Annotated in this window: 58 protein-coding genes and 3 tRNA genes (1 of these 61 running past the window's edge); 26 read left to right on the plus strand and 35 right to left on the minus strand. The window is 69.1% G+C overall.

The genetic code is table 11. The features are described 5' to 3' along the window. Positions 1 to 154 precede the first annotated feature (154 nt). Positions 155 to 228, minus strand: a tRNA-Gly gene (locus AC069H_RS11610). Between the two features lie 84 nt (positions 229 to 312). On the opposite strand from AC069H_RS11610, the gene AC069H_RS11615 reads away from it, so the two are divergent. Further along, a tRNA-Pro gene (locus tag AC069H_RS11615) sits at positions 313 to 389 on the plus strand. 62 nt (positions 390 to 451) lie between these two features. Here the strand turns inward: AC069H_RS11615 and AC069H_RS11620 are convergent. From AC069H_RS11620 to AC069H_RS11630, 3 genes are all read right to left on the minus strand, one after another. Beyond that, positions 452 to 835, minus strand: coding sequence for a hypothetical protein (locus AC069H_RS11620; RefSeq protein WP_478232195.1), 384 nt, complete (start codon positions 833 to 835; stop codon positions 452 to 454). A gap of 167 nt (positions 836 to 1,002) precedes the next feature. Beyond that, the gene (locus AC069H_RS11625) at positions 1,003 to 1,266 is read right to left on the minus strand and encodes a hypothetical protein (protein WP_478232196.1); all 264 of its coding nucleotides are present in this window, start codon (positions 1,264 to 1,266) and stop codon (positions 1,003 to 1,005) included. After that, on the minus strand, positions 1,263 to 1,424 hold the full coding sequence (locus tag AC069H_RS11630; protein WP_478232197.1) for a hypothetical protein: 162 nt from the start codon (positions 1,422 to 1,424) through the stop codon (positions 1,263 to 1,265). The genes AC069H_RS11625 and AC069H_RS11630 overlap by 4 nt, the downstream gene beginning before the upstream one ends. Here AC069H_RS11630 and AC069H_RS11635 point away from each other — a divergent pair. From AC069H_RS11635 to AC069H_RS11645, 3 genes are all read left to right on the plus strand, one after another. Beyond that, a complete protein-coding gene (locus AC069H_RS11635) occupies positions 1,423 to 1,863 on the plus strand; it encodes an N-acetyltransferase family protein (RefSeq protein WP_478232198.1) in 441 nt (146 codons plus the stop codon). The two genes, AC069H_RS11630 and AC069H_RS11635, sit on opposite strands and share 2 nt — an antisense overlap. 234 nt (positions 1,864 to 2,097) lie before the next feature. After that, positions 2,098 to 2,343 carry a TauD/TfdA family dioxygenase gene (locus AC069H_RS11640; RefSeq protein ID WP_478232199.1) on the plus strand — a complete coding sequence of 82 codons (246 nt, stop codon included), beginning with the start codon at positions 2,098 to 2,100 and terminating at the stop codon, positions 2,341 to 2,343. 126 nt (positions 2,344 to 2,469) lie between these two features. Beyond that, the gene (locus tag AC069H_RS11645) at positions 2,470 to 3,684 is read left to right on the plus strand and encodes an RNA polymerase sigma factor (protein WP_478232200.1); all 1,215 of its coding nucleotides are present in this window, start codon (positions 2,470 to 2,472) and stop codon (positions 3,682 to 3,684) included. Here the strand turns inward: AC069H_RS11645 and AC069H_RS11650 are convergent. After that, entirely contained in the window at positions 3,681 to 4,127 is a 447-nt protein-coding gene (locus AC069H_RS11650; RefSeq protein WP_478229231.1) for a nuclear transport factor 2 family protein, read from the minus strand. The genes AC069H_RS11645 and AC069H_RS11650 overlap by 4 nt on opposite strands. Before the next feature lie 3 nt (positions 4,128 to 4,130). Next, the gene (locus AC069H_RS11655) at positions 4,131 to 5,006 is read right to left on the minus strand and encodes a TIGR03619 family F420-dependent LLM class oxidoreductase (protein ID WP_478232201.1); all 876 of its coding nucleotides are present in this window, start codon (positions 5,004 to 5,006) and stop codon (positions 4,131 to 4,133) included. Between the two features lie 110 nt (positions 5,007 to 5,116). Between AC069H_RS11655 and AC069H_RS11660 the strand changes: the two genes are divergently transcribed. Further along, on the plus strand, positions 5,117 to 5,887 hold the full coding sequence (locus AC069H_RS11660; protein ID WP_340687634.1) for a hypothetical protein: 771 nt from the start codon (positions 5,117 to 5,119) through the stop codon (positions 5,885 to 5,887). Positions 5,888 to 6,072: 185 nt separating this feature from the next. Here AC069H_RS11660 and AC069H_RS11665 read toward each other — a convergent pair whose 3' ends face one another. Beyond that, positions 6,073 to 6,882 (minus strand): Fpg/Nei family DNA glycosylase, encoded by an 810-nt coding sequence (locus AC069H_RS11665; RefSeq protein ID WP_478232202.1) that lies wholly within the window; start codon positions 6,880 to 6,882, stop codon positions 6,073 to 6,075. Between the two features lies 1 nt (position 6,883). Further along, complete coding sequence (locus tag AC069H_RS11670) at positions 6,884 to 7,357, minus strand: ribose-5-phosphate isomerase (protein WP_007034718.1); 474 nt, start codon at positions 7,355 to 7,357, stop codon at positions 6,884 to 6,886. A 45-nt stretch (positions 7,358 to 7,402) separates the two neighbouring features. On the opposite strand from AC069H_RS11670, the gene AC069H_RS11675 reads away from it, so the two are divergent. Together AC069H_RS11675 and AC069H_RS11680 are read left to right on the plus strand one after the other, a co-directional pair. Next, on the plus strand, positions 7,403 to 8,122 hold the full coding sequence (locus tag AC069H_RS11675; RefSeq protein WP_478232203.1) for a 2-phosphosulfolactate phosphatase: 720 nt from the start codon (positions 7,403 to 7,405) through the stop codon (positions 8,120 to 8,122). Beyond that, positions 8,119 to 8,922 (plus strand): MBL fold metallo-hydrolase, encoded by an 804-nt coding sequence (locus AC069H_RS11680; protein WP_478232204.1) that lies wholly within the window; start codon positions 8,119 to 8,121, stop codon positions 8,920 to 8,922. The genes AC069H_RS11675 and AC069H_RS11680 overlap by 4 nt, the downstream gene beginning before the upstream one ends. Here the strand turns inward: AC069H_RS11680 and AC069H_RS11685 are convergent. Continuing rightward, on the minus strand, positions 8,919 to 9,539 hold the full coding sequence (locus AC069H_RS11685; RefSeq protein ID WP_478232205.1) for a mycothiol-dependent nitroreductase Rv2466c family protein: 621 nt from the start codon (positions 9,537 to 9,539) through the stop codon (positions 8,919 to 8,921). The two genes, AC069H_RS11680 and AC069H_RS11685, sit on opposite strands and share 4 nt — an antisense overlap. Positions 9,540 to 9,709: 170 nt before the next feature. Here AC069H_RS11685 and pepN point away from each other — a divergent pair, with 170 nt between their 5' ends. After that, on the plus strand, positions 9,710 to 12,283 hold the full coding sequence (pepN, locus tag AC069H_RS11690; protein WP_478232206.1) for an aminopeptidase N: 2,574 nt from the start codon (positions 9,710 to 9,712) through the stop codon (positions 12,281 to 12,283). A gap of 88 nt (positions 12,284 to 12,371) precedes the next feature. Here the strand turns inward: pepN and AC069H_RS11695 are convergent, their stop codons facing one another. After that, the gene (locus tag AC069H_RS11695; protein WP_478229226.1) at positions 12,372 to 12,854 is read right to left on the minus strand and encodes a DUF5130 family protein; all 483 of its coding nucleotides are present in this window, start codon (positions 12,852 to 12,854) and stop codon (positions 12,372 to 12,374) included. Beyond that, the gene (gene ctaJ / locus AC069H_RS11700) at positions 12,841 to 13,098 is read right to left on the minus strand and encodes an aa3-type cytochrome oxidase subunit CtaJ (RefSeq protein ID WP_340687628.1); all 258 of its coding nucleotides are present in this window, start codon (positions 13,096 to 13,098) and stop codon (positions 12,841 to 12,843) included. Before ctaJ ends, AC069H_RS11695 begins: the two co-directional genes overlap by 14 nt. A gap of 291 nt (positions 13,099 to 13,389) precedes the next feature. Here ctaJ and AC069H_RS11705 point away from each other — a divergent pair, with 291 nt between their 5' ends. Beyond that, positions 13,390 to 13,743 (plus strand): hypothetical protein, encoded by a 354-nt coding sequence (locus tag AC069H_RS11705; RefSeq protein ID WP_093934578.1) that lies wholly within the window; start codon positions 13,390 to 13,392, stop codon positions 13,741 to 13,743. 118 nt (positions 13,744 to 13,861) lie between these two features. On the opposite strand, the gene AC069H_RS11710 is transcribed toward AC069H_RS11705, so the two are convergent. Continuing rightward, positions 13,862 to 14,356, minus strand: coding sequence for an HNH endonuclease (locus AC069H_RS11710; protein WP_478229224.1), 495 nt, complete (start codon positions 14,354 to 14,356; stop codon positions 13,862 to 13,864). A gap of 410 nt (positions 14,357 to 14,766) precedes the next feature. Here AC069H_RS11710 and AC069H_RS11715 point away from each other — a divergent pair, with 410 nt between their 5' ends. From AC069H_RS11715 to AC069H_RS11725, 3 genes are read left to right on the plus strand one after another with little or no spacing between them, the layout of a single operon-like run. Then, complete coding sequence (locus AC069H_RS11715; RefSeq protein ID WP_478232207.1) at positions 14,767 to 15,744, plus strand: mechanosensitive ion channel family protein; 978 nt, start codon at positions 14,767 to 14,769, stop codon at positions 15,742 to 15,744. A gap of 20 nt (positions 15,745 to 15,764) precedes the next feature. Next, positions 15,765 to 16,160 (plus strand): globin, encoded by a 396-nt coding sequence (locus AC069H_RS11720; RefSeq protein ID WP_125676391.1) that lies wholly within the window; start codon positions 15,765 to 15,767, stop codon positions 16,158 to 16,160. After that, positions 16,160 to 17,713 carry a glycoside hydrolase family 13 protein gene (locus AC069H_RS11725; protein WP_478229222.1) on the plus strand — a complete coding sequence of 518 codons (1,554 nt, stop codon included), beginning with the start codon at positions 16,160 to 16,162 and terminating at the stop codon, positions 17,711 to 17,713. Before AC069H_RS11720 ends, AC069H_RS11725 begins: the two co-directional genes overlap by 1 nt. Positions 17,714 to 17,784: 71 nt before the next feature. Here AC069H_RS11725 and AC069H_RS11730 read toward each other — a convergent pair whose 3' ends face one another. Next, complete coding sequence (locus AC069H_RS11730) at positions 17,785 to 19,239, minus strand: LVIVD repeat-containing protein (RefSeq protein ID WP_478229221.1); 1,455 nt, start codon at positions 19,237 to 19,239, stop codon at positions 17,785 to 17,787. An 87-nt stretch (positions 19,240 to 19,326) separates the two neighbouring features. Here AC069H_RS11730 and AC069H_RS11735 point away from each other — a divergent pair, with 87 nt between their 5' ends. Next, positions 19,327 to 19,968 (plus strand): DUF305 domain-containing protein, encoded by a 642-nt coding sequence (locus AC069H_RS11735; RefSeq protein WP_478232208.1) that lies wholly within the window; start codon positions 19,327 to 19,329, stop codon positions 19,966 to 19,968. 74 nt (positions 19,969 to 20,042) lie between these two features. On the opposite strand, the gene AC069H_RS11740 is transcribed toward AC069H_RS11735, so the two are convergent. From AC069H_RS11740 to AC069H_RS11780, 9 genes are all read right to left on the minus strand, one after another. After that, positions 20,043 to 20,330 carry a hypothetical protein gene (locus AC069H_RS11740; protein ID WP_478232209.1) on the minus strand — a complete coding sequence of 96 codons (288 nt, stop codon included), beginning with the start codon at positions 20,328 to 20,330 and terminating at the stop codon, positions 20,043 to 20,045. 62 nt (positions 20,331 to 20,392) lie between these two features. Then, a complete protein-coding gene (locus tag AC069H_RS11745) occupies positions 20,393 to 21,028 on the minus strand; it encodes a DUF8010 domain-containing protein (protein ID WP_340687621.1) in 636 nt (211 codons plus the stop codon). Beyond that, positions 21,021 to 21,440, minus strand: a complete 420-nt coding sequence (locus AC069H_RS11750; protein ID WP_340687620.1) for an acyl-CoA thioesterase — start codon at positions 21,438 to 21,440, stop codon at positions 21,021 to 21,023. Before AC069H_RS11750 ends, AC069H_RS11745 begins: the two co-directional genes overlap by 8 nt. Next, on the minus strand, positions 21,440 to 26,413 hold the full coding sequence (locus AC069H_RS11755) for an NAD-glutamate dehydrogenase (RefSeq protein ID WP_478232210.1): 4,974 nt from the start codon (positions 26,411 to 26,413) through the stop codon (positions 21,440 to 21,442). Before AC069H_RS11755 ends, AC069H_RS11750 begins: the two co-directional genes overlap by 1 nt. Positions 26,414 to 26,758: 345 nt before the next feature. Beyond that, on the minus strand, positions 26,759 to 29,239 hold the full coding sequence (locus tag AC069H_RS11760) for a hypothetical protein (protein WP_478232211.1): 2,481 nt from the start codon (positions 29,237 to 29,239) through the stop codon (positions 26,759 to 26,761). Between the two features lie 16 nt (positions 29,240 to 29,255). Continuing rightward, positions 29,256 to 30,932 carry an energy-dependent translational throttle protein EttA gene (gene ettA, locus AC069H_RS11765; protein ID WP_478229216.1) on the minus strand — a complete coding sequence of 559 codons (1,677 nt, stop codon included), beginning with the start codon at positions 30,930 to 30,932 and terminating at the stop codon, positions 29,256 to 29,258. A gap of 96 nt (positions 30,933 to 31,028) precedes the next feature. After that, the gene (locus tag AC069H_RS11770) at positions 31,029 to 31,478 is read right to left on the minus strand and encodes a single-stranded DNA-binding protein (RefSeq protein ID WP_340687617.1); all 450 of its coding nucleotides are present in this window, start codon (positions 31,476 to 31,478) and stop codon (positions 31,029 to 31,031) included. A gap of 73 nt (positions 31,479 to 31,551) precedes the next feature. After that, positions 31,552 to 32,130, minus strand: coding sequence for a hypothetical protein (locus AC069H_RS11775; RefSeq protein WP_478232212.1), 579 nt, complete (start codon positions 32,128 to 32,130; stop codon positions 31,552 to 31,554). 93 nt (positions 32,131 to 32,223) lie between these two features. Further along, on the minus strand, positions 32,224 to 34,245 hold the full coding sequence (locus AC069H_RS11780; protein ID WP_478232213.1) for a bifunctional copper resistance protein CopD/cytochrome c oxidase assembly protein: 2,022 nt from the start codon (positions 34,243 to 34,245) through the stop codon (positions 32,224 to 32,226). A gap of 42 nt (positions 34,246 to 34,287) precedes the next feature. Here AC069H_RS11780 and AC069H_RS11785 point away from each other — a divergent pair, with 42 nt between their 5' ends. Beyond that, a complete protein-coding gene (locus AC069H_RS11785; protein ID WP_478232214.1) occupies positions 34,288 to 34,926 on the plus strand; it encodes a histidine phosphatase family protein in 639 nt (212 codons plus the stop codon). Here AC069H_RS11785 and AC069H_RS11790 read toward each other — a convergent pair. Together AC069H_RS11790 and AC069H_RS11795 are read right to left on the minus strand one after the other, a co-directional pair. After that, positions 34,917 to 36,089, minus strand: a complete 1,173-nt coding sequence (locus AC069H_RS11790; protein ID WP_478232215.1) for a sensor histidine kinase — start codon at positions 36,087 to 36,089, stop codon at positions 34,917 to 34,919. The genes AC069H_RS11785 and AC069H_RS11790 overlap by 10 nt on opposite strands. Positions 36,090 to 36,151: 62 nt before the next feature. Then, positions 36,152 to 37,330 carry an MFS transporter gene (locus AC069H_RS11795; RefSeq protein WP_478232216.1) on the minus strand — a complete coding sequence of 393 codons (1,179 nt, stop codon included), beginning with the start codon at positions 37,328 to 37,330 and terminating at the stop codon, positions 36,152 to 36,154. Positions 37,331 to 37,452: 122 nt separating this feature from the next. Between AC069H_RS11795 and AC069H_RS11800 the strand changes: the two genes are divergently transcribed. The 4 genes from AC069H_RS11800 (at position 37,453) to AC069H_RS11815 (ending at position 40,253) form a co-directional block, all read left to right on the plus strand. Beyond that, positions 37,453 to 38,502 (plus strand): LacI family DNA-binding transcriptional regulator, encoded by a 1,050-nt coding sequence (locus tag AC069H_RS11800; protein ID WP_478229244.1) that lies wholly within the window; start codon positions 37,453 to 37,455, stop codon positions 38,500 to 38,502. A gap of 186 nt (positions 38,503 to 38,688) precedes the next feature. Continuing rightward, the gene (locus AC069H_RS11805) at positions 38,689 to 39,078 is read left to right on the plus strand and encodes a peptidase inhibitor family I36 protein (protein ID WP_340687611.1); all 390 of its coding nucleotides are present in this window, start codon (positions 38,689 to 38,691) and stop codon (positions 39,076 to 39,078) included. A gap of 243 nt (positions 39,079 to 39,321) precedes the next feature. Continuing rightward, positions 39,322 to 39,395: transfer RNA gene (locus AC069H_RS11810), tRNA-Arg, on the plus strand. Positions 39,396 to 39,635: 240 nt separating this feature from the next. Next, a complete protein-coding gene (locus tag AC069H_RS11815; RefSeq protein ID WP_478232217.1) occupies positions 39,636 to 40,253 on the plus strand; it encodes an MFS transporter in 618 nt (205 codons plus the stop codon). Between the two features lie 3 nt (positions 40,254 to 40,256). Here AC069H_RS11815 and AC069H_RS11820 read toward each other — a convergent pair whose 3' ends face one another. Further along, positions 40,257 to 40,667: a MarR family transcriptional regulator gene (locus AC069H_RS11820; protein ID WP_478229209.1), complete on the minus strand. Its 411-nt coding sequence runs from the start codon at positions 40,665 to 40,667 to the stop codon at positions 40,257 to 40,259. A gap of 87 nt (positions 40,668 to 40,754) precedes the next feature. On the opposite strand from AC069H_RS11820, the gene AC069H_RS11825 reads away from it, so the two are divergent. From AC069H_RS11825 to AC069H_RS11835, 3 genes are all read left to right on the plus strand, one after another. Beyond that, entirely contained in the window at positions 40,755 to 41,831 is a 1,077-nt protein-coding gene (locus AC069H_RS11825) for a substrate-binding domain-containing protein (protein WP_478232218.1), read from the plus strand. A gap of 84 nt (positions 41,832 to 41,915) precedes the next feature. Then, positions 41,916 to 42,539 carry an AmiS/UreI family transporter gene (locus tag AC069H_RS11830; protein WP_478229207.1) on the plus strand — a complete coding sequence of 208 codons (624 nt, stop codon included), beginning with the start codon at positions 41,916 to 41,918 and terminating at the stop codon, positions 42,537 to 42,539. Beyond that, positions 42,526 to 43,524, plus strand: coding sequence for an aliphatic amidase (locus tag AC069H_RS11835; protein ID WP_478232219.1), 999 nt, complete (start codon positions 42,526 to 42,528; stop codon positions 43,522 to 43,524). The genes AC069H_RS11830 and AC069H_RS11835 overlap by 14 nt, the downstream gene beginning before the upstream one ends. Here the strand turns inward: AC069H_RS11835 and AC069H_RS11840 are convergent. Continuing rightward, entirely contained in the window at positions 43,505 to 43,993 is a 489-nt protein-coding gene (locus AC069H_RS11840; RefSeq protein ID WP_478232220.1) for a hypothetical protein, read from the minus strand. The genes AC069H_RS11835 and AC069H_RS11840 overlap by 20 nt on opposite strands. 66 nt (positions 43,994 to 44,059) lie before the next feature. On the opposite strand from AC069H_RS11840, the gene AC069H_RS11845 reads away from it, so the two are divergent. After that, on the plus strand, positions 44,060 to 44,524 hold the full coding sequence (locus tag AC069H_RS11845; RefSeq protein WP_478232221.1) for an SRPBCC family protein: 465 nt from the start codon (positions 44,060 to 44,062) through the stop codon (positions 44,522 to 44,524). Here the strand turns inward: AC069H_RS11845 and AC069H_RS11850 are convergent. Continuing rightward, on the minus strand, positions 44,464 to 45,912 hold the full coding sequence (locus AC069H_RS11850) for an MFS transporter (RefSeq protein ID WP_478229203.1): 1,449 nt from the start codon (positions 45,910 to 45,912) through the stop codon (positions 44,464 to 44,466). The genes AC069H_RS11845 and AC069H_RS11850 overlap by 61 nt on opposite strands. 91 nt (positions 45,913 to 46,003) lie before the next feature. Between AC069H_RS11850 and AC069H_RS11855 the strand changes: the two genes are divergently transcribed. Beyond that, positions 46,004 to 46,432 carry a winged helix-turn-helix transcriptional regulator gene (locus tag AC069H_RS11855; protein WP_083649928.1) on the plus strand — a complete coding sequence of 143 codons (429 nt, stop codon included), beginning with the start codon at positions 46,004 to 46,006 and terminating at the stop codon, positions 46,430 to 46,432. An 8-nt stretch (positions 46,433 to 46,440) separates the two neighbouring features. After that, positions 46,441 to 47,415: an ROK family transcriptional regulator gene (locus AC069H_RS11860; RefSeq protein WP_340687600.1), complete on the plus strand. Its 975-nt coding sequence runs from the start codon at positions 46,441 to 46,443 to the stop codon at positions 47,413 to 47,415. On the opposite strand, the gene AC069H_RS11865 is transcribed toward AC069H_RS11860, so the two are convergent. From AC069H_RS11865 to ligD (AC069H_RS11885), 5 genes are all read right to left on the minus strand, one after another. After that, positions 47,393 to 48,781, minus strand: coding sequence for an amino acid permease (locus AC069H_RS11865; RefSeq protein ID WP_478232222.1), 1,389 nt, complete (start codon positions 48,779 to 48,781; stop codon positions 47,393 to 47,395). The genes AC069H_RS11860 and AC069H_RS11865 overlap by 23 nt on opposite strands. A gap of 36 nt (positions 48,782 to 48,817) precedes the next feature. After that, positions 48,818 to 50,182, minus strand: coding sequence for a pyridoxal phosphate-dependent decarboxylase family protein (locus AC069H_RS11870; RefSeq protein ID WP_478232223.1), 1,365 nt, complete (start codon positions 50,180 to 50,182; stop codon positions 48,818 to 48,820). Positions 50,183 to 50,261: 79 nt separating this feature from the next. After that, the gene (locus AC069H_RS11875) at positions 50,262 to 50,795 is read right to left on the minus strand and encodes a MarR family winged helix-turn-helix transcriptional regulator (RefSeq protein ID WP_478232278.1); all 534 of its coding nucleotides are present in this window, start codon (positions 50,793 to 50,795) and stop codon (positions 50,262 to 50,264) included. A gap of 105 nt (positions 50,796 to 50,900) precedes the next feature. Next, positions 50,901 to 51,173 carry a hypothetical protein gene (locus AC069H_RS11880; protein ID WP_478232224.1) on the minus strand — a complete coding sequence of 91 codons (273 nt, stop codon included), beginning with the start codon at positions 51,171 to 51,173 and terminating at the stop codon, positions 50,901 to 50,903. Between the two features lie 53 nt (positions 51,174 to 51,226). Then, on the minus strand, positions 51,227 to 52,144 hold the full coding sequence (gene ligD, locus AC069H_RS11885; RefSeq protein ID WP_478232225.1) for a non-homologous end-joining DNA ligase: 918 nt from the start codon (positions 52,142 to 52,144) through the stop codon (positions 51,227 to 51,229). A 46-nt stretch (positions 52,145 to 52,190) separates the two neighbouring features. On the opposite strand from ligD (AC069H_RS11885), the gene ligD (AC069H_RS11890) reads away from it, so the two are divergent. Next, a complete protein-coding gene (gene ligD, locus AC069H_RS11890; protein ID WP_478232226.1) occupies positions 52,191 to 53,156 on the plus strand; it encodes a non-homologous end-joining DNA ligase in 966 nt (321 codons plus the stop codon). Here ligD (AC069H_RS11890) and AC069H_RS11895 read toward each other — a convergent pair. Continuing rightward, on the minus strand, positions 53,134 to 53,532 hold the full coding sequence (locus AC069H_RS11895; protein WP_478232227.1) for a VOC family protein: 399 nt from the start codon (positions 53,530 to 53,532) through the stop codon (positions 53,134 to 53,136). The two genes, ligD (AC069H_RS11890) and AC069H_RS11895, sit on opposite strands and share 23 nt — an antisense overlap. Positions 53,533 to 53,536: 4 nt before the next feature. Next, the gene (locus AC069H_RS11900) at positions 53,537 to 54,391 is read right to left on the minus strand and encodes a sigma-70 family RNA polymerase sigma factor (protein ID WP_478229195.1); all 855 of its coding nucleotides are present in this window, start codon (positions 54,389 to 54,391) and stop codon (positions 53,537 to 53,539) included. Between the two features lie 104 nt (positions 54,392 to 54,495). Between AC069H_RS11900 and AC069H_RS11905 the strand changes: the two genes are divergently transcribed. Then, positions 54,496 to 54,909: a VOC family protein gene (locus AC069H_RS11905; RefSeq protein ID WP_478232228.1), complete on the plus strand. Its 414-nt coding sequence runs from the start codon at positions 54,496 to 54,498 to the stop codon at positions 54,907 to 54,909. A 44-nt stretch (positions 54,910 to 54,953) separates the two neighbouring features. On the opposite strand, the gene AC069H_RS11910 is transcribed toward AC069H_RS11905, so the two are convergent. Then, positions 54,954 to 54,998 carry the end of a WXG100-like domain-containing protein gene (locus AC069H_RS11910; RefSeq protein WP_478232229.1) on the minus strand. 1,002 nt of this gene lie beyond the right edge of the window, so 45 of the gene's 1,047 nt are visible here — the last part of the coding sequence; its start codon lies off the right edge, out of view — the gene reads right to left on this strand; the stop codon is at positions 54,954 to 54,956.

A 54,998-nucleotide genomic window follows, 5' to 3' on the forward strand; every position in this document is an offset into this window, starting at 1 on the left:
GGAGGTCCGCGGGGCCGGAGCTTTGTGCTCGGGTGGTCGTGGTGGTCGTGTGGGTTGAAAACCAAAAACCCCACCCACGACCACCCCGGCCGATGCTTCCCTCTACACGAAAGAACCCGCAGGCCAGGCGCCTGCGGGTTCGGATGTGGAGCTGTGGAGCGGGTGACGGGAATCGAACCCGCGTAGCTAGTTTGGAAGACTAGGGCTCTACCATTGAGCTACACCCGCGTGCCCCCGGAGTACCGGGTGCGAAAACAGCTTAGCGTGACCCGCTAGGCTGTGCGCACACCCCCCGGGAGATCGGGGAAGTCACGGGATGTGGCGCAGCTTGGTAGCGCATCCGCTTTGGGAGCGGAGGGTCGCAGGTTCAAATCCTGTCATCCCGACCAGATGGGGCCGGACCTGCGGGTTCGGCCCTTTCGGATACCGCCGCTCGGCGACGTCGGAACGCTCAGTCCCACCACAGCACGATTGCCAGCTGACGGCGGGCGGCTTCCTCGTAGAAGTCGCGTAGGACGGTGTGTTCCCGAGTCAGTTGTCCGGCCAGATCACCGCCCATACCCAGCGCGCTCTTGCCCAGCTCGGCCTCGATCCGGTCCGGGTCCGACGGCACGACGGCGCGGACCGCATCGGGTGTCACGGCACGCAACGCTTCGGTGACCTCGCCGACCTGCGGTGGCTCCAACGCGGTCACCGGGTGTTCCCAGATCGTGTCGGGATGATCCCGGTAGGCCGGGTTGACTTCTTCCTCACCGTTGAAACAACGCCGCAGCCGTGCCAAGGTCCGGCCATCGGCTCCGGTCAGCGCCCAAGCCCGTTCCAGGGTGGCAGCCACCAATCCATGTCGAGGTAGTCCTCGGCTGGAGTCGATGAGAAGGAGCACAGCTCGTGCAGCGCGTCGACCGACCGACGACATGCGGCGAGTCGCGTGGCCGAGATGCGAGCGAGTTGCTGAGTCACTGCCATATGGTTCAGTGTGCCAAGGTCGTCGGCGGCGCCGGCTCAGCCCTGGGAGGGCCACAAGCGCAGGAAGCTCCGGACGTCGTCGAAACCGTCCATCGCCCGCCCGTCCACGTCGGCCGGGTCCGCTTCCTCGCGGGCGGCCAGGGATTCGGCGAGTTTCGCCGCCTCGTCGCCGAGCCGCCCGAAGCGCCGAGCGGTATGCCCCGAGCACAACCCTGCGAGCCCGAGCAAAGGGCCGCCCGGGCTCGGCCCGTGTCCCCACCTCGGCACACCAAGGCTCGACGAACGCGTAGTCGTCGTCATTCAACGCGGTCCCGACCAAGGTCTCCGCCGCCCTCGCCTTCGAACGATCTGTCCCGCAGGGCACGCTCCAGCGTCTCGACGACCGCGGCGTGGGGCAACGCGGGCGGGTTCTCGAAGCTCCGATGCGGCCGTCGCACATCGGGCAGGATGAGGATCATGGAAATCCGCCACGCCCTCAGCACCGACGCCCCCGCCGTGACCGCCCTCCTCACCGAGCTGGGCTACCCGGACAACGACGTGGAGGACGTGCGCGGCCGGCTCGAACGCTGGGCCCGGCATCCCGAAGGTGCCGCGTTCGTCGCCGAGGCGGACGGCAAGGTGGTCGGTGTCGTCGCGGTGGTCGCGATCCCACTTCTGGAGCGGCCGGGTTCCGGCGGGCGGATCGTGGCCTTGGTGGTGGACGAGACCCGGCGAGGCTCGGGTATCGGACGCGAGCTGGTCGCCGCGGCCGAAGCGGAGGCGCTGCGCTTGGGCTGCGACACCATGGAGGTCACCAGCTCCCGCCACCGGACCGCCGCGCACGCCTTCTATCGCGCGCGGGGATACGACGACCATTGTGAGCGCAGCGCCCGGTTCATCCGAAGGTTGACCGCCTGACCACTCCCGGATGCTGAGAGGCCCTAGGCCCACCAGCACCCGCTTGCGAACATCGGCGCCGTGACCGGCAGGCGGAGCGCCAGTGCCGGCGCGGTGCTGGACGAAGGGGCGATCGCGCGCAGCACCATCGCGCCGCGCGAACCAGTGGCACACCGACGTCACCTTCGTGCTCGACCCGCCGAAGGCCAGCACGCTGCGCAGCCTGGTCGTCCCTCCTGCGCGGGGGCGCCATCGATGAGTGAAACGCTGATCGCCAACTCGGCCGCCGCCTACCGCGACCTGCCCGAACCGCTCCGGGCGTTCGCGGACACGCTGCGCGCTGAGCACACCGACGACTACGACTACGCGAAGGCGCCGGAGACCCTCGACGAGGCGGAGCAGGAACGCCGCAAGGTGTTCGTGTCGCGGAAGTTCCGCACGGTCCACCCGGTGGTGCGGGTGCATCCGGTGACCGGCGGGCGCGGGGCTGTCCAAGGGTGAGTCGCGGGACATCCTGCGGCTGCTGCAGTCCTACGCATCGACGGGCTGCCGAGCGAATCCCTCGAAGGCGACGCTTCGCACTACTCCCCCGCCGCCTGACGGCGCGCATGAGGTAAGACTGGCGTCGTGAAGGACGATCGTCAGGTGGAAGCGCTCCTGCGGGAGCTGGCCCCGCAGGTCATCGGGTTGCTGGTGCGCAAGCACGGGCAGTTCGACGCCTGCGAGGACGCCGTCCAGGAAGCCCTGCTCTCGGCCGCGCAGCAATGGCCGGAGCAGGGTATCCCGGACAGTCCGAAATCCTGGCTCGCGACGGTCGCCTCCCGGCGGCTGGTGGACGAGTGGCGTAGCGAGAGCGCGCGACGGCGGCGCGAGGAGAACAACGCGCTGCTGGACCTCGCCCCGTCCACTGTGTCCGATTCGGACGACACGCTCACCGTCCTCTTCCTGTGCTGCCACCCTTCCCTGTCCCCGCCGTCGCAACTGGCGCTCACCCTGCGCGCCGTCGGCGGCCTGACCACGGGCGAGATCGCGAACGCTTTCCTGGTCCCGGAATCGACGCTGGCCCAGCGGATCAGCCGGGCGAAACAGACCATCAAGAAGGCGGGCGCCGAGTTCGTCCTGCCGCCCGCCGGAGAACTGGCCGAACGGCTCCGCGTCGTCCTCCAGGTCCTGTACCTGATCTTCAACGAGGGCTACACGACCAGCGGCGGCCCCGACCTGCACCGCGCGGACCTGACCGCCGAAGCGATCCGGCTGACCCGGCTGCTCCGGCGGCTCATGCCGGACGAGGACGAGGTCACCGGCCTGCTCGCGCTCATGCTGCTGACCGACGCCCGCCGCGGCGCCCGCGCCGGTGAGGACGGCTCGCTCGTTTCCCTCGCCGAGCAGGACCGTTCGCGCTGGAACGCGGAAATGATCGCCGAAGGTGTGTCGCTGGTGAGCGAGGCCCTGGAGGCGGGCCCGGTCGGGCCGTACCAGGTGCAGGCCGCGATCGCCGCCGTCCACGACGAGGCGCCCACCGCGGCGGACACGGACTGGTCGCAGATCCTCGCGCTCTACGACGTGCTCGAGAAGGTCTCGCCCGGCCCGGTCGTCACGCTCAACCGCGCCGTCGCGGTCGCCGAGGTCAACGGGCCGGGAGCGGGCCTCGAACTGCTGGCCACGCTCGACGACGACAGCCGGATGAGCCAGACCCACCGGCTCGATTCCGTGCGAGGACATCTGCTGGAACTGGCCGGGGACACCGGCGCCGCGCGCGAGGCCTACCTCCGGGCCGCCTGCAAGACCGCGAGCGAACCGGAGAAGCAGTACCTGACGCGGCGCGCGGAGCGGCTCGGCTAGGCCGTGTCCTTGCGGGCCGTGGCCATGGCACGCTCGGTTTCCCAGAACGCGCGCATCGACACGATCAGCCCGTCTTCGCGCACCCGGTAGACGAACACGCCGTCGGTGTCCACGCGGTAGCCGCCGGGCAAGTACGTCGTGATCGTGCCGACGTTCGCGACCTCGTCACCGGCCGCGTGCGAATCGCGGATGGTGAACCGGAAGCGTTCGACGTTCGCGATCGTCTTGTCCCAGAAGGCACTGATCCCGTCCTGCCCGTGATGCCCTTTGCCCTCCTCGTCGAACATCGACGGGCCGACCGGGTCCTCGACGACGGCGTCTCCGGCGAAGAGCGCGAGCCAGGCGGCCTTGTCCCCGGCGGTGACGGCGGTCATCGAGCGGAACGCGGCCTGGCGCGCGGGCGGCTGCGCGGCGGACGGATCCCAGCAGACGTCGACACCCATGGTTCAGTCTCCGATCTTCGCGATGATCTCGTCGCCGAACTTCTTGATGGAATCCAGCTTGGGGCCGACTTCGGCGTCGAAGCCGAGGCCGTCGAACACCCACGGCATGGTGATGATGTCGGTGACGCCGATGTCGCCCTGCTCGCGGTAGCCGTCGAGACCGAACTTGTCGACGCAGACGGCCTGGTACTCGAAGGGATCGTCGGCGCGGCCCTGGTCGGCCAGCAGCCCGCGCAGTTTGGCGATCGTGTCGCGGAGGTCGTCGAACTTCATCATCGCCGACGACCAGCCGTCGGCGACGCGCGCGGCCCGGCGCAGCGCCACGTCGGTGTGCCCGCCGATGTAGAACGGCACCCGCGACGGCGGCGTCGGGCTCATCCGGAGCTTGTCGAAGTCGAAGAACTCGCCGTGGAATTCGACCATCCCGCCGTCGAGGATCAGGCGCAGCACCTCGATGGCCTCGTCCACGCGTTTGCCGCGTTTTTCGTACGGCGCGCCGCACCAGCGGAATTCCTCCGGCGACCAGCCGACGCCGAGACCGAGCCCGAAGCGGCCGCCCGTCAGCGCCGCGACCGAGTTGACCTGACGCGCGAGCAGGACCGGGTTGCGGGAGCCGAGTTTGAGCACGGAGGTGTAGAAGGTGAGCCGTTGGGTGACCGCGCCCATCGACGCGGCCGCGATCAGCGGATCGGCCCAGGGCGTCTCCTCGGTCCAGAAGCGGCTGCCGTCGGGCGTGTACGGATAGTCGGCCGAGACCGTTTCGGAATAGAACAGGGAATCCGGGAGCGCGATCGAGGAGAAACCCGCCTCTTCGGCCGCACGGGCGAGCTCGCCCAGCTGATCGAGCGGGTTCATCGCGATCGACAGGGTGAACTTCATGGAGCTGAACTATAACGTGTTCTAGTTTCTCCCGCCAGTGCGCGCGGGAACCACCGGCGGGCTCTCGGCGTTGATCCGGGCAAAGGCCGAACGATTCCTGGAGTGAACCCATGGGCACCGCGATCTTCCTGATCGTGCTCCTCGTCGTCGTGGTCGGCGGCGGCATCTACTTCGCGAAATCCCAGGCGGCGGCCAAGAAGCGCCAGCTGGACGACGCGAAGGCCGACGCGCGGCGCCTCGTCGAGCGGCTCGGCGGTCAGGTCATGAACCTCACCGGCACGGACACCGCCTCCCAGCAGGCGATGGCGGACGCGTCCGAACGCTTCACCGCGGCAGGCTCCCAGATGGAGCAGGCGCAGACCATCGAACAGGCCCGTCTGGTGCGCGAGACCGCCATCGAAGGGCTCTACTACGTCCGCGCGGCCCGCCTCGCGATGGGCATGGACCCCGGTCCGGAACTGCCCGGCAGCGAAGAGCGCGACCGGGCGGGCAAGGTCACCGAGTACCGCTCGGTCGACGTCGAGGGCGAGCACTACGAGGCTTCGCCGGACCCGAGCCAGCGGACGCCGCACTACTACCCCGGTGGCCGCGTGGCCGGCCGTCCGGTGCCGCAGGGCTGGTACAGCGAGCCGTGGTGGAAGCCCGCGCTCGTCGCCGGTGCCTGGGGGCTCGGTTCGATGCTGCTGTTCAGCGCGATGTTCTCCGGGATGGCGGGGATCGCGAGCGCGTCGGCCTGGGAATCGGGCTATGACGCGGGCCAGGAGGACGCGGCCGCGGACGCGGGCGGCGACGCCGGAGGCGACATGGGCGGGGACGCCGGTGGATTCGACGGCGGCGGCTTCGATGGCGGCGGCTTCGATGGCGGCGGGTTCGACTTCTAGCCCGCTGCTGCCGGGTCCGTGAAGGCCTCCTTCCCTACTCTCAAGGTAGGAAAGGAGGCCTTCACGGCTTATGTCGATCCGCCCGGCCAACGTCGCGGTGTCAGGCCACTGTGGCACGTTGCGAAAGTGGCTTTCGCAAACTTTGGCGAGCGTGGCCGTCGGTCAGGTAGGGGTCGGTGCCGACGTCAGGCGGGCTGGCACGTCGGGCACCAGAAAAGGTTCCGCGCCGCCAGATCGCTCCGCAGCACCGCCGTCCCGCACACGAGACAAGGCATCCCCTCGCGCCGGTAGACGTAGACCTCGCCCCCGTGCCGGTCCTGCCGCGGCGCGCGGCCCGTGGCCTCGGGCAGGTGCTCCGGCGCGACCGTGTCGATCCGTCCCACCCGGACACCGTGCCGCATGAGCGTCACGAGATCCGCCCACATGTCGTCCCACAGCCCGCGATCGAGCGCGCGGCCGGGGACGAGCGGGGCGACACCGTGCCGGAACAGCACTTCGGCGCGATACACGTTGCCGACGCCCGCCAGCACCGACTGGTCCATCAGCAGTGCCGCGATCGACGTCTTCGACCGCGAAATCCGCTCCCACGCCTTCTCCGGCTTCGCGTCCCGGCGCAGCGGATCCGGGCCCAGCCGCGCCTTGATCGCGTCGACTTGGGGCCCGTCCATCAATTCGCACTGGTTCGGGCCGCGCAGGTCGGCCGAATGCGTCGGGCCGACCAGCCGCATCCGCACCTGTCCGACGGGCTCGGTAACGGGCAGCGGCACGTCGGAAAACGTGCCGTAGAGGCCGAGGTGGACATGCACCGTCCCGTGTGGACCGTAGTCGTGGAACAGGTGCTTTCCGTACGCCTCGGCCTTCACCAGCACCCGGCCGTCCAAACGGGACGCTTCGGCGGCGAAGCGTCCTTGCGGACTGCTCACCTCGATCGGGTGCCCGGCGAAACGGCGTTTGTGCAGACGTGCCAAGCGATGGAGCGTGTGCCCCTCGGGCATGTCAGTGCTCGGGCAGCGGCGGCGGCCAGCCGGTGTTCTCGTAGTCCAGGATCTGCTGGACGCGGCGGCCGTGGCGCTCGTCCGGGCTCGGCGGGGTCGCGAGGAACGCCTCGACGATCTCCGTGGCCTCTTCGGTGGTGTGCATCCGCGCGCCGACGCCGATCAGCTGGGCGTGGTTGTGCTCGCGGGTGAGCTTCGCGGTCTCGACGCTCCACGCGAGGCCGGCGCGAGCGCCCTTCACCTTGTTGGCCGCGATCTGCTCGCCGTTGCCGGAGCCGCCGACGACGATTCCGAGGCTGCCCTCGTCCGCGACGACACGACGGGCCGCCTCGATGCAGAAGGCGGGGTAGTCGTCGGCCGCGTCGTAGACGAAGGGACCGACGTCCTCGACGTCGTGGCCCTGCTCCTTGAGGTGGGCCACGAGGTGGTTCTTCAGTTCGAAACCGGCATGGTCAGAGCCAAGGTAAACACGCACAGCGCGGAGTCTGCCATCACGTTCCGGGGCGAGCATGCTGTGGGGGTGGACATCAGACTCGAATGGGGAAGCGAGGGCGTCACCGCCCTGGGCGCGGACTGTGCCGTTCTCGTCATCGTCGACGTGCTTTCCTTCTGCACCACAACGGATCTCGTGCTCGGCAACGGCGGCCGCGTGCTGCCGGTCCGCTGGCGCGACCAGCGCGGTGAGAAGGCCGCGAAAGCGCGAGGCGCCATCCTCGCGGGTGAAGAACACTGGACCTTACGACCTTCGTCTGTGACGGAAATCCCTTCCGGCACCCTCCTGGCGCTCCCCTCGCCCAACGGCGCCACGCTGTGCGACACCGCCGCCACGACCGGTGCCGTCGTCCTGGCGGGATGCCTGCGCAACGCGGCCGCCGTCGCCGCCCGCGCGGCGGAGCTGGCGAACGGTCGGCCGATCGGCGTCGTCCCGGCAGGGGAACGCTGGGGCATCGACATCCGCACCGAAACCAAGACGTTCGGGCCGCTGAGGCCGTGCGTCGAGGACCAGCTCGGCGCGGGAGCGATCGTCTCGGCGCTGGACGGCTACGGCCGGCTGTCCGCCGAAGCCCGTCTCGCCGCCATCGCGGCAAAAGCGATCGACATCGCCGAAGTACTGACAGAGTGTTCTTCAGGACGCGAGCTCGCCGCGGCCGGGCACGCGAACGACGTGCGGCTCGCCGCGATACTCGATAGCAGCGGCACGGTTCCTGTGCTGCGCAACGGAATTCTGGAGGATTCGTGACTTGGCTCGAACTCGCGGACGGCGTGTACGCCCGCCGTTACGAGGAGCTGGACCTGACCGTCGGCCTCGTCGTGGGCAGTGAGCGCTGCCTGGTCGTCGACGTCCGCGGCGACGTCGACCAGGGCGCCGAACTGGCCGCGGCGGTACGGGAGATCACGCCGCTGCCGTGGTCGGTCGTCTACACCCACGCGCATTTCGATCACGCCTTCGGCACGACGGCGTTCCTGCCGTGCGACGTCTGGGCGCACGAAGGGTGCCTGACGGAGCTGACCACCTACGGCGACGGCGCGCGACGCAAGTGGATCCAGCACTACCTCGGCGAAAACCGGCCTGAGATGGCGGAGGCGCTGGAGCGCACCGAGATCACCCTGCCGGACAAGCCGGTCACCGACCGCGCCGAGATCGACCTCGGCGGCCGCGCCGCCGTGCTGCGGTTCCTCGGCCGGGCGCACACCGATCACGACCTGTTCGTGCACGTGCCGGACGCGGGAGTCGTCTACGCGGGCGACGCCGTCGAGAACGCCGAAGCAGGCTTCAGCGCGTTCTCGTTCAACGACGGCAGTTTCCTGGCCGAATGGCCCGGCGTGATGGACGCGATCCTCGCGCTGGAGCCGAAGACCATCGTGGCCGGGCACGGGGACCCCGTCGATACCGCGTTCATCGAGAAGCACCGCGACGGGCTGCGCGAGCTTGTCGCGCTCAAGAACCGGATCGCGGCGGGAGACCTCACGACGGACGAAGCCGTCGCGAGGTCCTCCTACCCCGGCGATGTCACCAAGGCCGCCCTGGAAACGCCTTAGTCGAAGTTCAGCTCACCGGACCGGGTGCGCTTCAGCTCGAAGAAGTCCGGGTAGCTCGCCAGCGCGCGGGCGCCATCGAAGACCTTGACGGCGTCCTCGCCACGCGGGATCGAGCTGAGCACCGGGCCGAAGAAGGCGACTCCGTCGATGTGGATGGTCGGGGTGCCGACGTCCATTCCGACCGGATTCATACCTTCGTAGTGACTCTTCCTCAGCGCTTCGTCGTACTCGGCCGACTCCGCGGCATCGGCCAGTTCGGCCGGCGCGCCGATGGCTTCGAGGGTCTCCTTGATGACCTTCGGGATGTCCTTGTCGCCCTGGTTGTGGTGGCGCGTGCCGAACTCCGTGTAGAAGTCGCGCAGGGCCTCCTCGCCGTTCTTCTGCGCGAGCGCGGTGGCGACGCGGACCGGGCCCCAGCCGCGGTCCAAGAGCTCCTTGTACTGCTCAGGCAGGTCCTCACGGCCGCTGTTGAGCTCGGACAGGCTCATGATCCGGAACCTCAGGTCGAGGTCGCGGTGCTTCTCCACTTCGAGGATCCAGCGCGAGCTGATCCAGGCGAAGGGGCAGATCGGATCGAAGTAGAAGTCGACCTTGGTCTTCTCGGACGGGGCGGTCATCAGGTTCTCCCAGTGCCATCGTCTTGGGGTGGGCCGGTACACACACAGGGTGCTACACAGCGAGCCAACATCGCGGCCGTCGGCGTTGTTCCCGTCGTCAGCACGGGCCTCGACATGATTGGATGCCTGTAGTTGGAAACCAAAACCGATACCGATGACCAGAGGTGCAAGTGCCCGCCCCCAACCTGACCCGAGACCAAGCCAAGCTGCGCGCGGAGCTGCTCGACGTCGAGTCCTACGACATCGAGCTGGATCTGACCGACGGCCGCGGCGGTCCCGGTGAGAAGACCTTCACGTCGAAGACGACGATCAAGTTCGCCAGCGCCAGAAGCGGCGAAGCGTCGTGGGTCGACCTCGTCGCCGAGGGGATCGAGTCGGCCGTCCTCAACGGGACGGAACTCGACGTCAGCGGGTACGTCGAGGACAAGGGCGTCGAGCTGCCCGCGCTCGCCGAGTCGAACGAGCTCGTCGTGGACGCGGTCTGCCGGTACATGAACACCGGCGAGGGCCTGCACCGGTTCGTCGACCCGGTCGACGACGGCGTCTACCTCTACACGCAGTTCGAGACCGCGGACGCGAAGCGCATGTTCGCCTGCTTCGACCAGCCCGACCTCAAGTCGGTCTACCGGCTCACCGTGACCGCGCCGAAGGACTGGAAGGTCATTTCGAACGCGCTGGTCGAGTCGGCCGAGGAGACCCCGGAAGGGGCCGTCCGCACCGTGTTCAAGGTGTCCGAGCGGATCTCGACCTACCTGGTCGCGCTGATCGCGGGCCCGTACAGCGAGTGGCGCGACGAATTCACCGACGAGCACCGCACCATCCCGCTGGGCATCTACTGCCGCGCCTCGCTCGCCGAGCACATGGACGCGGACAAGCTCTTCACCGAGACCAAGCAGGGTTTCGCCTTCTACCACGAGAAGTTCGCGACCCCGTACCCATTCTCCAAGTACGACCAGCTGTTCGTGCCGGAGTTCAACGCGGGCGCGATGGAGAACGCCGGCGCGGTCACGTTCCTGGAGGACTACGTCTTCCGCAGCCGCGTCACCCGCTACGCCTACGAGCGCCGCGCCGAGACGCTGCTGCACGAGATGGCGCACATGTGGTTCGGCGACCTGGTCACCATGCGCTGGTGGGACGACCTGTGGCTGAACGAGTCGTTCGCGACCTTCGCGAGTGTGCTGGCCCAGGCCGAGGCCACCGAGTACAAGAACGCGTGGACCAGCTTCGCGAACATCGAGAAGTCGTGGGCGTACCGGCAGGACCAGCTGCCCTCGACGCATCCGATCGCCGCGGACATCGTCGACCTGCACGCGGTCGAGGTGAACTTCGACGGCATCACCTACGCCAAGGGCGCGAGCGTGCTCAAGCAGCTCGTCGCCTACGTCGGGCTCGAGCACTTCCTCGAAGGCCTCAAGGTCTACTTCGGCAAGCACGCCTGGGGCAACGCGACCCTGGCGGACCTGCTGGGCGCGCTGGAAGCGGCCTCGGGCCGCGACCTGTCGTGGTGGAGCGCGCAGTGGCTGGAGACCACCGGTCTCAACTCGCTGAGCCCGCGCTATGAGGTCGGCGCCGACGGCACGTACACCTCGTTCGCCGTCACCCAGACCGGCGCCAAGCCGGGTGCCGGTGAGTTGCGGACACACCGGGTCGCGGTCGGCGTCTACGACGAGGACGAGAACGGCAAGATCGTCCGCAAGTACCGCGTCGAACTCGACGTCGACGGCGAGCGCACCGAGGTACCGGGGCTGATCGGTCTCCCGGCAGGCAAGCTCGTGCTGGTCAACGACGACGACCTGACCTACTGCACGATGCGGCTCGACCCGGCGTCGCTGACCACGCTGATCGACCGCATCGCCGACATCACCGAACCGCTGCCCCGCACGCTGTGCTGGTCGGCGGCGTGGGAGATGACGCGCGAGGCCGAGCTCAAGGCCCGCGACTTCGTCACCCTGGTGCAGCGCGGCGTGCACACCGAGACCGAGGTCGGCGTGGTGCAGCGGCTGCTGCTGCAGGCGCAGACGGCGCTGAACTCGTACGCGAACCCGGCGTGGGCGGCGGACAAGGGCTGGCCGGAGTTCTCCGCGCGGCTGCTGGAGCTGGCGCAAGGCGCCGAGGCCGGTTCGGACCACCAGCTGGCGTTCGTGAACTCGCTCGCCGGATGCGTGCTCGACGACAAGACACTGGCGATCATCGCGGGCTGGCTCGACGGCACGGCGCCGCTGGAGGGCCTGACCGTCGACACCGACCTGCGCTGGCGCCTGCTGCACGCGCTGGTCGCGCACGGCAAGGCGGAGAACCCCGAGATCGACGCGGAACTCACCAAGGACGACACCGCCGCCGGACGACGTCAGGCGGAGCGCTCGCGGGCGCTGCGGCCGACCGAGGAAGCGAAGGCCGACGCGTGGCAGCGGGCGGTGTACGACGACGAGCTGCCGAACGCGGTCAGCGACTCGCTCATCACCGGCTTCTCCCACCCCGGCCAGAAGCACCTGCTCGGCGGCTACGTGACGCGCTACTTCGAGGTCATCGACGAGGTGTGGCAGCGGCGGTCCAGCGAGCGGGCGCAGCCGACCGTGGTCGGGCTGTACCCGTCGTGGGCCGTCGAGCCGTCGACGGTGGAGGCGTCGGACGAGTGGCTGGCCGGGGAGCACCCGGCGGCGCTGCGCCGTCTCGTGTCGGAAGGCCGGGCCGGGATCGTGCGGGCGCTGGCCGCCCGAGAGTTCGACTCGCAGGCCGGGGTCTAGTCCCGTCCGTAGTGCAATGAAGGGGCCTTTCATCGCAAATTTTGCGATGAAAGGCCCCTTCATTGCACTTGAAGGCGGCTGAAGAGCGTCAGTGCTGCGGAGCGCCCGCCTGGTCGCTCAGCATGCGGAGGGCGTTCACGAGGCCGCCGATGAGGTCGCCTTCCTTGAAGGAGGCGACCATGCTGGCCACGGCGAGCTTCGCGCCGCGGTCGGGCAGGCGGTGCCGGGCCTGCGAGCCCGTCACGATCTCGATGACGCGCTGGCCGGGCGACACGGCGACGATCACGCCGTCGGCCGGGTTGTCGGTCGAGCTCAGCAGGCCTTCGGCGGTGGCGCGGGTGTCCTCGCCGAGGTCACCGAGGTACACACTGAAGTCCAGGCCGGTCTCGCGGCTGGCCAGGGTCAGCGCCTCGTCCAGCCGGGCAAGCTGCTGGGTCGTGAATGGGCTGTTCGGACCAGCCGGTTCGTACATCTTGGCGGCGGAAATCCGGCCGCTCGAAGTAACGGCGGCGCCGTAACCGGGCTCTTCGTCAACAGCGGTGGACGAATGGGTCAGTTCACCAGTTGCCACGAGCGCCTCCCGTCACCGAAGCTCCGTCCGCCGCACCCACGGCGGTCGCGCCGCCCGCGTGCGAATGCCTGGCGCCGACACCGTCGGGGTTGGCGCTCCACCACATGGCCGGGTACTCCCACGGCTGCCCCGGCCGGTACCGGGCGGCGCCCGCGCCCTTCGACCGCAGCGTGGCCACCCCGCAAAGCGCGTAGATGACCAAGGGGATCACCGCGAAGACCAGGATCGTCTCGACAAGGTTCACGCGCGTGAGCGTATCCGATGGCGCGAGGCCGCACCCGCTCGCACGGGTATGGGCCGCGGCACCTACCGCTCGTCGTCCGGAGGGGGCCGTCCGCCGCTTGCCGCGAAAGCGCTCCCACGTTGGGGCGAAGCCCGCAAGGCCGAAAGGTTGCAACTCAACGTACGGGCGGCCGCACCCGGCGCTGTCGTCTTGTCGCGGCCTTGAAATCCTCGTAGCTTTTTCACCTGTACGGGCCTTGCGCCCAGCTCCCCCACCCCAGCAGGTAACGCACCGGTCGCAGGAGGATATGTCATGCAGAGCACTCAGACACCCGGCCAGGCGATCATCGACGACATTTCGTCACTCTTCGAAATTGAATTCGTCCCCGGTACGCGTGTGACGGCGGGCACACGGGTTACTCGCGGTACTCGTGTCACTCGCGGTACGCGGGTCACCGCCGGAACCCGGGTCACCCGCGGCACCCGCGTCACCCGAGGCACTCGCGTCACCGCCGGAACGCGCGTCACCCGCGGCACCCGCGTCACCCGAGGCACCCGCGTGACCGCCGGAACGCGCGTCACCTGCGGCACGCGTGTCACTCGCGGCACCCGGGTCACCCGTGGCACCCGCGTCACCTGCCAGAGCGACTTCTCGCTCGCCGCCTGAGATCGAGCACGACCGGCTAAGCAGGGGACGGCGCACTCGTAACGAGCTTCACCACGGCATCATCGGCCCGCCCCGGCCGCCGCGAGGCAGCCGGGGCGCCGACGTGTTCACAATGCGATCAGGCCGCGGTTCCCAGGTACGGCCGCCACAACGGGTCGGCCTCCTTCGAATGCGCGAGCAGCCGCCAGTGCGGCCCGTGCGGGGCCCTCGGCACGACGCGCAGGCGCCAGCCGATCTCGGAAAGCAGCTTGTCCGCTTTCCGGTGGTTGCACTTGGCACAGCAGGCCACGCAGTTCGTCCAACTGTGGGGGCCACCGCGACTGCGCGGGAGGACGTGGTCGATCGTCTCGGCCCGCCCTCCGCAGTAGGCGCAGCGGTACCGGTCGCGGTGCATCAGCCCGGCCCGGGTCAGCGGCACCTGCGCGCGGTAGGGCACGCGCACGTAGGTGCTCAGCCGGATCACCGAAGGCACGGGCAGCGAAACCGTGGCGGCGTGCAGTTCGAGCCCCGCCGGGTCGCCGTGCACCACCTCGGCCTTGCCGCACATCACGAGGACCACCGCCCGCCGCAACGGCAGCGCCGTGAGCGGTTCGAACGTGGCGTTCAACAGCAATACCCGTCTGCGGCCCCACGAATTCGTGGTGGGTGCCGCCGTGGTCGACGGGTCCCGCCCTCTACGCTGTCCGGGCGGGCGGGCAACACCCCCTGGCCGCGTTCCCGGCCCGCCCGGTGGAGCCCCGTGCGAGGGGGCACCTCCCGGATGGGCGCGCAGCACGACCTCCGGCGCCTGTCCGGCCAAGGCTTGGCTCGGGACGCCGAGGGGGATGGGTTGTCGGTCTGGCACTCGACCACCTCCACCGGTGCAGGCATAGTCGACCACAGATCAGCCCCAAAGTGCACGTGTGTTACTGGACGTGTCACATGCGCGCGACCCGGCGGCCACTTGAAGTTGGGTGCTCCGCCTCCGCCGGGGCCGAGCGGCGTGACCGATCCCCGCCGAGTACGAAAGGACATTTCCTCTCCGTGAACCTGCTGCCCACCGAACCCCCGGCCTGCACGCGCGAGGCCGGCAGCCTGTGCTACCAGGTGTTCCAGGTCACAAAGAACGAATGGCTCTCCGCCTCCGCGGGCTGGCTGCTGACGAAGCCGCTCAGGATCCTGATGATCGTCGCCGTGGCGTTCCTGCTGCGCTACCTGGTGCGACGCCTGATCAACCGCGTGACTCGGATGCCGAGCGGCTCGTCGAAACTGCCCGCCCTGTTGAGACCGCTGCGGGAGAAGGCTCCCGAAGTGCTCGGGTCGGCGGTGATGGAACGGCGCCGTCAGCGCGCCGCCACCATCGGCTCGGTGCTCAAGTCGATGGCGACGTTCCTGATCTACGGCCTCGCGTTCATCCTGGTACTGGGCGAACTGGGCATCGACCTCGCGCCGATCATCGCTTCGGCGGGCATCGTCGGCGTGGCGCTCGGGTTCGGCGCGCAGAACCTGGTCAAGGACTTCCTGTCCGGCATGTTCATGATGATCGAGGACCAGTACGGCGTCGGTGACGTCGTCGACGTCGGTGAGGCGTCCGGCACCGTCGAGGCCGTGGGCCTCCGGATCACCACCTTGCGTGACATCAACGGCACCGTCTGGTACGTCCGCAACGGCGAGGTGCTGCGGGTCGGCAACTCGAGCCAGGGCTTCGCGGTGGCCGTCGTCGACGTCCCGCTCAGCTACTCCGCCGACGTCGAGAAGGCCACCGAGCTGATGGCCGAGAAGGCGAAGACGCTCCTGGAGAGCGAGGGGCTCGCACCGAACGTGCTGGAGCCGCCGGAGATGCTCGGCGTGGAGACCGTCACCCCCGAGAGCATCAAGCTCCGCCTGACGGTGAAAGTCCGGCCGGGCAAGCAGTGGGCCGTGCAGCGCGCGCTGCGGGCGCATCTGCTCGCCGCGTTCGACGAAGCCGGCTTCGAGCCACCTCTGGGGCGCTTTATGTCCTCCGGCCCCGCCGCGCAGTAGGACAAGGGCAGAATGGAGCTGTGTCCGTGACCGAACCTGACCCCACCACCTTGTACGAAGCGATCGGCGGCGAACCCGTCTTCACCCGGATCGTCGCTCGGTTCTACGCCGAAGTGGCGGTCGACGAGGTGCTTCGCCCGCTGTACCCCGAGGAGGACCTCGGCCCGGCCGAGGAGCGTTTCCGGCTGTTCCTCATGCAGTACTGGGGCGGCCCGCACACCTACTCGGACCAGCGCGGCCACCCTCGGCTGCGGATGCGGCACGCTCCGTTCAAGATCGGCCCGATCGAGCGCGACGCCTGGCTGCGCTGCATCAAGATCGCGGTCGACGAGGAGAACATCGAGGAGCCCTACCGCTCGCAGCTGTGGGCGTACCTGGAGATGGCCGCCAACAGCATGATGAACAGCTTCGTGTGATGGAACGCGACGTGGCTTGGTGGGCCCAGGCGGTGTTCTACCAGGTCTACGTACGCTCGTTCGCCGATTCGGACGGGGACGGCGTCGGTGACCTCGAAGGCATCCGCGGCAAGCTCGGGTACCTGGAGCTGCTCGGGGTCGACGCGCTGTGGCTGGCACCGTTCTACCGCTCCCCCATGGCCGACCACGGCTACGACATCGCCGATCCGCGCGACGTCGACCCGATGTTCGGCACCCTCGGCGATTTCGACGTCCTGCTGACCGAGGCGCACAAACGCGGCATCAAGGTCACCGTCGACGTCGTCCCCAACCACACCAGCAACACCCACGCCTGGTTCAAATCGGCGATGGCTGCGCCGCCGGGCAGCCCCGAACGGGATCGCTACATCTTCCGCGACGGGCTCGGCCCGCGCGGCGACCAGCCGCCGAACAACTGGGTCAGCGCTTTCGGCGGCCCGGCGTGGACGCGGGTCCCGGACGGCCAGTGGTACCTGCATCTGTTCTCGCCGCAGCAGCCGGACCTGAACTGGACCAACCACGAGGTCGCCGCCGATCTGGAGCGGACCCTGCGGTTCTGGCTGGACCACGGTGTGGACGGCTTCCGCGTCGACGTCGCGCACGGCATGGCGAAACCGCCGGGCCTGCCGGACATGGACCCGCGGGTGAACGCGCTCGGGCCGAGCGAGTACTACGATCCGCGGTTCGACAACGACCGTGTCCACGAGATCCACCAGATGATCCGCAAGGTTCTCGACGAGTACCCGGGCACCATGGCCGTCGGCGAGATCTGGGTGACCGACGAGGAACGTCTCGCGCGCTACCTGCGGCCCGACGAGCTGCACCTGGCGTTCAACTTCCGGCTCGTGCTCACGCATTTCGACGCGGACGCGCTGCGGACGGCCATCGAGCGGTCGCTGGCGGTGCCGAAGTCCGCCGGAGCGCCCGCCACCTGGACGTTGAGCAACCACGACGTCTGGCGGCAGGTCAGCCGGTACGGCGACGGTGAACGCGGCGTCCGGCGCGCGCGGGCGATGGCGCTCGTCGAGCTAGCGCTGCCCGGAGCGGTCTATCTGTACAACGGCGAAGAACTGGGGCTCGGCAACGTCGACCTCCCGCCGGAAGCTCTCGCGGACCCGCGCGCCAAGATCTCCGGCGTCGAGTTCGGCCGGGACGCGTCACGGGTGCCGCTGCCGTGGGAAGGCGACCTGCCGCCCTTCGGGTTCTCGCGCAATCCGCGCACGTGGCTGCCGATGCCCGCTTCGTGGGCGTCTGTGACCGTGGAAGCGCAGCTGGAGGATCCGGCGTCGACGCTGTCGCTGTACCGGCGGGCGATCGAGATCCGTAAGTCGCACAAGGCTTTCCGCGGCGACGACCTCGAATGGTACGGCGCGCCCGCGGGATGTTTCGCGTTCCGGCGGCGCGGCGGCGGGCTGGTGTGCGCGCTGAACACGTCGGCGAGCCCGATCGCACTGCCGCCGGGTGAGGTACTGCTGTCGAGCGTTCCGCTGGTGAACGGCAAACTGCCGCCGGACGCGGCCGCCTGGCTCGTCTGAGCCCCCTGCAATGAAAGGCCCCTTCATCGCAAATTTTGCGATGAAGGGGCCTTTCATAGCACGCTAGTGGATCACTTGTTGAAGCCCGGGTGCAGCTTGTACTGCGTCTGGGCGTTGAACTCGTTCTGCCGGACGAGCTTCGCCGGGAAGGTCCGCCAGTCGTTGAGGTCCAGGACGTCCAGGCCCTTCACGATGTCGGACGAGTAGATGTGGCCGTTGTACCAGTACGCCGACCACGTCCCGCCGCCGACGAGCTTCTCGTTCGAGAGCGGGCCACGCTCCCAGAACGCGATCTCCTTCGGGTTCTTCGCGTCGGTGAAGTCCCACACCGAGACGCCGCCCTGGTACCAGGACTGGACCATGATGTCCTTGCCCGGCACCGGGATCAGCGAACCGTTGTGCGCGACGCAGTTCTCGGTCTCGGACTGCAGGCGCGGGATCTTGTAGTAGCTGACGAACTCCAGCTTGCGGTCGTCGCCGCGGCCGGTGATCTGGTAGATGCCGTTGGCGCCGCGGGTGGAGCCGAACTTCTCCAGGCAGGTCGCCATCCCGCCGCCGCCGAGCTCGTCGGTGAAGACGATCTTGGTGGCGTCGTTGTTGAAGGTGGCGCTGTGCCAGAACGCGAAGTTCACGTTGTCCTGCACGCGGTTGAGGACACGCGGCTTGAGCCGGTCGGAGATGTCGAGCAGGACGCCGTCACCCATGCAGGCACCGGCCATCAGATCCTTCTCCGGCAGCGCCGTCAGGTCGTGGCAACCGGTGGTCGCGGACCGGCGGGTGCCGTCGGGGTTGGTACCACCGGGGTTGCCGCCGTCGTCCGGGAACAGCACCGGCGTCGCGACCAGCGAGGCCTTCGCCGGGTCCTTCACCGGGACCTTGATGATCGACAGCTTGTCGTGCGGCGGCTGGCAGTCGGGCAGGTTGGCCGCCGGCGCGTACGACGAGACGTAGATGTAGACGTCCTTGCCGCGCTTGTCCGGCACCAGGGTGTTGGTGTGCGAACCGCAGTCGGTCTCGATCGCCGCTACGTACTTCGGCGCCGCGAGGTTCGAGATGTCGAAGATCTTGATGCCCTCCCACGCCGACTTCTCCGAGGCGGGCTTCGAGACGCTGTTGCACGAGTTGTCGCTGCGCGACGAGTCGGTCGACAGGAAGAGCAGGTCCCCGGAGATCGACACGTCGTTCTGCCCGCCGGGGCAGAGGACCTGGCTGACGATCTTCGGGCGGTACGGGTTGCGGACGTCGAAGACGTTGAACCCGTCGTAGGTGCCGACGATCGCGTGCCCCTTGGTGAACGCGATGTCGGTGCCGGTCGAGTCCTTGGTGAACGGTCCCTGCTGCGGGACGTTCGCGATCGACCGGAGATTGGGGCTGTGGACGATCTCGTCCACGCCCGGAATCGCGGTCGCCGACGGTTCGGCGATGACGGCCGGCGCGGCGAGCGCGCTGGAGGCACCGAGGGCGGCGACTGCGGCCGCCGACACGAAGACCCTGGTCAAGCGGCGTTTCAGCCCAGGCTGCAGCACGATATGGCTCTCCTTCCACCCAGCTTTACGCGCACCTTATTCCTTATTTAGGCTCAACAGATACCGACCAACGGAGGAACTCCCGGGATGAGAAATAGTTTGACATCGGCACTGGTCGCCGCTGCTTTCGTAGTCTCGGGCTGCACCGGCGACGAAACTCCGGCGCAACCGGCCCAAAGTGCTCCGGTGATCGTGCCCGGGAAGCCCGGCGAGCAGGCGGGCACCGGCTCCCCCGCCCCGGTGAACCGCGATCAGCCGAACGAGGCCGACGTCGAGTACATGACGATGATGATCCCCCATCACCAGCAGGCGAAGGTGATGACCGATCTGGTGCCGGGAAAGACGGCGAACGAGCAGATCCGGGCGATCGCCGGGCGGATCTCGGTCGCGCAGGACGGCGAGGTCACGATGATGAAGACCTGGTTGTCCGACCGCGGCAAGCCGGTGCCGGGCGAAGGGCACGCGGGCCACGGTGGCGGGCACGATCACGCGCTCATGCCGGGCATGGCGACCGAGGCCCAGCTGGCGGACCTGCGCGCGGCGAACGGGGCGGCGTTCGAAAAACTGTTCCTCGACCTGATGATCGCGCACCACCAGGGCGCGCTGACCATGGCCGAAGCCCAGCTCGGCAAGGGTGTGGAGATCAAGGCGCAGGAGATGGCGCAGGAGGTCATCACCGGCCAGTCCGCCGAGATCGAGCGGATGAAGACCATGCGCTCGAAGCTCTGAACCCTCGCGTTTCGTCCTCTGAACGCGGTAGTTCGTAACGCCAACTACCGCATTCAGAGGACGAAACGCGGGAGTCAGGCGTCGCCGGAGGAGCCCATGTCGAACCCGGAGTCGTCGGAGTCGTCGAGGGTGCCCGAGACGATCCAGGTCGCCAGCGCGGCGGCCTGGACGTAGGGAGCCGCCTTCGCCGCGGCCCGTCCGGCGGATCTGGCACGTCCCCACTTCTCCGGGCGTTCGGCGCGTTCCGGCGCCTCCTCACCCGGCGGGCGCTCGGTCCGCCACGGGGTCTCCTCCGGCCGGACCTCGGCGAGGAAGTCCGCGGTCGGGTCCTCCCCGTCCTTAGCGGCGTCCTTATCGCTCATGGAGACAGCCTGACACCGCGGGCGGCCGGAAGCCACCCGCGGTGCGAAGCGTAAGAAAGCCGTCAGAAGAGCAGCGGCAGGAGCGCGTGACGGCGCTTGAGGACCGCGCCGTACCGCGCGTCGATGCGCATCCACGAATCCGTCGCGGTGACGCGGACGACGTCGCCGTCGATGGACGAGTCCACGAAGCCCATCCCCGACAGCGCGAACAGGCACCGCATCTGGACCTTGATCTCCAGCTCGTTGCCCGAAACGGTGAGCACCGCCTGATCCATCAACGACGCCGGCGGCGTGCCGTGCGGGCCGACGTTGTCGCGGGCGAGGGTCACCCCTCGATCGGCCAGCTCCGAGATCACCGTCGCCGGCAGCTCGTCCACCAGCTGCCAGCGGCCGGGGGCGGGCAGTTCGGAGTGCCACATCAGGTCGCGGGCAGGCCCCGGATCCATGCGCTCGCCGCCGGCGACGGTCAGCGCGGCGAGCAGCTCGTTGCCGGACACCGTGATGTCCGAAGGCGAGATGTCACCGGCCACGGCCCTGGTCGCGAGGACCTCGAACGGCGTCGCGCACCACGCCTCGACGACGCCGTCACCGCGCTGCCGCAACCGCACCAGCGTGTTCTGGTCGAGCCGGACCGCCCTGGCCACGAACGCGCCGAGCGTTTCGCGGTCGCCCGCGTCCGGGATGACGAGCTCAGGCATCCGCGAACCCCTTCTCCAGGAAGGCACGTTCGTCCTCGGTCAGCCGCCGGGGCCGCTCCGACGCGGTGTCGAACGGCGCGAGCACCGTCTCGGCGGTGACCGCGACCTTGTCGGCCTCTGCCGGGCCACCGTGCACCCGGTAACCGAGGGTGAAGCTGGCGTGCTTCAAGTCCTTCAACGAGATCTCCACCCGGATGTCCTGATCGGACACCACGATCGGCGAACGGTAATGGACGGCCAGCTTCACCACCACGATGCCCTTGGGCAGTTCGGTGAGCCCCGCGCGGACGGCGTCCCCGAACAGCAGGGGGATCCGTGCCTCTTCGAGCAGGGTCACCAGATTCGCGTGGTTGACGTGCCCGTAGACGTCCATATCCGACCAGCGCGGCCGGATCAGGGAAATGTACGCCACTACCTCACCGTGCTCCGGATCTGCCTCGCCGCCACCGACAGCGTCGCCAGGTCGAGCTTGCCGGACTGGCTGATCTCGTCCAGTGCGACGCGAGCCCGCTGCAGCCGCGAAGCGTTCGTCTTCTCCCAGTGGGCGATCTTCTCGTCCGGGTCGGTACCCGAATCGCTGTGCCGCAACGCGTCCAGCGTGATCGTCCGCAAGGAACCGTAGACGTCGTCCCGCAGCGCCAGCCGCGCGAGCGCGTGCCAGCGGTTGCCGCGTTCGAGGCCACTGATCGACGTCAGCATCTTGTCGATGCCGAGGTGGTCGGAAAGCGCGTAGTACAGGCCCGCGGTCTCCGCCGGGGTGTGCACCGCGTCGATCCCCACCTGCTGCTCGGCCAGCTCCGCGACGTCGGTCACGTCGAGCAGGCCGTAGGTGTGCAGCAGCAACGCCACCCGTCCGGCGAGTTCCGCCGGGACGCCCTTCTCGATCAGCCGCTCGGTGTTCGCGTCCACCGAAGCGCGCTCGACACCGCGAAGCAGCTCGTGCGCCCGCGGGGCCAGCTCACCGACGACGCGGCCGAACCGGTTGATCTCGGCGAGCGGGGCCAGCGGCTGCGGCCGGTTGGTGAGGAACCAGCGGGCGGCCCGGTCGAGCAGCCTGCGGGTCTCCAGCATCATCTCGTCCGCGACCTCGGTCGGCACGACGTTGTCCAGCGCGTCGATCTGGGCCCACAGCGACGGCAGGTCGTACACGTGGGCGACCACGGCGTACGCGCGGACGGCGTCGGTCGCGGTCGCGTTCATCTCCTCCATCAGGCGGAAGACGTACGAGATGCCGGCGCCGTCGACGACCTCGTTGGCCACCATCGTCGTGATGATCTCGCGCTTCAGCGGGTGCTGGAAGATCGCGTCGCCGAAGCGCTCCCGAAGCGGCTTCGGGAAGTACTCGGGCAGACGACGCGAGAACACCTCGGAGTCCGGCAGCTCGCTCGCCAGCAGCTCGTCCTTCAGATCGAGCTTGACGTGCGCGAGCAGCGTCGCCAGCTCCGGCGAGGTGAGGCCTTCGCCCGCCTTCTCCAGCGCGCGGAACTCCGCCGAACTCGGCAGCGCTTCGAGCTTGCGGTCGAAAGCGCCCTTCGCGACCAGCGCCGCGACGAGCCGCTGGTGCACCGAGACCATCGGGCCGGCGTGCGCCCGGCTGACCCCGAGCACGGCGTTCTGCCGGTAGTTGTCGGCCAGCACCAGCTCGCCGACCTCGTCGGTCATCTGCTCCAGCAGTTCGTTGCGCTGCTCGGCGTCCAACGATCCGGTCGAGACCAGGTGGTCCAGCAGGATCTTGATGTTGACCTCGTGGTCCGAACAGTCGACGCCCGCCGAGTTGTCGAGCGCGTCGGTGTTGATCTTGCCGCCCGCGCGGGCGAACTCGATCCGGCCGAGCTGGGTCAGGCCCAGGTTCCCGCCCTCGCCGACGACCTTGACGCGGAGCTGCTTCCCGTTGACGCGCAGGGCGTCGTTGGCCTTGTCGCCCGCGTCCGCGTGGGATTCGGTCTCGGCCTTGACGTAGGTGCCGATCCCGCCGTTCCACAGCAGTTCGACCGGGGCCAGCAGGATCGCCTGCATCAGGTCGTTCGGCGCCAGCGCGGTGACGTCCCCGGCGAGCCCGAGCGCCTCGCGGACCTGCGGGCTGACCGGGATCGTCTTCGCGGACCGCGAGTAGATCCCGCCGCCCTCGCTGATCAGCGAGCGGTCGTAGTCCTCCCACGACGACCGCGGCAGGTCGAACAGCCTGCGCCGCTCGGCGAACGAGGTCGCCGAATCCGGGTTCGGGTCGAGGAAGATGTGCATGTGGTTGAAGGCGGCCACGAGCCGGATGTGCTCCGAGAGCAGCATGCCGTTGCCGAAGACGTCACCCATCATGTCGCCGATGCCGACGACGGTGAAGTCCTCGGTCTGAGTGTCCTTGCCCAGCTCGCGGAAGTTGCGCTTGACGCTCTCCCAAGCACCCTTCGCGGTGATGCCCATGGCCTTGTGGTCGTAGCCGACCGAGCCACCGGACGCGAAGGCGTCGCCGAGCCAGAACCCGTAGTTCGCCGAGACCTCGTTCGCGATGTCGGAGAACTTCGCGGTCCCCTTGTCCGCCGCGACCACGAGGTAGCTGTCGTCGCCGTCGTGGCGGACCACCCGCGGCGCCGGGACGGTCTTGCCCTCGACGCGGTTGTCGGTCACGTCCAGCAGGCCGGAGATGAACATCCGGTAGCAGGCGATGCCCTCGTTCAGCTGGGCGTCACGGTCCAGCCCGGGGTCACCGGTGGCCGCCGGCGGGCGCTTCACGACGAAGCCGCCCTTCGCACCGACAGGGACGATGACCGCGTTCTTGACCGCTTGTGCCTTGACCAGGCCGAGGATCTCGGTGCGGAAGTCCTCACGGCGGTCGGACCACCGCAGGCCACCGCGCGCGACGTCGCCGAAGCGCAGATGCACACCCTCGATCCGGGGCGAGTACACGAAGATCTCGTACTTCGGCCGCGGCTCGGGCAGTTCGGGCACCGCGCTCGGGTCGAGCTTGAGCGCCAGGTACTGGCGGGAGTTCTCGTCCTCGTCGGTGACGTGGTAGTTCGTCCGCAGCGTGGCGAGGATGACCGACATCAGCCGTCGCAGGATCCGGTCCTCGTCGAGGCTCGTCACCTCGTCGACCAGCTTGCCGATCTCGGTGGTGAGCTGATCGGCCTGCGACGCGCGGGCCTCGTCGCCGAGCGCGAGGTCGAACCGCGTCTCGAACAGCCGCACCAGCGCGGTGGCGATGTCGGTGTGCGCGAGGACGGTGTTCTCGATGTACTCCTGCGAGAACGGGATCTTCGTCTGGCGCAGGTACCGCGAGTAGGCCCGCAGGATGGCCGCCTGGCGCCAGGTGAGCCCGGCGCGCAGGACGAGGCCGTTGAAGCCGTCGACCTCGCAGTCGCCGCGCCACGCGGCGTGGAAGGCGTCCTGGAAGCGGGTACGGAGGTCGTTGTCCGCGTGATCGAGGACCTGCGGGTCGATCCGCAGGCCGAAGTCGTAGATCCACGACCGGCCGCCGTCCTCGCGGCGCAGTTCGTACGGCCGTTCGTCGACGACCTCGACGCCCATCCGCTGCAGGACCGGGAGCACCTGGGAGAGGGTGACGCCCTCGCCGCGCAGGTACAGCTTGAAGCGCCGCTCCCCCGCCTCCGCGTCGGCGGGCAGGTAGAACGACATCGACAGGTCGCCCTCGTCGGTCAGCGACTCCAGGGCACGGAGGTCGGCGAGCGCTTCGAGCGCGGTGAAGTCCTCCTTGTAGCCCTCGGGGAACACCGCGGCGAACCGCTGCCCCTGCTCACCGGCGGACTCTTCACCCATCAGGCCGATCGGGGCGCCGCCGTCCCCGGCGCGCCCGCGGCGTTCGGCGAGGATCGCCTCGACCATCCGGTCGTCCCAGCTGCGCACGGCTTCGTTGAGCCGTTCCTGGATGCGCAGGGTGTCCGGTTCGGACCGCTGCGACGGATCGGTGTGCACGATGAAGTGCACCTGCGCGAGCACGGTCTCGCCGATGCGCGCGCTGTACTCCAGTTGTGTGCCTTCGAGTTCTTCGAGCAGGACCTCCTGCATCGCGAGCCGCGAACGGGTCGTGTAGCGGTCACGCGGGAGGTACACGAGGCACGAGTAGAAACGGCCGTACGGGTCGCGGCGCAGGAACAGGCGCAGCCGTCTGCGATCCGAAAGCGTGATCGCGCCCGTCGTCGTCGAGTACAGCGAGTCGGTGTCGGCCGAGAACAGGTCCGCGCGCGGCCAGTTCTGCAGCACTTCGAGCATCCGCTGGCCGGAGAAGGACTCCATCGGGAAGCCCGCGCGGTGGATGACCTCGCGGACCCGGTTGCAGACCACCGGGATGTCGAGCACGTTCTCGTGCAGCGCGGTGGTGGTGAACATGCCGAGGAACCGGTGCTCGCCGGTGACGTTCCCGTTGTCGTCGAACGTCTTCACACCGACGTAGTACGGATACACCGGGCGGTGCACCGTGGACGGCGCACTCGCCTGGGTCAGCACCAGCAGCGTCGGCGCGAGCGCGGACGCCGCCGTGTCCGGACCGGCGGTGAGACCGCGCGCGGCCAGGCTGTCCTGGCGCAGCACACCCAGCCCGGTGGCGAGCACCGCGCGCAGGGCGGGCTCGTCGCTGTCCGGGTGCGGGTTGTCGATCAGCTCGTAACGGCGGTAACCGAGGAAGGTGAAGTGGCCGTCGGCGAGCCAGCGCAACAGCCGGGCGCCCTCCGCGACCTCGTGCGCGGGCAGCCGCGGCGGGTTCCCGTCCAGCTCGTCGGCGAGACGGCACGCCGTCTCCGCCATCTTGTCGGTGTCCTCGACGACCTCACGCACATCGCCCAGCACCGACGACAGCCGGTTGTCCAGCTCGCGGGCACGGTTCGGGTCGGTCACCAGGTCGATCTCGATGTACATCCACGACTCGGCCGCCGAATTCGACGGCGGCTCCGCCGGATCCGCGTCCGGGTGGACCTCCAGCAGCTCACCGGTCAGATCCCGGCTCACCACGACGATCGGGTGCACGATGCGCTGCACCTGCACCCCGTCCCGCGCGAACTCGGCCGCGACCGAATCCACCAGGTACGGCATGTCGTCCGTGACGACCTGCACGACGGTGGCCTCCCGCGTCCAGCCGTCTTCGGGGCCCGTCGGGTTCAGCAACCGCACCGCGGGACGGCCGGGCATCCGGTCCTTCGCGAGCTGCAGATGCGAGCGGACGGCGCCGACGAGGTCGACCGGGTCGTCACCGAGAATCTCTTCGGCCGGGATGTGCCGGTAGTACAAGCGGATCAAGTCGCCGATCTCCGGGGCGTATGCCGCGGCGGCGTCGATCAGGTCGTCCCGGATCTGCTCCGGGTTCACCGACCGGCGCCGGGCGCCATCCTCGGTGCCGACATCTTTTCCGGGCGGGGACGAGACTCCCGTCGAGCTCATTGAGGCAACTCTCCACTGTAGCGAGATTGACACCGCGACCGGCACGACTCTGTACCGGCCCAGACCCAACCTACAGCTCCGGACAGTCGGCTCCACAAGGCCGGGTCCTTCCCTGCCGTCGAAGATTTCCCTGCTCAGATACCGGAATCGCCGTGATCGGTTCAGCTACTCGTGGGTCACATCGGCGGTCTGTCCGGGCCTCGCGGCGGCCCGCCGCACCGGGGTGACCAGCACCCCTTGCCTCGCGGTGCCGCTTCGGGCGACCTCACCCGGCTAGCTGAATCGTTCAAGCCGACCGTCGCTTCCACCGAAGTGGGAGCAAGGGACCTTTGCTACCGCCCGGGGTCAGTCGCTGCCGTTGGCGCGGTGCCGGTCGTGGCCGTTGACGGGACGCTTTCCCGAGTCCTGGGAACCGAGCTGCTTCACGAGCGCGGCGGCACTGGCGGTACCCGCCTGGTGCTCCGCGAGCGCGCGGGCGAGCAGGTCGGCGAGACCGGCGTCCGGCGGCGGCTCGTCCTCCGCGATCGCGCGAGCGTAGCTCTCCGGAAATGGTGTGATCGGCCGCCAGGAGCCGGTGTCGGTCAGCGGGTCCAGCGCCGGCGGCATCCGCAACCGCGGCAGCCACGGATCAGCGACCTCTTCCTTGGCGCTCGAACGAGAGCTTTCCTGGACCCCGGCCGGGTCCTCCCGAGGCGGCGGCGCGAGCGGGACGGCGGGTTCGCTGTACTCGACGGGAGGCTGCTCCCGGCGGGCACGGCCGGTGCCGGCGCGTTCTTCGGTGACGGGTTCGGGGAGCACGGGATCCGCGACGCCGTCCGCGCGGCGGCGGCCACCGCCCTGCCCGCCCGTGCTGGAGATCCCAAGCCGGTCCAGTACCGATTTCGCCGCCACGGACCCGTGTTCGACGTCGTGCCTGGTCTTGCGCGAGACCGGCGCCGAGGATCGGCGCGCCCGCTCTTCGGCCGCCCACTCGTCGCTCTCCCACAACGGCGCGGCGGTACCCGGCGGACGGGTCTCCGCGGCCACGCGCGGCCGTGGTTCGGCGGCGGGTTCGGGAGCGAGAAGCAGTTCCGGCGGGACGGTTTCCGACGCCGCGACGGGCACCGGTTCCTCGGCCCGGCGCCGCGTGACCGGAGCCGGGGTTTCCGGCCGGGCGATCGCCGGTCCGGGAGCGACGGTCTCGCGAGCCGCGGGCTCCTCCTGACGGCGACGGCGCACGGGCTCCGGTTCCGGACGCGACACCGGTTCGGGGCGCGGCGCGGGCTCCGGCTTCGGCGGCGGCAGCAGTTTCGGCGCGACGGGTTCGGCCTTGGGCTCGAACCTGATCGACGGCTTGGCCTTCTTCGGCACCCGACGGCGCCAGTCGCTGTCGGACGTCACCGCTTCCCTGGCGGGCTCGGGGCGGGACGGCGGCTTCAGCACCGGCGCTTCACTCTTTTCCGCGACCGGCGCCACGGGAGGCTCCACCGGGCGCGGAGGTTCGACCGGCGTGTGCCGCGCAGACACGGATTCCGCATGCCTGCTCTGCCGCACGGGCCGCGGCGGCTCACGGCGAACCGGCGGCTCGGCAGCGGCACGCTTCGGGGGTGCCGCGTCGATCGCCGGGATCACCGCGGTCACCTCGGCCGGTTCCGGCGCGGGAACGGGCGCCGCGGCGGCGGTCGGCCGCGCGGCGACGGCACGCAGGACGTCGTCGAGGTCGACGGCCGCGTTCTCGGCCGCGCCGAATTCGCCGACCAGGACGTTGCACGCCTGCCGGCGCGCACGGGCGTGCAGATGTTCGGCGGCACGCGAACGGTGCAGGCAGCCGATGGCCTCCTCGGCCCGGCCGAGCCGTTCCTCGATCTGCGCGAGTTCCAGCCACAGCCGTGCCGTGACGGCGTGCAGGTTGTGGTCCTCGGCCCCAGCGACCGCTTCACGGACGAGCATTCCCGCGGCTTCACCGGATCCCGTGGGCAGCAGGACACGAGTGGCCACCGCCAGCCGCAGCCACGCGGCGGGCGCGATCCCGGCGGCACGGACGGGCGCGTCGAGGATCGGCTGCGCGACCTCCCGCGCCATCTCCGTGTCGCCCCGGTCCAGCAACGTGCAGACGAGTTGCAGGATCAGCCTGATCCGGACGAGACCTCCGTCGTCCTCCGGGTTTCCGAGCTTTTCGAGCATGCCGAGCCCGGTCCGCGCGGCGTCGGCGGCCGACGTCAGGTCACCATGCCGTCGACGGTGCGCCGACACCCCGACCCTCAGCAGCGCGCGGATCAGCAACTGGGAATCCGCCGCCATCGAGCCGTCGCCGAGCACGAGCTTGTCCGCCTCGGCGAGCACCCGGTCCAGTTCCGCCTTGCGGCCGAATTGCGCCAAGCAGCCCACGAGGTGACACAACGCCTCTGCCCGGTGCGAGGGCGAAACCGCCGGATCCGCCAGCAACGGACGCAGCGCGGCCAGACCCGTCAACGGGATGCCCACGCTGCGCGCGCAGACCGCCAGATCGATCCTCAGCCGGGCGGCGATGTCGCCGTAGCCCGCGTGTTCCGCGGCGCGCAGGGCGGCCACGGCCCGGCCGACCGTCCGGGGACGGCCACCGAGCCGGACCCGGGCGCTCACCACCAGGCTCTCCGCGCGGATCCACTGCTCGTCGGCACCGGCGGCCTCGGCGAGCGCGGCCGCGCGCTCCCCGAGGACCAGTGCGAGCTCGGGCGCCCTCAGGTGCAGGGCGTCCGCGCGTTCGATCAGCCTGCCGACAGCGGACAGGGTTCCCCCGGTGGCAGCCGTCCGCCCACCCACCATGGTGGTGGGCGAGCCCGGCCGTTGGCGCTTGCTGGCTTCCACGGGGAACCCCCGGCCCTCAGTCGCGGGTCAGCTTGCGATGGGTGACGCGGTGCGGACGAGCCGCCTCGGCACCGAGGCGTTCGACCTTGTTCTTCTCGTAGCCCTCGAAGTTACCCTCGAACCAGAACCATTGCGAGGGGTTCTCGTCCGTGCCTTCCCAGGCGAGGATGTGCGTCGCGACCCGGTCGAGGAACCACCGGTCGTGCGAGATGACCACGGCGCAGCCGGGGAACTGCTCGAGAGCGTTCTCCAGCGAGCTCAAGGTCTCGACGTCCAGGTCGTTCGTCGGCTCGTCGAGCAGGATCAGGTTCCCGCCCTGCTTGAGGGTCAGCGCGAGGTTCAGCCGGTTGCGCTCGCCACCGGAGAGCACGCCCGCCGGCTTCTGCTGGTCCGGCCCCTTGAAACCGAACGCGCTGACGTAGGCACGCGAGGGCATTTCGGTCTGCCCGACGTGGATGTAGTCCAGCTTGTCCGAAACCACCTCCCATACCGTCTTCTTCGGGTCGATCCCGCCGCGGTTCTGGTCCACATAGGACAATTTGACCGTCTCGCCGATCTTGACCCGCCCGTCGTCCGGCTCCTCGAGCCCGACGATCGTCTTGAACAGGGTCGTCTTGCCGACACCGTTCGGCCCGATCACGCCGACGATGCCGTTGCGCGGCAGGTCGAACGACAGCCCGTCGATCAGCACCCGGTCGTCGAAACCCTTGCGCAGCTTCTCGACCTCGACGACCACACTGCCCAGCCGGGGCCCCGGCGGGATCTGGATCTCTTCGAAGTCGAGCTTGCGGTGCTTGTCCGCCTCCGCGGCCATCTCCTCGTAGCGGTCGAGCCGGGACCGCGACTTGGTCTGGCGCGCCTTGGCATTGGACCGGACCCATTCGAGTTCGGACTTCAGCCGCTTGGCGAGTTTGGCGTCCTTCTTGCCCTGGACCTCGAGACGCTCGCGCTTCTTCTCCAGGTACGTCGAGTAGTTGCCCTCGTAGCCGACGACGCGGCCGCGGTCGAGCTCCATGATCCACTCGGCGACGTTGTCCAGGAAGTACCGGTCGTGGGTGACGGCGAGGACGGCGCCGGCGTAGTTCGCGAGGAACTGCTCCAGCCACAGCACGCTTTCGGCGTCCAAATGGTTGGTGGGCTCGTCGAGGAGCAGCAGGTCGGGCGCGGACAGGAGCAGCTTGCACAGCGCGACCCGGCGGCGCTCACCACCGGAGAGGTGGGTGACCGGCTCGTCCGGCGGTGGGCAGCGAAGCGCGTCCATGGCCTGCTCGACCGTGGAGTCGATCTCCCACGCGTCGGCGTGGTCGAGCTCCTCCTGGAGCTTGCCCATCTCCTCCATCAGCTCGTCGCTGTAGTCGGTCGCCATGAGCTCGGCGACCTCGTTGAAGCGGTTGAGCTTGACCTTGATGTCGCCAAGGCCCTCTTCGACGTTTTCGCGGACGGTCTTTTCCTCGTTGAGCTCCGGCTCCTGCATGAGGATGCCGACGCTGGCGCCAGGCTGGAGGAAGGCTTCGCCGTTGCTGGCCTGCTCGATCCCCGCCATGATCTTCAGAACGGTGGACTTACCCGCGCCGTTCGGCCCCACCACGCCGATCTTGGCGCCGGGGTAGAACGCGGTGCTGACGTCGTCGAGGATGACCTTGTCCCCGACGGTCTTGCGCACCTTCTTCATGGTGTAGATGAACTCGGCCATGCAAACGATCGTAGAGCGAGGCGATCGCGGCCTTGACGGCGGTCACCACCGAGCTACCGACAGTCAGCCCGATATCACTGAGTGAGCATCGGAACCTCAGCCCACGGGCGCCTCCTCCAGCGCGGTGACCATGGGATTCCCGGCGGGCGGCGGCACCGACGGGATCGCCCTGGGCCGGTCACGTCCCAACCGGTGGATCTCGGCCGAGCAACGCGCCAGGTTGGGGCCGATGGAGAAGGCCTCAAGCTCAGGTAGACCCAGAGGTGCCGGGATCTCCTCCGCGGTCTCGGCTCCGCGTAGCCGCCCGGCCACGATCACCGGGTCGCCTTTGCTCAGGCAGGAGAACGCCGCCATCGCCAGCTTGCGCCAGCAGGTGACCTTGACCGCGAGCTGCCGTCCCTCGCCCCACTCCCCTCTTTCCTTGTCGTACCGGCGTTCGACACTCCGCAGGCCGAACGACACGACGTCGTGCCCGTGCCCCCGCTCCGGATGGTGGACCGGTTCGCTGGTCAGGTTGCCGATCATGGTCACCCACGTTTCGCCCATCGCCATCACACTCGCCCTTCTCCTCGTTCCGGGACCTTCCCGGCGTTTCCCTTGATCACAGAGTGCCTCGGACTCAAGGGCGGAAAGGGACGAAAACCGGATCTGTGGACAACTCCGGGCGTTGTGGGCTTCCTGTGGACAACTCGGGGCGGAAGAGCGGGCTTTGTCGGCGAGGCGTGGTAAGGGGCCCTACCGATCGCGTGTCAGCTTGTAGGGCACCAGATCGACCACCAGCTCGTCTGCCGAGGTGGGTGATGCCCTGGGGTTCTTCCAGCGTGGTGAGCCATTCGGCGTGCCCCGGGTCCACGATCGCGGTGTAGGTCTTCGCGGCCGCTCCCGGACTCCGCTCGACGGCTCGGAGGATGTCGGCGGACCGAGCGTGGCCGAGAACGGCACGGATGGCCGCGTCGAACATCGGCAACCCGACGGCCACCTGGGCGATTTCGTGGAAGCCGCCCTTGGGGATACGGGCGTAGGCGAGCCACGCCCTGCCACCCGCCGTCGCGATGACATGGCCGACCGGGAAACCGCCCGGTGTCCTGTCGTCGACGCAGACGTACACGGCCTTCCCGAAGTCGTCGTGTTCCGGCTTCAGGAAGAGCTTCCGTTGCTCCAGAAGCCTGCGGACGGTTGCTCCGATTTCGTCTGCCACCGCGGTCTCCCCACGATGGTGAACCTGCCACCGAAACCCAGGTTCCCACCGTGACGGGCGCCGCCGCCCCGTTGTCCGGTTGCGGCCAAAGCTCTAGGAGCCGGGCCCCCGTTCCTGATCGGCGAGTTTCTTCAGCATCGCGTTGTAGGCGTTCAGATCCGCGTCACCGGAGGCCTCTTCGCGGCGATCCCGGCGCCGCGCCTCCCGCTCGTCCTGCCGCGCCCACTGCACCAGCAGCGCGACGAGCACCAGCAGTACCGGCAGCTCACCGGACGCCCACGCGATCCCGCCGCCGAGCCGCTGATCGGTGAGGAGGTCGGTGACCCACGGCAGTTTCAGCCCGCGGTAGAAGTCCTGTCCGAGCACGGTCTGCATGCTCATCAGCGCGATCCCGAAGAACGCGTGGAACGGCATTGCCGCGAACATCATCCCCAGCCGTCCCAGCGGCGGGAGCCGTCGTGGCGCCGGGTCGACACCGATCACCGGCCAGTAGAAGACGTACCCGGCGAGCAGGAAGTGCGCGTTCATCGCCAGATGCGCCCAGTGGTAGTTCAGCGCCGAATCGAACAGGCCCGAGAAGTACAGGCCGTAGAAGGAACCGACGAACAGCAGTAGCGCGACGATCGGATGCGTCAGGAACCTCGACAGCGGCGAGTGCACGAAGGCGAGCAGCCATTCACGCGGTCCGGGCGGGGCGTCCTTGCCCGCCGTGGGCAGCGCGCGCAGCGCGAGCGTCACGGGCCCGCCGAGCACGAAGAGCACCGGCGCCACCATGGACAGCAACATGTGGTTGCCCATGTGCACGCTGAACATCGCGGGCGCGTACCGGCCGATACCGGACGACGTCGCGATCAGCAGCACGAAACAGCCCGCGAGCCACGCGACCGTCCGGCCGGTGGCCCAGGTGTCACCGCGGCGCCGCAGCCGCCGGACTCCGGCGAGGTACAGCCCGGCGAGAACGAGCGCGAGGGTGCCGTAGACGAGGTCGAACCGCCAGTCCGTGAGCAGCCGGAAGACCGTCGGAGGACCGTAGAGGTCGTACCCGATCAGCAGTTCCGTTGTCGACGGCTGGGTCAGCGATTCCTGCGGCGGCGGGGTCTTCGCGAGCCCGGTCGCGATGCCGATCGTGACGAACATGATCAGCACCTCGACCGCGGCGAGCCGCAGCAGCTGACCACCGCCCGCTCCGTTCACCAGCCCGGCGACCCCCTTCTGCCGTTGCTGATGGCCGAAGACGCCGAGCAGCAGCAACGCGACGACCTTCGCGACCACCAGGAGGCCGTAGTCGGTGGTGAACAGGTCGGCGATCCTGATCCGCACCAGCGCGTTCACGATGCCGGAGACCGCCATCACGATCCAGCACACCAGCGCCAGCTTCGAAAACCGCGTCGCGGCGAGCTTGAGGTTCTCGCCGCGGCGCCAGCCGAGTGCCAGCAGCGCCACCAGCCCGCCGACCCACAACGCGGCGGCGACCAGGTGGTACAGCAGGCTGTTGGTCGCCATGTCGTGCGAGCCGCCGCTCGCGGAATGCCCCGTGACCGCGACCGGGACCAGGCCGCCGACGGACAGGAAGAAGACCACCGTCGTCCAGCCCCAGGTCAGCGCGAGACGGCAGCCGAGCGCGACCAGCAAAGCGATCAACGCGGTGAACAGCCAGGCCTTCGGCTGCTCGATGGCGTCGACGAGGTCGACCAGTACCTGCGGCGAGAGCACCTCGGTGAACGGGCGGCCCGCGCCGTCGGCCGCGGAGAAGAAGATCGACGCGGCGGCCGCGAAGAACCAGACCCACGCCGCGACACCGGCGACCCGGATGGCGGCGTAACCGTCGGCCGCGAGCGTGCCGGACTTCTGCGGCGGGACGAGGAACGCGGCGAGCAGCAGCGAACCCACGCACAGCACCGAAGCCGCCTCGGCCAGTACCCGGACGACGGTGATGCCGTAGCGGGTCACCAGGCCCGGGTCCGGGAGTCCGGCGATGACGTAACCGGCGCCACCGGTCAGCGCGACGAGGCCGACGGCCACCACCGCGGCCAGGAGCGCCCCGATCGACACCAGCGGCAGGACACCGGCCTTCCGCGCGGGTGGGGCCGGTTTCGTCTCGGGGTCTGAAGGCACGTCACGAGGGTATGCCGAACGCGCAACCGGCAAGATGGCGGCGTGCGGATCATCCTGCTGAGGCACGCCGAGTCACTCGGCAACGTCGACGAACTCGCCTACACCCGGATCCCCGACCACGCCCTGCCGCTGACCGACGCCGGTCGTGAGCAGGCGAAGCTGGCGGGCCCGGAGCTCAAGGAGGTCCTCGACGGGCAGCGGACGGCGGTCTACGTCAGCCCCTATCTGCGGACACGGGAAACGTTGCGGCTGCTGGACATCCGGGAGGCCTGCGAGCGGATCGTGCCGGAGCCGAGGCTGCGGGAACAGGACTGGGGCAACCTCCAGGACCCGCTGGAGCAGGAGGTCCAGAAACAACGCCGCCACGAGTTCGGCCACTTCTTCTACCGGCTCCCGTTCGGCGAGTCCGGGGCGGACGTCGACGACCGGGTCGCGGCGTTCCTCAGCGAGCTGGCGGCGTGCGGCGAAGATCACCCCGAAACCGTGCTGGTCGTCTCACACGGGCTAACCATCCGCTTGCTGTGCCGACGGCTCTTCGGCTGGAGCATCGAGCTGTTCGAGTCCCTGTCCAACCCGAAGACCTGCGAATACCGCGTCGTGGAGCGGGTCGACGGCAAGTGGACGCTGGACCGCCCGTTCCGCCAGTGGCGGGACTCACCCGATGGGGAGACTCAGGTTTGAATCAGTTCAGCGGCGCGCAGCGCCCCCTTTGAGGGCGGCGGCGGGGGCATGGATGGAGGGGCGAGGAGCACCACCCTCGTTCCCAGCCCAGGGCTGGATTCGATCCGCGCGAATCCGCCGATCTCCGCCATCCGCGCGATGATCGAGTTCTCGAGGCCGAAGCCACGCCGCCGGGCCCCGACGTCGAAACCGGCGCCGTGATCGCGCACCGTCAAGGAAACCCCGCCGCCGATCTCTTCGACACTCACCACGGCCCGTCTGGTCCCGGAGTGCTTCAACGTGTTGCGCAGGGCTTCCCTGGCGGAGTCGTGCAGCGCCATGGCCGCCTCCTCCGAAAGCTCTGGAGCGGCGTCGTCCTGAACGACGACCTCGACGCGCAGCCCCTCCGCGGCCATTTCGGCGGCGAGCAGCCGCAGCCGCTGGCGCAGTCCGATTCCTTCGGTGGATTCGTGTTCGAGGCTGATCCGGATGCGCATCGCCTGAGCGCGTGCGATGCGGCGGACGCGGTCGAGGCTGGCCGCCGGGTCGAGTTCGTCGGCGGGTGCGGGGATCGCGAACGACTCCATCACCTGCAGGACGGTGTCGTGGACGTCGCGGCGGTGCCTCTCACGTTCCGCGGCCCGGCCCCGCTGCTCCCCGAACCCGACCGCGAACCGCATCGACGCGCCGACCAGGCCGGCGACCGCGAGCGACACCACCAGCGCGGTCGCGAGCGTGAGAAGGAGACCGAGTGAGGAGGCCGGGTCCAGCAGGACGTGCGGTACCACCGCGGCCCCGATGGCCAGTGCCCCGGCCGCCGCGCCGCGCAGCAGGGTCCAGACCATCACCGTGCCCATCAGATGGGTCCAGGTGATCGACGTGATCGCGGTGTCCTGCGCGAATGGCGCCGCCCCGAGGACGAAGAGCGCGGCGAACGCGCTGTCCACCAACGGAACCAGCCTCGTCCCGGCCGCGGACCAGCGGAAGGTCCAGACGGTCGCGACGACGTTGGGCACCAGATGCAGCGCCACGAACGTCCACAGCACCGAAGACCCCAGGCCCGCCACCCACAGCGCTTGCACCAGCATCGCCAGCCGGAACGCCACCGGGACCAGGACCAGCCAGGGCACCGTGGTCCGCACCAGTCGCGCGGGGATACCTCTGCCGCCGCCGAGCATCAGCACCCTCCCGGATTAGCCTCACTGAAACAGCGACCGAAGCGCATTCATTTCAGTTTACCGAGATGTCAACGGGCGACGGGTTCGACCGCCTCCTCACGTTTCCGCGCCCGCGTCGCGGCCACCGCGGACGGCACGATCAGCGCGGCGGTCAGCCCGACGAACAGGAACGACACCGAAAGCGATGTCACCTGCGCGATCCCGCCGATCAGCGGCGGTCCGGCGAGGAAACCGGTGTAGGCGATCGCCGTGACGAAGGCCAGTTCGCGCTCGCCTCCCGTCCCGTCGGCGCGTTTGCCCGACGCGCCCGCGAGACTCAACGCGATCGGGAAGGCCGCGGCGAGCCCGGCACCCGCCAGCGCGAAGCCGACGAAGCCGAACACCGGAACGTGGGCCAGCGCGGCGAGCACGAGGCCGGCGGCGGCGATCCCGGCACCCACCGCCAGCGCACGCGTCGCGCCGAAACGGTTCTGAAGCCAGGCACCCGCGAGCCTGGCGAGCGCCATGGCCAGGGCGAATCCCGAGTACGCGAAGGCGGCGGCGCCGTCGCCGACCCCGTGCACGGACGTCATCAGCAGGGCGGACCAGTCCGAACTCGCCCCCTCCGCGATCGCCGAGAACAGCGCGATGGCGGCGAGCAGCCAGAGGACGGGACGTTTGATCGGCGCCACTCTCGGCTTCTCGACGGGTTCGGTGTGTACGGGTCGCGCGCCGGGCACGGCGGCGATTACGAAGGCGAGCACCACCAGGGCGGCCAGCGCGGCGACCGTGAGATGCCTCCCCGGCGACCAGTGGTGCGACGCGGCGAACCCCGCGGCGACGGAGCCCGCCAACGCGCCGAAGCTGAATCCGGCGTGCAGGATCGGCATGATCGCGCGTCCGGTCCGGCGCTCCACCTCGACTCCGGCGACGTTCATCGCCACGTCGAGCGCGCCGACGCTCGCCCCGAGGACGAACAACGCCCCGGCGAGCAGGACGACCGACGTCGAGAAACCGATCATCGGCAACGCCGCGCAGGCGATGATCGTGCTGCCCGCGACCACCGCGCGGGCACCGTACCGCTCGATCAGCCGCCCCGAAACCGACGCCGCGATCAGCATGCCGACGCTGGCGCCCAGCAGGGCAAGACCGAAGACACCCGGCGAGGCGTCCACTCTTTCCGACAACGCCGGAGTCCTCGGCGCCCAGGAGCCGAGCGCCGCCCCGTTGAGCGCGAACACGACGAAAACGGCCGTACGGTCACGCATAGACCCCAGTCTCCTTTCGATTTCCTCTTCCCCCAGAATGACTTAAGCGCTTCAGAAAGTCCACTGGCGCCGTCAGCGCCTAGACTGCGGCGGTGACCAGCACGCGACGGCGAAGGCCGACGTTGGACGATGTCGCCGACGCCGTCGGGGTGTCGCGCGCGACCGTCTCCAACGCCTACAACCGGCCCGACCAGCTGTCCGCCCAGCTGCGGGAAGAGGTGCTTCGCGCGGCCAAGAAAATCGGGTACGCGGGGCCGAACCCGACCGCCCGCAGTCTCGCCACCAGCCGCACCGGCGCGATCGCCGTCCTGCTCGACACGAATCTTTCGACGGCGTTCTCGGATCCCGCGTTGTCGGTCACCCTCGACGCGCTCTCGACCGTCGTCGATCCCGAGGGGCACGCCCTTCTGCTGCTGCCCGGCGACGGCGAGAGCGGCGGCCCGCGCGCGGAGCGGATCCTGACCGCGCAGGCCGACATCGCGGTGGCGTATTCGCTGGCCGACGGCGCGCCGGCGCTGACCGCGGTCCGGGACCGGGGCCTGCCGCTGGTGGTGATCGACCAGCCGCATATCCGCGGTTCGGCGAGGATCGGCGTCGCGGACCGGGCGGGAGCGGCCGCCGCGGCCCGGCACCTGGTGGAACTCGGGCACCGGCGGATCGGGATCTTCTCGGCGCAGTGCCTCTCGGCGCCGCGCGGCGGCGAACTGAGCGCGGCCGAGGCCGGGAACAGCCGGTTCCACGACAACCGCGAACGGATGGCCGGCTACCTGGAGACGCTGGCCGAGGCGGGGATCCCGACGGCGGACGTGCCGATCTGGGAGGCGTCCGGGCTCTCGGTCGAAGGAGCTCTCCCGAGCGCTTTCGGCCTGTTGGATCGGCTGCCACGGCCGACGGCGCTGCTGTGCATGTCGGATCTGCTGGCCCTGGCGGCGATTTCGGCCGCCAGACAGCTCGGCCTGTCCGTCCCGGGCGACCTTTCGGTCGTGGGCTACGACGACGTCCCGCCCGCCCGGTGGTCCGAACCACCGCTGACGACGGTCCGGCAGGACCTGGCCGCCAAAGGACGGGCGGCCGGCGAACTGGTGCTGGCCCTGCTGCGCGGGGAGAAGGTCCCCGCGCCCGCCGAGGTACCCGCCGAACTGGTCGTCCGGGATTCCACCGCGCCCGCGTAGCAGCCGATTCCGGCGCACGCAAGGCGCCCCGGTGATATGTGGACAACTCGCCCCGATCGAGCGGCGCACAACTACTTATCCACAGAAGTAGAAATGCGGGCAGACAAACCCTTCCCCGCGCGCCATCGTGGAATCACACATTCACCGACGGCGATCGAGCGCCGATTCACGGGGGAGAACCCAGCCATGCAACGACGTTTGACCAACCTGCGCGCCCGCCTCCCACACGTGCTCCTGCTGGCCATGGTCGGCCTTCTGACCAGCGCCGGAGTCGCGAGCGCCGCCACGGCGCCGCCCGAGCCCGCCTGCCAGAAGGGCGAGTTCTGCGTCTGGGGCGAAGAATCGTACGGCGGCGCGGTGCACAAATTCGACCTGCGCACCTCCAATCCCGACGAATGCATTCCCTTACCCGAAGGCTTCGACGGGCATTCGTTCGTCAACCGGCTGAGCAGGGACGTGACGATTTACCAAAGCGAGGAGTGCACGACCGAAGGAGATTTCATCACCTATCCGGGTGGCGGCACCTACGTGCCCCAGGGTCCGTTCGTGATTCGCGCCCTCAAGATCTGGGACTGACCACCCCGGCGGTTCGCGCCGGTCGCTCGCGGAAGAGTCGACTCGCGACCTGCGCGAACCCAGGGGCCGCTCCCCCGAAGCGGCCCCGGCCCGTGAGCGCGTCACCCCGCGTCGTGACGCGCTCACGGGCGTTCCAAAAAAAGGGTGGGCTCGACCTGAAACGATCTGGCGGTGTCGAACGATCGACAGGTTGGCGACGGCTAAGCTGCCGATGCTGGGCGACACCCAATGTCGCCGACGTCGGCCCTCGTAGCTCAGCTGGATAGAGCAAGAGCCTTCTAATCTCTAGGTCGCAGGTTCAAGTCCTGCCGGGGGCACGTCGCGGCTGGTCACAAGCACTTTGTGGCCAGCCAACTCAAACGCAGAAGGGGCTGGGTCAGCACAAACCCAGCACTTTCGATCCGCGTCACGCTCGCGCGGGCGGCGCCGCTGGGGCCTCTCCGGATGCCCCAGCGGTGGCGGTCCGTGACGCATTACCCTTGTTGTTGGTCACTGTCACACCGGCAAGGCTTCGTGAAGTGGTCCACCCACCTCGCCGTGCGCTATAGGTTGTGCCCATGTACGTGCCGACGCCGACCCAGCGCGACTCGCAACCGACCGCCGCGCCTCCCTGGTGGCTCGTCATCGGACCCGGGTTCGCCGCGCTCATCGGCCTGTTCCTGCTCACCGTGATCTACCGGTTCGACGGCGAGTCGGCCCTGCAGATCGATCTGGGCATGTCCAGCCAGTCGCTGCTGCTGAACGGTCTCGTGGCGTATGTCGTCGCGGCCGCGATCGCCTTCCCCGCGGGCCTGCTGCTCGGCGCGCGCTTTCCGACGTCGGTGACCGTGCCCGCGATCGTCTTGATGCTCCTCGGCGTGCTGCTGGTCGCCTTCGGGCCCAGCAGCGGCCTGCTCCTGGTCGGGCGGGTGCTCAACGGACTCGGCGCGGGCGCCGTCCTCGGTGTGACCGTCGCGCTGATCCGGCGTCTCAGAACCGGTCGCGGCGTCGCGGCCGGCGTGACGGCGGGCCTCGGCGTCCTCGCCTTGGTGGCCGCACCGGTTCTCGGCGGGCTGCTCTCGGACGCCACCGGCTTCCGCGTGGTGTTCGTGGTGGCGGCGCTGTTCGTGTTCGTCGCGCTCGTCGTCGCCGGGGTCATCGGCATCGTCGCGCTGGCCAGGCCGAAACACCCCTGACCTTCAGTCGCCGAGCCCCCGCAACGCCACGAGCACTTCGTCCGGCACGTCGAGCCGGGCTTCCACCTCTGACACCTTCGCGGCCACGCGCCGATGCGTCGCCCGGCCGCGGGCGCTGAGGTGGACGAGGACGCGGCGTCTGTCGGCGGCGTCGACCTCGCGGTAGGCCTGCGCGGTGGTCACGAGCTTGTCGACCACCCTGGTCAACGTCGGGGCGGTGGCGAGCGTCCGGTCGGCGAGGTCGGCCATGGCGAGGCCGCCCTTGCCGCTCAGCGTGTCCAGCACCAGCCATTGGTCCAGGGTGAGACCTTCCTTGGCGAGCACCTGCTCCACCCTGGCGGCGACGGCGCGGGCGGCGCGGGTGAGCGAACCGGTGAGCGACGTTCCGGCGGTCGTGACGCCGCGTGTCCCCATATCCCGTCCCCTTGCCAAAACCGGACACCCTCGCAATACTTCCAGGTGAAAGCACTTTGACCTTACCGGGCCACCGCACGGAGCGCCATGCCCCCACGCCTCGCCACCCGGCCCCGCGACGACACCTGGCGTGTGGCCATGGTGGTCCCGCTGCAGGGACCGGCCGGGCTGTTCGGCCCGTCGTGCGAGGCGATCACGGAGCTGGCCGTCCACGAACTCAACGAATCCGGCGGCATCCTCGGCAGGCAGGTCGAGGCCGAGGTGGTCGACGGCGGCGGCACTCCCGCGCGAGTAGCCGACGAAGTGCGGCGCCTGGTCGCCGGTGGGCGGGTCGACGCGGTGAGCGGCTGGCATATCTCGTCGATCCGGCACGCGCTCGCGCCGGTGTTGGCCGACAGGGTGCCGTACGTCTACACCTCGCTCTACGAAGGCGGCGAGCGCCGCTCGGGCATCTTCTGCACGGGCGAGACGCCGCGCTGCCAGATCGAGCCGGCACTGCGCTGGCTGCGCGATCATCTCGGCGCCCGGCGCTGGTTCGTCGTCGGCGACGACTACGTGTGGCCGCACCGATCGACCCGCGCGATCCACCAATACGCCAAGGATCTCGATCTGCGCATCACCGGAGAGGCCTTCGTCGGGCTCGGCGCGGGCGATATGTCCACAGTGGTCCGCGAGGTCGAACAGTCCACAAGCGACGGTGTGCTCATGTTGCTGGTCGGACAGGACGCGGTGCGCTTCAACCGGGCTTTCGCCGCGCACGGGCTCAGCGACCGGCTGCTCCGCTTCAGCCCGCTGATGGAGGAGAACATGCTTCTCGCCAGTGGCGCGAACGCCACCGGCAACCTCTACGTCTCCGCCGCCTACTTCCGCTCGATGGTCACCGCCGACGCGATGGACCTCCTCGGCCGCTACGTGGGCCGCAACGGCCCCGGCGCGCCGGCCTTGAACAACGCCGCCGAATCCTGTTACGAGGGGCTGCATACACTGGCCCAACTCGTCGGCAGGGCGGGGACGTCGGAGCTTCCGGCGCTCAACGCGGCGATCGACGGCGTCGCTTATCACGGACCGCGCGGCACGATCGAGTTCCGCGGGCAGCAGGCCGATCAGCACGTCCATCTCGCGGTCGCCGACGGCTACGACTTCGAAGTCCTCACCCGGCTCTGAAATCCACCCTCTTGACTCGCTCCGGCACACCACTTACTTTCATTTGAAACTATTCCATATGACGCACGTTATGCGGAGGTGAGCATGGGCAACGTGGGCCTGCTCTACGTCGGCGCCGCCTTGATGATCAACGGCCTGATGTTGCTCGGACGGGTACCATCGCGTTCGGCGGCGGTGCTGAACCTGTTCGTCGGCGCCCTGCAGTGCGTCACCCCGACCGTGCTGATCGTCCAGGCGAACGGGAATCCGGACGCGATCCTCGCCGCGTCCGGCCTGTACCTGTTCGGTTTCACCTACCTGTACGTCGGCATCGCGAACCTCGCGGGCCTGGCACCCGAAGGTATCGGCTGGTTCTCGCTCTTCGTGGCGGGCGCCGCCGTGGTGTACGCGGGAATCGCCTTTTGGCACGACAACGACCCGGTGTTCGGCGTCATCTGGTTGTCCTGGGCGTTGCTGTGGGCCCTGTTCTTCGTGGTGCTCGGCCTCGGGAAAGAACAGCTGACCCGGTTCACCGGCTGGACCGTCCTGCTGCTCAGCCAGCCGACCTGCACGGTGCCCGCCTTCCTCGGCCTGACCGGCGCTTACCGCAGTGACGGCGGCACCGCGCTGCTGGCGGCGGCGATCGCGGTGGCGCTGGTCGCGGCCGCCGGTTCCCTCGACGTCCTGAAAAACCGTTCGGAGAAAAGGAGTCTTCATGCGACACGGTGACATTTCCGCCAGCCCGGACACGGTCGGTGTCGCGGTGGTCAACTACAAGATGCCGCGGCTGCACACCAAGGCCGAAGTCCTCGACAACGCCCGCAAGATCGCCGAAATGGTGGTGGGCATGAAGTCCGGGCTTCCCGGAATGGATCTCGTGGTGTTCCCCGAGTACTCGACGCAGGGCATCATGTACGACCCGAAGGAAATGTACGAGACCGCGGCGACGATCCCCGGCGAGGAGACCGTGATCTTCGCGGCCGCGTGCCGGGAAGCCCAGACCTGGGGCGTCTTCTCCATCACCGGCGAGCGGCACGAGGACCACCCGAACAAGCCGCCGTACAACACGCTCGTGCTCATCAACGACCGCGGCGAGATCGTCCAGAAGTACCGCAAGATCCTGCCGTGGTGCCCGATCGAAGGCTGGTACCCGGGCGAAGACACCTACGTCAGCGACGGCCCGAAGGGCATGAAGATCTCGCTGATCATCTGCGACGACGGTAACTATCCGGAGATCTGGCGCGACTGCGCGATGAAGGGCGCCGAACTGATCGTGCGCTGCCAGGGCTACATGTACCCGGCCAAGGAGCAGCAGGTCCTGATGGCCAAGGCGATGGCGTGGGCCAACAACTGTTACGTCGCCGTGGCGAACGCCGCCGGTTTCGACGGCGTGTACTCGTACTTCGGCCATTCCGCGATCATCGGCTTCGACGGCCGCACCCTCGGCGAGACCGGCGAAGAGGAATACGGGATCCAGTACGCGCAACTGTCGGTCTCGGCGATCCGCGACGCGCGCACCTACGACCAGTCGCAGAACCACATCTTCAAGCTGCTGCACCGCGGCTACACCGGGGTGCAGGACGCGGACGAAGGCGACAAGGGCGTGGCCGAGTGCCCGTTCGACTTCTACAAGCTCTGGGTCACCGACGCCAAGAAAGCGCAGGAGAAGGTCGAGTCGATCACCCGCGACACCATCACTCCTCGGCACCCATGATGAGGACGGTGAGCCGGACACCCCTCGACGTGTGGGCGAAACTCAGCGCGAGCGGGACGAGCACGAGCGCGAAGTAGGTCCACAAAGGCCAGTGGTACAGATGGTTCAGGTGCCACGTTTCCTTGAGGGCGATGAAGAAGGCGCCCGCGGTCACGATGAACCAGCCACGGGCCTTGTTGGCGAAGGTGGCCATGGTGCGCCGCTGCTCGGCCGTGAACGAGTTCATGACCTCGCGGTGCACCTTGCGCCGCCGTCGCCGTTCCTTGACGATGGCCACCGGCGGCAGCAGCCACCACCTGCGGGAAACAGGCTCCCCGAAATCGGGCCGGGGCACCTCGACCGACCGCAGGTCGCGAAAGCGCTCGCTCTCCTCACGGAGTTCGAGCGCGCCCTGGTACATGGGCCCGGCGACGAGGAGCCAGCCGCCGAGGAAGGCGGACCAGGCGATGAAGTAGTCGATGCGGATCACCCTTCCCCGGACCACCGCCGTCCGTGATCCGCGATGATCGGCCTATCCGCCCCTAGACTCGGCGTCATGGACAGGATCGACAGCGGCAGCCGGAGGATCGCCGCCCCGCCCGAGACCGTCTACCAGGCACTCCTGGACCACGAGTCGCTCGAAGCCTGGCTGCCGCCCGAGGGGATGCGCGGCCGGATCGAGCACTGGGATCCGCGTCCCGGCGGCGGTTTCCGCATGGTCCTCACCTACCTCGACGCGTCCGCCGCGCCCGGCAAATCGTCGGACGCGACGGACGTGGTCGAAGTCGGGTTCGCCGAACTGGTGCCCGCGGAACGCGTGGTGCAAAAGGCCGTCTTCGAATCCGAAGACCCGGCGTTCGCGGGCACCATGACGATGACCTGGAGCCTGGCCGCCGCGGATCACGCCACCGAGGTGACCGTCACCGCGACGGACGTGCCGTCCGGCATCGGCCAGGCCGATCACGAGGCCGGTATCGCCTCTTCACTGGCCAACCTGGCCTCCTTCGCCGAAACGCGCTGACGGCCGGACGCGATCACGATCGCGGCGAGGACGGCCATGACCAGCGGCACGACCAGCGCAGCCCGGAAACCGCCGAGCGCGGCCTCTCGCGAACCGTCACCGAGCGCGGCGACGTTGACGGCGGTCACCGCGGACAGCCCGAGCGCCGCGCCGAACTGGAACGCCGTGTACAGCAACCCGCCCGCGAGTCCCTGTTCGTCCTCGGCGATCCCGTCGGTGGCGACGATCGTCAGCGGACCGTAGGCGAGCGCGAACCCGAGGCCCAGGATGATCATCGACGGGAACATCGCCGCATATGTCCAGTCCAGGCCCAGCGGCAGGAACAGCGCGTACGCCACGGCGGCGAGCACGAGTCCGCCGAAGATCAGCCGGGTGTTGCCGAACCTCGCCACCAGCCGCGGGGTCAGCGTCGGCGCGAGGATCGCGTCGATCCCGACGGCCAGCAGCGCCAGGCTCGTCTCCAGCGTCGACCAGCCCCGCAGTTCCTGCAGATACAGCGTGACGAGGAACTGGAACCCGAAGAACGATCCCGCGAACAGCAGGGCGCCGGCGTTCGCCCGCACCAGCGTCCCCGACTTCAGGATGCCCAACCGCACCAGTGGGGCGGGCGAGCGGCGTTCGACGGCCACGAAGGCCGCCAGCGCCGCCACTCCCCCGGCGAACGACGCGAGGGTCCAGCCCCAGCCCTGTCCGGGGTGTTCCAGGCGGACCACCGCGTAGGCGATCAGCAGCATCGCCACGGTCACGGTGAGCGCTCCGGGGAAGTCCAGGCGACGCGGCACGCGTTCCTCGCCCGCCGGTTCCTTGATGAGCCACAGCGCGGCGAGCAGGATGACGGCGGACAGGATCACCGGCGTGAAGAACACCCATCGCCAGTCGATCCTGGTCAGCAGGCCGCCGATGACCAGGCCGAGCGAGAAACCGCCCGCTCCGGTGCCGGCGTAGAACAGCAGCGCCTTGTTGCGTTTCGGGCCTTCCTCGAAGCTCGTGGTGATGATGGACAGCCCGGCCGGGGTCATGAAGGCCGCGGCGACGCCGGTGACGAACCGGGCGAGCAGCAGCATCCAGCCTTCGGTGGCGAACCCGCCCAGCCCGGAGAAGACGAGGAACACCACCAGCCAGGCGAGGAACATGCGACGGCGGCCGTACATGTCGGCGGCGCGTCCGCCCAGCAGCATGAACCCGCCGTAGCCGAGCACGTAGGCGCTCACGACGCCGCTCAGCGTCGCCGTCGACAGCCCGAGTTCGGCCCGGATGGACGGCAGCGCCACGTTCAGCATCGCGACGTCGATGCCCTCCAGGAAGATGGCGCCGCACAGCACCAGGAGCACGCCCCAGGCCCGCCCGCCCATCCGGTCGGCGCGCGGCGGCGTTCGTGTGTTGCTCAAGATCGACTCTCCCTCAGTGAACGGGAACCGACGGTTACTCATCAGCCGGTCGGTTCCCTCTTGTAACCAAAGGGATCGTCCGTCACTATCGATGACCATGGAAGAAGGCACTTTGAACTCACCCAGTCGTTGCGAACTCACCGAGGAGGACTACGAGGCCTTCCAGTGGGACACGCGCGAGGACTGCGAGGTCCGCCAGATCCTCGACCGGGTGGCGGACAAGTGGTCGCTGTTGGTGATCGCTCTGCTCGACCGGAACACGCTGCGGTTCACCGAACTCAAGTACAAGATCGACGGCATCAGCCAGCGCATGCTCACCACCACGCTGCGGCATCTGGAACGCGACGGGCTGGTGAACCGGACCGTCTACCCGGTCGTGCCACCGCGGGTCGAGTACGCGCTGACACCGCTGGGCATGACGCTGCATCAGACCATCCAGTCGCTGGTCACCTGGACCGAGGACCACCAGAGCGAGATCGCCCTCGCGCGCGCCCAGTACGACAAACGCGTCACCGCCTAGGGAGCCGCATGGCCAGACTGTCCGGAGGGGATCCGTCACTACTGCGGCGGCTCAACGCCATCGCCGTCCTGCGGGCGCTGTACGCGGCCGAGGAGCTCACCCTCGCGGAACTGGTCAAGGCGAGCGAGGTCTCCCGCCCGACGGTCGAGGAGATCGCCGCCGACCTCGGTGAACAGGGGCTGGTCGAGGAGGTCCCGCTTCCTCCCGGCACGCCGCGGCCGGTGGGACGCCCCGCCAAGCGGTACCGCTTCCGCCACGAGTCCGGGCACGTCGCCGGGCTGGAGATCGGCCCGCATCAGGCGTTGTGCCTGGTCGCCGACCTGCGGGGCGAGGTCGTCGGACGGGCGAAGGCCGGGCTCACCCCGGAAGCGGCCGCCGCGGACCGGCTCGGCACCGCGCACCGGGTGCTCGCCGCGGCCGTCGAAGGCCATGTCAACGTGCGGGTGCTCGGCATCGGCACCACCGGCGTGGTGTCCGGCGGCAAAGTCCTCCGCGACGACCGTCTTCCCGGCTGGACCGGCGTCGACCTGCCCGCGGAGTTCGGCGGCGGCTGCCCGGTGCTGGCCGGGAACGACACCAGACTCGCGGCGCTGGCCGAACACTGGCGCGGTGCCGCGCGCGGCGTCGACGACGTCGTCTACGTGCGGGCCGGGCGCACCGTCTCGCTGGGCCTGCTGCTCGGCGGGAAGCTGCACACGGGCCACCACGGCGCGGCGGGCGAGATCGGCGCCCTGCGCCAGGCCGGCGGGTTCGTCGAACTCGTCGCCGCGACCGTGCTCGCCGTCGACCCGCGGCTGGTGGTGATCAGCGGCTCCGAAGATTCGCTGACGACGCCGCTGCGCGCCGAACTGGCCCGGCTGTGCCTCTTCCCGGTCCGCGTCGAGACGGCGGCCCTCGGCGAAGACTCGGTGGCGCTCGGCGCGGTCCGGCTGGCGCTGAGCCGGGTGGAGCGCGACCTGTTCAGCGTCGCGGACGTCGCCTGAGCAGGCTGATCACCACGATCAGCACGGCCACTGCGCCGCTGGTGAACAGCTGCGTCCGCGCGTCGGCGTCCGTCCACATGAGAACGAGCACGCCCGCCATCGCGATCAGCGCGACCCAGCTGAGCCACGGGAAACCCCACATCCGCACCGGCAGATCCGCGGCCGTGCCGTCCCGTTCCGCCGCTTTCCGCAGCCGCAACTGCGAGACGGCGACGAAGATCCAGACCAGCAGGATATTCGCCCCGATGGCGTTCAGGAGGAACGGCAGGACGTGTTCGGGGGCGAGGAAGTTCAGCAGCACGGCCACGAAACCGAAGGCCACCGAAGCGAGCACCGCCGTCCGCGGGACACCCGCGGAGGACAGCTTCAGCATCGCGCGCGGCGCTTCACCGCGGCCGGCCAGGGAGAACACCATTCGCGAAGCGCCGTAGAGATTCGCGTTCAGCGCCGAGAGCAAGGAGGTCAACACGACGAAACTCATCAAGAGCGCCGCCGACGGCACCCCGATCCGCTCCAGGATGGTCACGAACGGGCTGGTGTTGGCCGAAGCGGTCTCCCACGGCAGCAACAACACCATCAGCGCCACGGAACCGACGTAGAACAGCAGCAGCCGCACGATGACCGTGCGCGTGGTGCGGCGGATCGAATCCGCCGGGTCCTCGGACTCCGCCGCGGCGATGGTGACCAGCTCCATGCCGCCGAAGGAGAACGCGACCGCGAGCAGGCCGGTCAGCACGCCTTGGAGACCGTTGGGCAGGAAACCACCGTGCCCGGTGAGGTTGTCCAGGCCGACCGGCGTCGTGCCCGGCAGGATCCCGAACACCGCGAGCGTGCCGAGGACGAGGAAGCCGACCACGGCGGTCACCTTGATCGCGCCGAACCAGAACTCGAACTCCCCGAACGAGCGCACTGCGAACAGGTTCACCACGGTCAGCACGGCCATGAACAGCAGCACCCAGGTCCACTGTGGAATCCGCGGCAGCAGGCCGTTCGCGATCCCCGCCGCCGCGGTGGCCTCGGCCGCGACCACGACCACCAGCAGCGACCAGTACAGCCAGCCGACGGTGAACCCGGCCCAGCGGCCGAGCGCCTTCTCCGCGTACACCGAGAACGAGCCGCTGCTCGGCTCGGCGGCCGCCATCTCGCCCAGCATGCGCATCACGAGCACCATGAGCAGGCCCGCGACCACATAGGACAGCAGGATGCCGGGGCCCGCGGTCTTGATCCCCGCGCCGGTGCCGACGAACAGCCCGGCGCCGATCGCCCCGCTGATGGCCAGCATGGTGACGTGCCGCCGCCGGAATCCGGTGCCGAGCGATCGGGTCTCGATCGCGGTCACGGGCTCGGCGGGACCTGGTGCGGGCATGGCGGATCCATTCGTCTGCGGCGGTACTGGAGAAGCTCAACCGCGGGACAACTCTTCCAGCCGTTCGTGCAGCCGGTCGACGTGGTCCTCGCTTTCGGGCTTCATCAGCACGCTACGCAGGATCCTCGCGCCGTCCGCATCCGCGCCGACCCCGGTGTGACGCAGACCGAACCGCGCCTCGCTCACCCGCAGTGTGCTGAGGAACACCGGCTCCCTCGCCGCGGCCATGCCGGTGCGCAGGATCCGCGCGCTCTCCTGGTCGATCTTCGACAGCGAAAGCGGCTCCGTGCGGGGGAAGTAGGTGACGATGTCGAGTTCCGGTGGCTGGTACAGGTCGAACCGCTCGGAGTCCTCCAGCAGCTTCGCCCACCGCAACGCCGCGCGGCGCCCGGCCGCGAGCACCCGGCCCAGTCCGTCGGGAGTGGGCGGCAGGACCCGGAAGGTGAGCCACAACGCGGCGGCGGCCGCGCCCGCCCGGGAGCATTCGAGGCTGATCTCGCCGAGATGCAGCCCTTCCGAGGTAAAGTAGGTGTACGGCGAATCGTGCAGGTAGAACCGGCCCGCCCCGGGGTCCTTGAACAGCACCGCGCCGCACCCATAGGGCTGGAGGCCGTGCTTGTGCGGGTCGATGACGATCGAGTCGGCCTCGGCGATGGCGAGCCACGGGGCTTCGGGCAGCCCTTCCGGACCGTCCAAACCGGACAGAAGCCGGAAGAACCCACCGTAGGCGGCGTCGACGTGCACCCGGACGCCGTAGCGTTCGCGCAGCGCCAGCGCCTCGTGGATCGGCTCCACCGTGCCGAGCGCGGTCGTCCCGGCGGTGAGCACGACGGTGCCGATCTTCCCGGTGCGCAGCAGATCTTCGAGCGCGTCGAGGTCCATCGCGCCGCGCGCGTCGACAGGCACCGTGTGCCCCTCGACGCCGAGGACGCCGCACATCCGGCCGTGTGTGTAGTGCGCCTCGGCGCTGTACGCGATCCCCTTGCCCGGATGCGTTTCCCGCGCGACGAACAGCGCTTCGAGGTTCGCCACCGTGCCACTGGTGGTCAGATGCCCCAGATGCTCGGTGTAGCCGAACATCGTGGCCAGCTCCCGGACGACCTCGCGTTCCATCTCGGCGGTCGCCGGGCCGCCGTCGAGGGCGTGGTTGTTGGGGTTGACCAGCATCGCGGCCAGGTAGCCGACCACCGCGGCCGGATGCGGCGGTTTGAGCATCTGGCCCGCGTAGGACGGGTGGAAGAACGGGTAGTTGTCCTTCAACCGCTCGGTGAGCTCTTCGAACGCGGCCTCGAACCGCCCGTCGGAGATCTCCAGCGACGGATGCGGCCGGAAGGAGCCGAACGTCTCCGCCCACGCCTCGTTCGACGTCAACGCCTGACCGAGCCAGTACCGGAAGTCCATCAAGCGCGCCCTTCGCTTCGTTCGGCTCCAAAAAACGTAGGAGTCGGCGGAGGCCTCGCGCAACCGTCTTCGGTAGGGGTCAGCTCTTCCGGGTACGCCGTTCCTCGCCCTTCTCCTCCAGTTGCCTGACGATCTCCCGCAGCGAACCGGCCAGCGCGGTGCAGTCCGCGGGGCTGAGCCGTTCGGTGACGAACGCTTCCTCCTGGTTGAACTCCGGGAAGAGCTCCCGCATCAGCCGATCCCCTTCCGGGGTCAGCGCGAGCAGCACCAAACGTCCGTCGACGGGATGTTTCCGCCGGGTGACCAGTCCGTGCGCCTCCAGGGTCTTCATGACCCCGGTGAGCGTCCCCTTGGTGATCCCGGACTCCGCGGCGACGTGCCTGGTCTCCTTCTCGCCGAAGATCCACACCACCCACAGCACCACGAACGCGGTCCAGGTGAGACCCGCGGTGCGCAGGACCGAATTCTCGAAATGCAGCCGGACGGCGGTCGCGGCGCGGTGGAGATTGGCCACCGCCTCCATCCGCTCCCACAGCAGCGGGATCCCGCCCAGTTTGGCCCGGACGGCGTTCTCGGTCTCGGCCAGTGTGTGATACCCGGTCAACAGCCACATCCTCACCGGCCCCGGAGGTACCAGCCCGGTGGGCACGCACCCCCGCGCACCCGCTCCGCAGATCGTATGCGGAACGGACGGGAGTCCACAGTGGTCTTTCCGGGGCTAGGCGGCGGACGCCAGCGGCTCCAGGAGATCTTGTCCTGTTTCGGACAATTCCGCGGGTATCCGGCTGCCGGGAACGCCACCGGCAGGCATCCGGATCAGCCCGGCGTGGGCGAGGCGGTGGGCCGTGCTCTGGTCGCTGCACGGCAGGCCGTCGACATAGAGGTCCGGCTCCAGGCTGATGGTGATTTCAGCCCGGCCCTGAGCCACGGCTCGCAGCATGGCCAGGGCCCGGCATGAGAGGTCTTCGGGGTCTTTCGCTGTCTCGTTCATTCGGGGTCACTCCTCTGAACTGGGAGTTTCCCGTCGGCCACGGTTCAAACATGTCACCGTTGGGGGACGGCCGCCCGATGCTCGGCGATGTCGCCGAACAGGTCACCCATCTCCTCCACGCGCTCAAGCACCTGCTCGGCGGTGAACAGCAGGTCCTCGGCCTTGCGGCAGGCTTCGACCTCCTCCCAGGTCACCGGCGTGGAGACGGTCGGGATGGCACGGCCCCGCAGCGAGTACGGCGCGATGGTGGTCTTGGCGGTGTTGTTCTGGCTCCAGTCGATGAACACGCGACCGGGGCGGATGGCCTTCGTCATCCTGGCGACCACGGTTTCCGGTGAGCGGCGCGCTAGTTCCTCCGCGACGGCCTTGGCGTACTCGGAGGTGCGTTCGCCGGACCGCGTGCGCACCGGGCAGTACAGCTGCATTCCCTTGTTGCCGCTCGTCTTCGCGTACACCGTGAGACCATCTCCGATGAGCAGGTCGCTGAGGGTCTCGGCCACCCGGCAGCAGTCGACGACGTCCGCGGGCGGCCCGGGATCGAGGTCGAACACCAGCAGATCAGGCGATTTCCGCGCGCCGCGGGGGCCGACCGTCCACTGTGGAATGTGCAGTTCCAACGCGGCGAGATTGGCCGCCCACATCAGGGTCGGCAGGTCGCCGACGACCGGGTAGTCGAGCGTCTCGTCCCCGCCACGGCGGCCGCGGTTGGTGAGCCGCGCCGTGCGCACCCAGTCGGGGGCGTGCCGGGAAACGTTCTTCTCGTAGAACGGTTCGCCGTCGACACCGTCGGGGAACCGGCGGAACGTGGCTGCGCGGTCGCGCAGATGGGGGAGCATGACGGGGGCTATCCGGCGGTAGTAGTCGAGGACCTCGCGTTTCGTGAAACCGTGCGCGGGGTAGAGCACCTTGTCCAGATTGGACAGGCCCAGCCGCCGCCCCTCGACCTCGACCGTTATCCGCTCCTCAGGCACCCTTCGACGATAGATCACCGGCGGGGTTTCCGGGGTACCGTGAGGCATGAGCACCGTGCCGGACGCGATCGCCCCGATGCTGGCGACCGACGGTGACCTGCCCACCGGCGGATGGGGCTACGAATACAAATGGGACGGCTACCGCTGCTGCCTGCGTGTCGCGCGGGACGGCGAGACGCGCCTGACCAGCCGCCGCGGCCTCGACGTCACGGCGACGTACCCGGACGTGACCGCTGAGGCGCTCAGCGGCCGCGAGGCCGTCCTCGACGGCGAGATCGTCGTCCTCGACGACCAGGGACGGCCCAGCTTCCCGCTGCTGCAAACGCGGCATCTGCGCACTCCGGACGAGTCGCTGCTGGAACGCAGCCCAGTGCACTTCTTCGCCTTCGACGTGCTGTTCCTCGACGGAGACGTCCTGCTCGACGAGCCGTACGAAGCCCGGCGCGAGATGCTGACGTCCCTGGGCGCAGGCGGCCGCATCGCCGTCCCGCCGGGGTACACCGACGGCGACATCTCCCCCGATCAGTTGCTCGAAGTCGTCCGGCAACACGGACTCGAAGGGCTGATCGCGAAGAAGCTCGACAGCCGGTACTACCCCGGCAAGCGGACCCGGCAGTGGATCAAACGGGCGCTGTGGCACACCCAAGAGGTCGTGATCGGCGGCTGGCGCCCCGGCGACGGACGGCGCTCGGGAACACTCGGCGCGCTGCTGCTGGGCGCGCACGACGACTCCGGCGGCCTTCGGTACATCGGCGACGTCGGGACCGGATTCAGCGACAAGGTCCTCGAAGACCTGCACGCCCGGCTCACCCCGCTGGAACGGAAGAAGCCACCGTTCGCTTCGGAGGTCCCCCGTGACCGGGCACGGCGGGTGCACTGGGTGGAGCCCGAACTCGTCGGAGAGGTAGTGCACCGGAACTGGACCCCGGACGGCCGTCTGCGGCACACGACCTGGCGAGGACTGCGGGCGGACAAGACGCCCGAGGACGTCAACCTTCCCTCCGCTGGATGAAGCGCAGCATGGTGCCGGAGGGGTCGAGGAAGGCACAGTCGCGGACTCCGCCGGGGCGGTCGATCGGTTCCTGCATCACTTCCGCGCCCGCGGCCTCGATGCGCTCGAAAGTGCCGTCGCAGTCGTCGGTCGCGAAGACGAGACGGCTCAGCAAGGCTTTGGACATCAGGTCTTCGATCGCGGACCGGTCCGCCGGTGAGACACCACGGTCGGCGCCGGGTGGTTCGAGGATGATCCGCACGTCCGGCTGCGAAGGCGGACCGACACTCACCGGCCCGTCGTTCCACACGGTGAAGCCGAGCACGTCACGGTAGAAGCCGAGCGCGCTGCCGAGATCGTGGACGACGAGTGTGCAGGAGGAGAACCGGAGGTCCATGCCGTCAGACTTCGCTGACTTTGGCGCTGAGAAAGGCGATGTCGAGGCCTCGGAGGCGCTCAGGGTCGGTGTCGATGTCGATCCGGGTGATCTTCCCGTTGCCGAAGCCGAACGTGAAGACGGCCTTCGCCTCGCCGCGATGTGACCAAACGGCCGACGGAACGCCGTCGACCAGGGCGAGCCGGGCCGCCTCGGCGCGTCCGGAGAAGAAGGCCGCCACCGCCTGGCCGCCGCGGACCTCGCCGACCACGGCGTCCGGGTCGAGCAGTTCGAGCAGGGCTTCGAAATCCCCGTTCCGGGCGGCGGCCAGGAATGCGGCGATGACCTCCCGCTTCGGGGATCGCGCGGCGTCGGTCTCGTCGGAGGCGGTCTGCACCCGGCGCCGCGCCCGGCTCGCGAGCTGCCGGGACGCGGCCGGGGAACGGCCCAGGACGGTGCCGATCTCGCCGAACGACACGGCGAACACGTCGTGCAGGACGAACGCGAGCCGCTCGGCGGGGGTCAGCTTGTCCAGCACCACCATCAGCGCGACACCGACCGAGTCGGCCAGCAACGCCTCGTCCTCCGGGTCCTCCTGGCCGGTGTCCGGCACAGCGGGCTCGGGCGGCAGCGCCCCGGCGGACTCCTCCCGCCTGGCGCGGCGGGATTCCAGCATGTTCAGACACACCCTGGCGACGACCGTGGTCAGCCAGCCCGCCGGATTCTCGATCTCGTCGGTGTCCGCGCGGCTGACCCGCAGCCACGCCTCCTGCACCGCGTCCTCGGCCTCCCCGGGTGAGCCGAGGATCCGGTAGGCCACCGCCCGCAAGCGGCTTTGGTGCTCGGCGAACCGCTCGCTCACCCAATCGTGCTCGGCCATCTGTCACATTCCTCCGTCCGGGTCTGTCACATCGAATGACCGGTGAACCCGTCTCGATGTGACATCGCCGGTCCGACCCCCTTTCGAGTCCACAGGAGAACATCATGAAAGCGCACGTCAGCTCGATCCTCCTCGGTGTCCAGGACCTGGCCAGGTCCAAGGCGTTCTACACGGAGGGACTCGGCTGGAAGATCAAGGACGACTACGGCGTCTCGGTGTTCTTCGAATCGGACGGCGGCTCGCGGGTCGGCTTCTACGGCCGCGAAGGACTGGCCGGTCAGGTGGGCACGAGCCCCGAAGGCAGCGGGTTCAGCGGGCTGGTCCTCACCTACGTCGTCCGCAGCGAAACCCGCGTCGACGAGGTCGTCGCGGAGGCGGAGAAGGCCGGCGCCACGATCCTGAAACCCGCGGGCGCCCTGCCGTGGGGCGGGTACGGCGGCACCTTCGCGGACCTGGACGGCTATATCTGGAGCATCGGCTACAGCGCGAAGGGCACGGATCAGCCGTACGCGGAGTGAACACCGCGTGAGCCTGGCCCCTCGTCCCGCGCGAGGGGCCAGGCTCACAGCGGCCGGATGGCGCCTGCCTGCTCGAGTCTGTCGCGGCG

The organism is Amycolatopsis sp. NPDC043887 (assembly GCF_056435665.1).

Bases quoted from the DNA above. Each gene is read 5' to 3' on its own strand.
- AC069H_RS11625 (WP_478232196.1), bottom strand. From the start codon at position 1,266: ATGACGACGACTACGCGTTCGTCGAGCCTTGGTGTGCCGAGGTGGGGA.
- AC069H_RS11635 (WP_478232198.1), top strand. From the start codon at position 1,423: ATGGAAATCCGCCACGCCCTCAGCACCGACGCCCCCGCCGTGACCGCC.
- AC069H_RS11630 (WP_478232197.1), bottom strand. From the start codon at position 1,424: ATGATCCTCATCCTGCCCGATGTGCGACGGCCGCATCGGAGCTTCGAG.
- AC069H_RS11640 (WP_478232199.1), top strand. From the start codon at position 2,098: ATGAGTGAAACGCTGATCGCCAACTCGGCCGCCGCCTACCGCGACCTG.
- AC069H_RS11650 (WP_478229231.1), bottom strand. From the start codon at position 4,127: ATGGGTGTCGACGTCTGCTGGGATCCGTCCGCCGCGCAGCCGCCCGCG.
- AC069H_RS11655 (WP_478232201.1), bottom strand. From the start codon at position 5,006: ATGAAGTTCACCCTGTCGATCGCGATGAACCCGCTCGATCAGCTGGGC.
- AC069H_RS11660 (WP_340687634.1), top strand. From the start codon at position 5,117: ATGGGCACCGCGATCTTCCTGATCGTGCTCCTCGTCGTCGTGGTCGGC.
- AC069H_RS11665 (WP_478232202.1), bottom strand. From the start codon at position 6,882: ATGCCCGAGGGGCACACGCTCCATCGCTTGGCACGTCTGCACAAACGC.
- AC069H_RS11685 (WP_478232205.1), bottom strand. From the start codon at position 9,539: ATGACCGCCCCGTCCGAGAAGACCAAGGTCGACTTCTACTTCGATCCG.
- AC069H_RS11705 (WP_093934578.1), top strand. From the start codon at position 13,390: ATGCAGAGCACTCAGACACCCGGCCAGGCGATCATCGACGACATTTCG.
- AC069H_RS11725 (WP_478229222.1), top strand. From the start codon at position 16,160: ATGGAACGCGACGTGGCTTGGTGGGCCCAGGCGGTGTTCTACCAGGTC.
- AC069H_RS11735 (WP_478232208.1), top strand. From the start codon at position 19,327: ATGAGAAATAGTTTGACATCGGCACTGGTCGCCGCTGCTTTCGTAGTC.
- AC069H_RS11740 (WP_478232209.1), bottom strand. From the start codon at position 20,330: ATGAGCGATAAGGACGCCGCTAAGGACGGGGAGGACCCGACCGCGGAC.
- AC069H_RS11745 (WP_340687621.1), bottom strand. From the start codon at position 21,028: ATGCCTGAGCTCGTCATCCCGGACGCGGGCGACCGCGAAACGCTCGGC.
- AC069H_RS11755 (WP_478232210.1), bottom strand. From the start codon at position 26,413: ATGAGCTCGACGGGAGTCTCGTCCCCGCCCGGAAAAGATGTCGGCACC.
- ettA (WP_478229216.1), bottom strand. From the start codon at position 30,932: ATGGCCGAGTTCATCTACACCATGAAGAAGGTGCGCAAGACCGTCGGG.
- AC069H_RS11770 (WP_340687617.1), bottom strand. From the start codon at position 31,478: ATGGGCGAAACGTGGGTGACCATGATCGGCAACCTGACCAGCGAACCG.
- AC069H_RS11795 (WP_478232216.1), bottom strand. From the start codon at position 37,330: ATGCGTGACCGTACGGCCGTTTTCGTCGTGTTCGCGCTCAACGGGGCG.
- AC069H_RS11805 (WP_340687611.1), top strand. From the start codon at position 38,689: ATGCAACGACGTTTGACCAACCTGCGCGCCCGCCTCCCACACGTGCTC.
- AC069H_RS11815 (WP_478232217.1), top strand. From the start codon at position 39,636: ATGTACGTGCCGACGCCGACCCAGCGCGACTCGCAACCGACCGCCGCG.
- AC069H_RS11820 (WP_478229209.1), bottom strand. From the start codon at position 40,667: ATGGGGACACGCGGCGTCACGACCGCCGGAACGTCGCTCACCGGTTCG.
- AC069H_RS11825 (WP_478232218.1), top strand. From the start codon at position 40,755: ATGCCCCCACGCCTCGCCACCCGGCCCCGCGACGACACCTGGCGTGTG.
- AC069H_RS11830 (WP_478229207.1), top strand. From the start codon at position 41,916: ATGGGCAACGTGGGCCTGCTCTACGTCGGCGCCGCCTTGATGATCAAC.
- AC069H_RS11835 (WP_478232219.1), top strand. From the start codon at position 42,526: ATGCGACACGGTGACATTTCCGCCAGCCCGGACACGGTCGGTGTCGCG.
- AC069H_RS11845 (WP_478232221.1), top strand. From the start codon at position 44,060: ATGGACAGGATCGACAGCGGCAGCCGGAGGATCGCCGCCCCGCCCGAG.
- AC069H_RS11855 (WP_083649928.1), top strand. From the start codon at position 46,004: ATGACCATGGAAGAAGGCACTTTGAACTCACCCAGTCGTTGCGAACTC.
- AC069H_RS11860 (WP_340687600.1), top strand. From the start codon at position 46,441: ATGGCCAGACTGTCCGGAGGGGATCCGTCACTACTGCGGCGGCTCAAC.
- AC069H_RS11865 (WP_478232222.1), bottom strand. From the start codon at position 48,781: ATGCCCGCACCAGGTCCCGCCGAGCCCGTGACCGCGATCGAGACCCGA.
- AC069H_RS11870 (WP_478232223.1), bottom strand. From the start codon at position 50,182: ATGGACTTCCGGTACTGGCTCGGTCAGGCGTTGACGTCGAACGAGGCG.
- AC069H_RS11875 (WP_478232278.1), bottom strand. From the start codon at position 50,795: ATGTGGCTGTTGACCGGGTATCACACACTGGCCGAGACCGAGAACGCC.
- AC069H_RS11880 (WP_478232224.1), bottom strand. From the start codon at position 51,173: ATGAACGAGACAGCGAAAGACCCCGAAGACCTCTCATGCCGGGCCCTG.
- ligD (WP_478232226.1), top strand. From the start codon at position 52,191: ATGAGCACCGTGCCGGACGCGATCGCCCCGATGCTGGCGACCGACGGT.
- AC069H_RS11895 (WP_478232227.1), bottom strand. From the start codon at position 53,532: ATGGACCTCCGGTTCTCCTCCTGCACACTCGTCGTCCACGATCTCGGC.
- AC069H_RS11900 (WP_478229195.1), bottom strand. From the start codon at position 54,391: ATGGCCGAGCACGATTGGGTGAGCGAGCGGTTCGCCGAGCACCAAAGC.
- AC069H_RS11905 (WP_478232228.1), top strand. From the start codon at position 54,496: ATGAAAGCGCACGTCAGCTCGATCCTCCTCGGTGTCCAGGACCTGGCC.